Origin of the sequence: Scandinavium sp. (genome assembly GCF_032012665.1) — a bacterium.
Taxonomy (GTDB): domain Bacteria; phylum Pseudomonadota; class Gammaproteobacteria; order Enterobacterales; family Enterobacteriaceae; genus Scandinavium.
Window position 1 is genome coordinate 256,955 of the sequence record NZ_DALZVG010000002.1, and the last position, 56,134, is coordinate 313,088.

Below are 56,134 nucleotides of genomic sequence, written 5' to 3' on the forward strand. Positions count from 1 at the left end.
CATTGAGCAGTCGGCGGTAGAAAGTACCCTGCAACAGTTTCCCCGTTTTCAGGCGCAGTTTTCTCGCCTTGCCGCCTCCGGTGCGCCCGCTCAGGCTATCGATCTTCACCAACACGCTGACTATATGGAAACCATTCTGACGCGATTTGCGGCGCTTGACTGCCGGGAGCACTATCCGGCGGATGAGGTTGCCTTTCTGGTGATGCAGATAATGTCACTTTTGCCTGAACAATCGGCAGAGAACCGCCCGCAGCAGCAAACGGCGTCGGCACAAATCATGCAGTGGCTGGAGGAGCATTATGGGGAGAAGTTTTCGCTGGAGGCGCTGGCGGGCGATATCGGGCTCTCACGCAGCTACACGTCACGGATTTTCCGCCAGCAGACCGGCGGCAGCATTCATGAATATTTACTGACGCGCCGGCTGAAGCGCAGCTGTGATTTGCTGCGCACCAGTGAGATGAGCGTGGATGCGATTGCGACGAAGGTCGGTTTCCAGGACGTGACCTACTTCATTACCTGCTTTAAGCGCATGATGCATCAGACGCCGTTGCAGTATCGCAAGCAGGCCCGCCTGCGTATCAGCGTGCTTTGACTGCCTCTTTTCCTTTCAGTAGCTTGCGGACCCACAGTCGGTTTGGACTGAGACCAGCGAGCGTGGTCGCATCCAGCGGCAGAGGTTCATTACTCATCTGTGAGGCGAGAACTTCCGCCGCCAGCGGGGCAGAGCACAGCCCGCGGGAGCCCAGTGCGCCGAGCATAAACAGATTTTTGTGAACCGGCGCCGTAGGCGCGTGCTCCACGTCCTGCGCAAGCGTGGCGTAGCTTTCAAGGGTTTGCAGGTAGTCCGGCACGTTGCCGATCATCGGCAGGTGATCGCGGGTGGCGCAGCGCACGCCGCAGCGGGCTTTGCCCTCGCTGATATCGACTTCCTGCGGCCATTGCGCGTGCGGGAAACAGTCGATCAGACGCTGGCGATTGCGCTGCTGATCTTCCTCACTGTAAGCCATTTCCGTCTGTCCGCGATGATAGCTGGCACCGATGCAGTGCTGCTGAGTGCGTGGATTATGCGGCGTCAGATAGCCGTCATAGCACAACACCTGGCGTAACCTGGTCAGCTCAGGCGATGTGGGAATATGGCTGACCTGGCCGCCAACGGCGTACACCGGAAGGTCTGCGGTTTGTGTGAACTGGCCGATCTGATGCCCGTTGGCGAGGACTGCGCTTGCGTGGTGCTGCTTTTTACCGTCGGCGAAGTGCAGCGTCCAGCCGCTTTCCGTTGCTTCGAGATTTTCACAGCGGTGGTTCCAGCGCACGGTCAACCCGTTTTTACAGGCCAGCTCAATGGCTGCTGCCGTCAGCTGCGCCGGGCACAGCCAGCCGCCAAGCGGATACTGAATGCCTGAACACCCGGTTTCGAGGCCGATGCTGTTCAGGGCGTTTTCTGCGGTGACTTCTGCGGCGATTTCCGCCGGCAGGCCGAGCGTCAGCATCCGGGCAATTTTCTGCGCGCTTTTTTCATCCCAGCCCAGCTGTGTCACGCCGCACCAGTCATGGTCAAACTCAACGGGAAGCGCATCGTACAGGCGGCGGGCGAAGGTAAACGCCGCTGGGAAGAACCTCGCCAGCGCCGGATCGTGAGCGGTTAATAAAGGATAAAGCGCGCCCTGACGGTTGCCGGATGCGCCCTGTGCCGGAATGGCGTCTTCACAATAGAGCGTGACCTGCCAGCCGCGGCGAAGCAGCGCGAGGGAGAGCATAGCGCTGGCAATGCCGCCGCCGATAAGGGCCGTTTCTCTGGTTTCACTGCCCGTGCGGGCAAACCATGGCGCCCGGGGCTGTGCTGGCTGCGAGTCGTCACGATATCCGGTAAGCATTTCCCGTTTGCGGCCAAAGCCTTTGCTCTTTTGCATGCAAAAACCGGCATCAATCAGGCCACGGCGCACAAATCCTGCGGAAGTGAACGTCGCAAGCGTGCCGCCCGGGTGTGCCAGTTTGGCCATGGCGTTAAACAGCGTCGGTGTCCACATGTCCGGGTTTTTTGATGGCGCGAAGCCGTCGAGGAACCAGGCATCCACCTGCTGATGGTGAGAATCGTCGAGCGTGTCGACCAGTTCGTTGATGTCGCCAAACCACAAATCGAGCGTGATGCGCCCTTCATCGAGCAGTAAGCGGTGGCAGCCGGAGAACGGCAGTGGCCAGAGGGCCTGGAGTTTCCCGGCAAGCTCTGCCAGTTCAGGCCAGTGCTGATGCGCGAGCTTAAGATCGTCCAGGCGCAGCGGGAATTTTTCAAAACTGATGAAATGTAACCTTTGCAGCGTAGCCTCAGGGTGCGAGCCGCGAAACGCATTAAAGGCCTGCCAGAGCGTCAGGAAATTCAGTCCGGTACCGAATCCGCTCTCGGCCACCACGAAGTGAGCGCGATCGTGGCTGGCGAAGCGTTCAGGTAACCGGTTACCGCCCAGAAAAACGAATCTTGTCTCTTCCAGACCGTTATCGTTGGAAAAGTAGACATCATCGAAATCTCGGGAAACAGGTGTACCCTCATTGTTAAATTCGAGGTTGGCAGGTTGTATGGCGTTTTGTTTCACGTAAGTTACTCGCAAGGCAAGGCGTGGGGCGATCTTAGCGATGTGTGCCTGGCGGCGCAAATTTATACTTAAATTGTCTGATCGGACTTGTTCAGCGTACAAGTGTACGCTATTGTGCGACTCGACACTTTAATGAGTATGACTTACAGAGGTATTGAATGAAACGTGCAGTGATTACTGGCCTGGGTATCGTTTCCAGCATCGGTAACAACCAGCAGGAAGTCCTGGCATCCCTGCGTGAAGGTCGCTCTGGGATCACTTTCTCTCAAGAATTCAAAGATTCTGGTATGCGTAGCCACATCTGGGGTAACGTCAAACTGGACACCACGGGCCTGATCGACCGTAAAGTGGTTCGTTTCATGAACGATGCCTCTGTGTATGCTTTCCTCTCCATGCAGCAGGCTGTTGAAGACGCTGGCCTGAAAGCAGAAGATTATCAGAACAACCCGCGCGTAGGCCTGATTGCCGGCTCCGGTGGTTCTTCTAAAGCTCAGGTATTCGGCGCTGACGCAATGCGTAGCCCGCGTGGCCTGAAGGCAGTCGGTCCCTATGTTGTGACCAAAGCCATGGGCTCTGCGGTTTCCGCGTGCCTCGCAACGCCGTTTAAAATTCACGGCGTGAACTACTCCATCAGCTCTGCTTGTGCCACTTCCGCACACTGTATCGGTAACGCAGTAGAGCAGATTCAGCTGGGCAAACAGGACATCGTCTTTGCCGGCGGCGGCGAAGAACTGGGTTGGGAAATGGCCTGTGAGTTCGACGCAATGGGCGCACTGTCAACCAAATACAACGAAACGCCGGAAAAAGCGTCCCGTACTTATGATGCGAACCGTGACGGTTTCATCATCGCAGGCGGCGGTGGCATGGTCGTGGTTGAAGAACTGGAGCACGCGCTTGCTCGCGGCGCACATATTTATGCAGAAATCGTTGGTTATGGCGCAACGTCCGATGGTGCTGACATGGTTGCTCCATCCGGTGAAGGCGCGGCGCGCTGCATGAAGATGGCGATGCACGGTGTTGATACCCCAATCGACTACCTGAACTCTCACGGCACGTCTACGCCGGTAGGCGACGTGAAAGAGCTGGGCGCAATCCGTGAAGTCTTCGGTGACAACAGCCCGGCAATCTCTGCAACCAAAGCCATGACCGGTCACTCTCTGGGTGCTGCAGGCGTGCAGGAAGCTATCTACTCTCTGCTGATGCTGGAACACGGCTTCATTGCCCCAAGCATCAACATTGATGAGATGGACGAGCAGGCCGCTGGCCTGAACATCGTCACCCAGCCGACCGAACGCCAGTTGAACACCGTGATGTCTAACAGCTTCGGCTTCGGTGGCACCAACGCCACGCTGGTCATGCGTAAGCTGAAATAAGACTCAGGTCTGAACATGAAAAAGGAGCCGAATGGCTCCTTTTTTTACGTCTGAATGCAGCGATGCAGGCGACAATCAGGATGCGTAGCGTTGCACCTCTGGTTGTTCGAACAGCTGTCTGTGCAACATCTTCACGGCGCTATCGGCGCTATCACCGGGAAGCAGAACGCTGAGATTGTTCTCCCCTGCACCATGGCAAATCATGCGTACTGCGTAGCCTTCCAGCGGGGTAAACACGTCCCGACAGATGCTTTCGGACTGCGAAAGCTGATGGCCGACCAGCGTCATCAGCGCCAGCCCGCTTTCTATTTCCAGCTGGCAATGCGCCGCGAGCTTGGTCTGTAAGGATTCGAGCAGCATGCTGTCATCGCCGGAGGTTGCGCAGGTAGCGTCGAGAATCCAGGCTATGCCGCTTTCCGAAGTGCTCACCAGCTCCGCCTGCAGGTTATGCTCGGCCAGCAGAGAAAAAATACGGGCGTTGAAATCTACCGCAGGCTGCGCGTGCGGACGGCGGCATTTCACCAGCGTTTGCTTGCGGCGGACGGCAAGCGCCCGGTAGCCTGAAGGATTGTCTGTTTCGCGACAGACCAGCGTGCCGCCTGCGTCAGGGTTTTTACTCGATCCTACAAACACCGGGATATTTTTACGCATGGCGGGCATCAGCGTTGCCGGATGCAGCACCTTCGCACCGTAGGCCGCCATGTCGCTGGCTTCACTGAACGAAAGCTGCCCGATGCGCTGCGCCTGGGGCACGATGCGTGGGTCGGTGGTGTAGATCCCGGCAACGTCCGTCCAGATATCCACCCGGCGTGCGTTCAGCGCTTCACCAATCAGAGAGGCGGTGTAATCGCTGCCGCCGCGGCCAAGCGTGGTGGTATGCCCTTCAGCATCACTCCCGATAAAGCCCTGGGTGACGACAATGGCCGTTTCCAGATGAGGCAGCAGCCGGGTTTGTACCTGCTGCGCAATCATCGCCACGTCCGGTTCCGCGCAGCCAAAATTCGCGTCGGTGCGAATCACTTCCCGCGCGTCCAGCCATAGAGCATTCGCTTCGCGTTCGCGCAAAATCGCCGTGAACAGCTGGCTGGAGAGAAGTTCCCCATGGCTGACAAGCTCATCGCTCAGAGAAGGCGAAGCCGTCACCGCAGCCTGTTCAGCAAGAGCTGAGATGTTGCCAAGCAGCGCATCAACCGAGAGACGGACTGCGTCAGGTTTTTTCAGCGAGGAGAGGATGCCGTACGTGAGCGTACGAAGCGTCTCGATTTTGTCGATGCGATCCTGGGCCGTAAGCCCTTCGGAAAGCGAGACCAGAAGGTTGGTTACGCCTGAGGAGGCGGACAAAACGACTACACGGACTTGTTGATCGGCGAGGACGATACTGGCGCTGCGGTTCATTGCGTCAAAATCAGCAACGCTCGTGCCGCCAAATTTGGCCACGACAAAAGGGGAATAAATGCGTGTCATAACAATCTCATATCAGGGCGCCATCATGGATGGCAGAAAATTTCATTCTTGGCATAAGGGAAGCGTGCTTCGCCTTACGAGTGCTCCGCCCGCGGAGAACTCTGGTGACAACCCAGGAAATCTTCCTGTTGTCGATAACGTGTTTCGCCCGTCACACGTTACCGGTGTTTGCGCATTAATTTTTTATTACAACAACTGGATTATTAAAGCCGGGGGATAGTAAGTGATTTATTCCCGCGATGCGATATTTTTATGCCGTTCTAAGATAAATGATTCTTAAACAAAATTTCCTGTTGATAAGTTGTTACAAGTTTAAAGGTAAAAATCCGTAAATAGTTTATGAATCCGCAACTGGCGTGTGGTTTCTGTTTGCCTTCCTTTATAGAGATCCGATTCGCTTAATTAACGACAGCTTTGTCGCCGTTTTTAAACTTTATCATTTAAGTTTCACCTTTTTGTTTTTGATTTATAAGGGGAAATTTTGTTTTGTAACTACGGGAAATTAATGATTGAGTCCGTTGTCAAAAGGGCATATATTAGCCGCGCCTTTTTTAGGCCAATCCCTTAACTATTATTCAATCCGGCGTCAGGTTAGCCGCGGTTGTAGGAGTGATATGATGACGGATAAAGTCCGTATTGATACTTTAAGTGCTTATTCATTACCGCAGAGCAATGATACCTATTTAACAAGACAGGCTGAGTTTGAGTCTAATGTCAGGAGCTATCCGCGTAAGCTGCCATTGGCGATTGCCAAAGCGCTGGGCGTCTGGATTACTGATGTAGAAAATAATCAATACCTTGACTGCCTTGCAGGTGCCGGAACGCTGGCCCTGGGTCACAATCATCCCGATGTGATTCAAAGCATTCAACGTGTCATCACAAGTGGCTTGCCGTTACATACGCTCGATCTGACTACGCCATTAAAAGACGAGTTTTCCGCTTATCTGCTCTCCCTTTTACCGGGCCAGGGCCGCGAATATTGCCTGCAGTTCACCGGCCCATCCGGTGCCGATGCGGTAGAAGCGGCGCTGAAGCTGGCGAAAAAAGTGACCGGTCGCTCCGGCATTATCAGCTTCTCCGGTGGCTACCACGGCATGACTCACGGCGCACTCTCTGTGACAGGCAACCTGTCGCCGAAAGAAGCCGTCAGCAACATGATGCCGGAAGTACAGTTCCTGCCGTATCCGCATGAGTACCGCTGCCCGCTGGGCATTGGCGGCGAGGCGGGCGTGAAAGCGCTGACTTACTATTTCGATAACCTGATTAACGACGTTGAAAGCGGCGTGCGTAAGCCTGCGGCGGTGATCCTTGAAGCCGTTCAGGGCGAAGGCGGCGTTAACCCGGCTCCGGCGGAGTGGCTGCAGCGCATCCGTAAAGTGACTCAGGAACACGGCATTCTGCTGATTATCGATGAAGTGCAGGCGGGCTTTGCGCGTACCGGTAAGCTGTTCGCTTTCGAACACGCTGGCATTGAGCCAGACATCATCGTGATGTCAAAAGCCGTCGGCGGTGGCCTGCCGCTGGCCGTACTGGGCATCAAGAAACAGTTTGACGCCTGGTCTCCGGGCCACCACACCGGCACCTTCCGCGGTAACCAGCTGGCGATGGCCACTGGCCTCACCACGCTGAAAATCCTTAAGGAAGAAGGCATTGCTGAACAGGTTGCCGCGAAAGGCGAGTGGCTGAAAGGTAAGCTGAAAGAGCTGCAAAAACGCTATCCGGTGATTGGCCACGTGCGCGGTCTGGGCCTGATGATCGGCATTGAGATCGTTAAGCCAAACGAAGCACAGGATCACATGGGCTGCTACCCGGCGGACGGTGAGCTTTCTGCGCTGCTGCAGAAAAAATGCTTCGAAGGCGGGCTGATCCTTGAGCGCGGCGGCCGTAACGGCTGCGTGCTGCGTCTGCTGCCATCGCTGCTCATCACCCGCGAAGAGCTGGAAATCTTCCTCGATAAATTTGAAAACGCCATGCTCAACGCTGGCGTGAAGCCGGTTTGACAGGAGTCGGAACGCCAATGTCAGAAGTGAACCCAATTCTGTCCGGGTCGGCGCAGAGCGTTGCCGCCTATCAGGAAGCGATCGAGCAGAGCACCCGGGCCGTTGTTGAATGGCTGAAGCAGCCTGAGATGTACCAGGGCAAAACCGTGGAGCAGCTGCGCGAGCGTATTCAGCTGGCGTTTACGTCGGAGGGCCTGGGCAACCAGGCCGCCATCGAGCGCGCCGTAGAGTATTTTCTGAAAGACAGCCTGTCGGTGCATCATCCGCAGTGCGTGGCGCATCTGCACTGCCCGAGCCTGGTGATAAGCCAGGCCGCGGAAGTGCTGATCAACGCCACCAACCAGAGCATGGACTCCTGGGACCAGAGCCCGTCGGCAACCATTATTGAGGTTAAACTCATTGAATGGCTGCGAGATCGGGTAGGGTATGCGGCAGGCGACGCGGGTGTGTTCACCAGCGGCGGCACGCAAAGCAACCTGATGGGGCTGATGCTGGCGCGTGACGCCTTCTTTGCCCGTCAGGGTCACTCCGTTCAGCAGCATGGCCTGATGGGGAACCTCAGCAAGCTGAAGGTGTTCTGCTCCAAAGAAGCTCACTTCTCAGTGCAGAAGAATATGGCGCTGATGGGGCTGGGCTACCAGTCTGTGACGCAGGTGGAAACCGATGCTTTCTCGCGCATGGACGTTACCGACCTGAAAGCCAAACTGGCGCAGGCGAAAGCGAACGGCGAACAGGTGATGGCGATTGTGGCTACCGCCGGCACCACCGACGCCGGTGCCATCGATCCGTTAACGGAAATTGCTGCGCTGGCCAGTGAAGAAAACATCTGGATGCACGTGGATGCGGCATGGGGTGGAGCACTGCTGCTGTCTGAGCACTATCGTCACTATCTGAACGGTCTGGAGCTGGCGGATTCGGTTACGCTCGACTTCCACAAGCAGTTCTTCCAGACCATCAGCTGCGGCGCCTTCCTGCTGAAAGACGCCCGCCACTACGAGCTGATGCGCTATCAGGCGGCTTACCTGAACTCTGATTTTGACGAAGAGCACGGCGTGCCGAATCTGGTGTCGAAATCCCTGCAAACCACGCGCCGCTTTGATGCCCTGAAGCTGTGGATGGGCCTTGAAGCGTTGGGTAAAAAGCAGTACGCCGCCATCATTGATAACGGCGTGACGCTGGCGCAGCAGGTTGCGGAATATGTGCAGGCACAGCCTGAGCTGGAACTGGTGATGACGCCGCAGCTGGCAAGCGTGCTGTTCCGCTTCCGCCCTGAGCAGCAGGATCCGGCTTTTGTCGCACTGCTGAACCAGCGTATCGGGGACGTGCTGCTGGCCTCCGGGAGCGCTAACGTGGGCGTGACGGAAGCGAACGGCATAACCTGCCTGAAGATGACGCTGCTGAACCCGACCGTTTGCCTCGACGACGTCAAGGTATTGCTGGCAAGCGTAAAAGAGACGGCGCAGAAACTCCTTACTGCCTGATTCATCCCGGCGGTATCAACGCCAGCCTCAGGTCATTGACCGGGCTGGCGTTTTTTTATGCCTGCTAAATGACTATCCACAGCAGAATCACCACCACGATTGCCGCGATAAGCATCAGGCCCGGGCGGGCAGACATCGCTTTCATCTGTTCAATAAACGGCGTGAACGGGTTATAAATCGGCTGAACATAGCGGGTGTCCAGCGTCTCCTGAGAGCGCTCAACGCGCCGCAGGAAGATCTGATTAAGCAAATCCTGGACCTGGGCTTGCGTCAGTACGGTGAGCGGTGCCGCCTGCCACGTCTGCTGAGCATAATCGCGCAGGGTGTTAAATTCCTGCGCGTCCAGCGGCTGCTTTAATGCTGCCTGAAGGCTGGTAAGCGTGGGAGCTGGCTGCTCGCTCAGCGTTTGACGCGCCTGTAGCCAGGTCATTAGCTGATTAAAATGCCTGGCGGGGATCAGCTCACCGGTTTTGACGCCGGAAAGTTCCAGCATCGACTGCCAGATGAGCTTACTGGATTCGCCCGTGGCGGCGGCCACTTTGGTGACCATCTGATTGAGCGTGTTGTGTTCGGCGGGCTGAAGCGGCCGGTCCGTTGCCGGACGCTGCTGCGGCTGCGGAATGGTCAACTGGTTGGTTTGCAGCAATTGCAAAACCGTTTTGAGCTGATCGGGCGTCAGCTGGCTCAGGGCAGTCTGACCAAACTGCTGACGGATAAAATCACTCACCGCCTGGCGATTGTTGCCCTGGCTCAGCAGCTCGGTGAGCTGGGCCACGACCTGACGCACTTCGTGACTTTGCTGGGCGCTGGCGAGGCGCTGGTTGAGGTTCTGCTCCGCCGCCGGGAAGTGCCTTGAGAGCAGCTGCGCATCGTTTTTCAGACCTAAATCGTGCTTCATGCCAGCCCACACCCCGGCGCTTTGCTGCGAGGTCAGCGCGATAAGCCGCGTGATCAGACGTTCCAGCACCGTGCGCTGCTGCGTGGAGAGCGGCTGGTCGCCGAGCTTGCTGGTGGGTGGTGCTTCCCCCGGAGGGCGGGCGGGCAGACCTGAAATGGGTTGCGTCATGATAAATCCTGCATGTCCGTCGGTGTTCTCAAGGCTCAGTGTTACTGGCGGCAAGATTATGGCACACTTCCCCGGTTAACTCTCGTTTCAGACAGGTACAGTACCGTGAAAATCCTTGTTGATGAAAATATGCCCTATGCCCGCGAGCTTTTTAGCCGTTTGGGCGACGTAAAGGCGGTTCCGGGCCGTCCGATTCCTCAGCATGAGCTGGATGACGCTGATGCCCTGATGGTGCGTTCGGTTACCAAAGTGAATGAATCGCTGCTGGCAGGGAAAGGGATAAAGTTTGTCGGCACCGCAACGGCGGGTACCGATCATGTCGATGAGAAGTGGCTGGCGCAGGCCGGGATCGGCTTTTCCGCAGCGCCCGGCTGCAACGCCATTGCCGTAGTGGAATACGTCTTTTCCGCGCTGCTGATGCTGGCCGAGCGCGACGGCTTTGCCCTGAAAGATCGTACCGTGGGCATCGTGGGCGTAGGTAACGTCGGCGGTCGTTTGCAAAAACGTCTTGAAGCGCTGGGTATCCGCACCCTGCTTTGCGATCCTCCTCGCGCTGATAAAGGCGACGAAGGTGATTTCAGAAGCCTCGACGAGCTGGTCCAGCAGGCCGACGTCCTTACATTCCACACGCCGCTGTTTAAAGAGGGGCCTTATCAATCGCTGCATCTGGCGGACGAGGCGCTGATTTCGCGCCTGAAGCCAGGCTGCATCTTAATTAACGCCTGCCGTGGACCGGTGGTGGATAACGCCGCGCTGCTGAAATGCCTCAAGGCCGGGCAGAAGTTGAGCGTGGTGCTCGACGTCTGGGAGCCGGAGCCGGATCTTAATACTGAGCTGCTTTCTCTCGTCGACATTGGTACTGCGCACATCGCTGGCTACACCCTCGAAGGGAAAGCGCGTGGCACTACGCAGGTGTTTGAGGCGTACAGCGAATTTATCGGCAAGCGCCACCAGATTGCGCTTGAAACGCTGCTGCCAGCCCCGGAATTTGGTCGCATCACGCTGCACGGCGACCTCGATCAGGCGACGCTAAAAAGGCTGGTGCATTTGGTGTATGATGTGCGCCGCGATGATGCGCCGCTGCGGAAGGTGGCGGGGATCCCGGGCGAGTTTGACAAGCTGCGCAAAAATTACCTTGAGCGCCGCGAGTGGTCCTCTTTGCATGTCCTGTGCGATGACGCAAAGAGCGCCGAACTGCTGAAAAATTTGGGCTTCAACGCCGTTCATCACGCCGCGCGTTAATGTCTTCTTAATACGCCCTGCCAGATACTCTGGCGGGGCGGCTATTTTATTTCTGGAGTAAACCACCATGTCTGAAGGCTGGAATATTGCCGTACTGGGCGCAACGGGCGCCGTAGGTGAAGCCTTGCTTGAAACTCTTGCAGAGCGTCAGTTCCCGGTGGGCGAGATTTATGGCCTGGCGCGCAGCGAGAGCGCGGGCGAGGCGCTGCGCTACGAAGGCAAAACCCTTCGCGTGCAGGATGTTGCCGGATTCGACTGGACTCAGGTTCAGCTGGCGTTTTTTGCCGCGGGCGTTGAAGCGTCTGCTGCCTGGGCCGAAGAAGCTGCGAATGCGGGCTGCCTGGTGATTGATTTGAGTGGCCTGTTCGCTCTTGAGCCAGACGTGCCGCTGGTCGTGCCGGAAGTGAACCCGTTTGTGCTGGCAGATTACCGCAACCGCAATATTGTCGCGGTGCCTGACAGCCTGACCAGCCAGCTGCTGACTGCACTGAAACCGCTGATCGACGAAGGCGGTCTGTCGCGTATTTCCGTGACCAGCCTGATGTCGGCTTCCGCGCAGGGTAAAAAAGCGGTGGATGCGCTGGCAGGGCAGAGCGCCAAGCTGCTGAACGGCATTCCGATTGATGAAGACGATTTCTTCGGTCGTCAGCTGGCGTTCAATATGCTGCCGCTGCTGGTGGATCGCGAAGGTAGCGTCACCGAAGAGCGCCGGATTGTCGATCAGGCCCGCAAGATTTTGCAGGATGAAGGCCTGATGATTTCCGCCAGTTGTGTGCGTGCGCCAGTGTTCTACGGTCACGCGCAGATGGTTAACTTTGAAGCGATGCGTCCGTTAGCGGCAGAAGAAGCGCGTGATGCGTTCGAGCGCCAGGAAGATATTGCCCTGTCGGAAGCCACTGACTTCCCGACTCAGGTGGCCGATGCCTCCGGCTCTGCTCATCTCTCGATTGGCTGCGTGCGCAACGATTACGGCATGCCGGAGCAAATCCAGTTCTGGTCGGTGGCCGATAACGTTCGCTTCGGCGGCGCGCTGATGGCAGTGAAGATCGCCGAGAAACTGGTTCAGGAGTACATGTACTGATGTCTGAAGTGGAATCGCTGCCACGGTTTAAAATCGCGCTCGGTATCGAGTACGACGGCAGCAAATACTACGGCTGGCAGCGTCAGAATGAAGTGCGCAGCGTGCAGGAGAAGCTTGAAAAAGCGCTCTCCAAAGTGGCGAACGAACCCATCAACGTACTCTGTGCGGGGCGCACCGACGCCGGTGTCCATGGTACGGGGCAGGTGGTGCACTTTGAAACTCACGCTGAACGCAAAGATGTTGCATGGACGCTTGGAGTCAATGCCAATTTACCCGACGATATTGCCGTGCGTTGGGTTAAAGCCGTGCCGGATGATTTCCACGCCCGCTTCAGCGCGACCGCGCGCCGTTATCGCTACATCATCTACAATCAGCGGCTGCGTCCGGCGATTTTGGGCCAGGGCGTGACGCACTACTATCATCCTCTGGATGCCGAAAAGATGCAGCGTGCGGCCCAGAGCCTGCTCGGTGAGAATGACTTTACCTCGTTTCGCGCGGTGCAGTGCCAGTCGCGCACGCCGTGGCGAAACGTGATGCACATTAACGTTGAGCGTTACGGTGCTTATGTGGTGGTGGATATTAAGGCCAATGCCTTTGTACATCATATGGTGCGGAACATTGTGGGCAGCCTGATGGAAGTGGGTGCCGGAAACCAGCCGGAGAGCTGGATTGCAGAGTTGCTGGCAGCGAAGGACAGAACGCTGGCGGCAGCGACGGCGAAAGCGGAGGGGTTATATCTCGTTGCGGTGGATTATCCGGAACGTTTCGACCTGCCAAAACCGCCAATGGGCCCGCTGTTTTTAGCGGACTAATGCAGTCACTTAAGGTTAAGCAACTATGGATCTGATTCGCTTTCTGATTGATTTTATTTTGCATATTGATGTGCATCTCGCCGAACTGGTCGCTCAGTACGGCGTTTGGGTTTATGCCATTCTGTTCCTGATCCTGTTCTGTGAAACGGGGCTGGTGGTGACACCGTTCCTGCCGGGCGATTCGCTGCTGTTCATTGCCGGGGCGCTGTCCGCGCTGCCGACTAACGATCTGAACGTGCATCTGATGGTTGTGCTGATGGTCATTGCGGCGATTGTCGGTGATGCGGTGAATTACACCATCGGACGACTGTTCGGTGAAAAGCTCTTCAGCAACCCGAACTCAAAAATCTTCCGTCGCAGCTATCTGGATAAAACGCATCAGTTTTATGAGAAACACGGCGGCAAGACCATCATTCTTGCTCGTTTCGTGCCGATCGTTCGTACTTTCGCGCCGTTTGTGGCGGGAATGGGGCATATGTCCTATCGTCACTTTGCGACTTATAACGTGATTGGTGCGCTGCTGTGGGTGCTGCTGTTTACCTATGCGGGCTACCTGTTCGGTGACCTGCCAATTGTGCAGGAAAACCTGAAGCTGCTGATCGTGGCTATCATCGTGCTGTCGGTTCTGCCGGGGGTTATCGAGATTATCCGACACAAGCGCGCCGCAGCGAAGCAGGCAAAATAAACAACGGGCCCTGAAAGGCGGGGAAGTGGCAGCGGTTCGACCACTTTTTTATCCCATGTTCAGGGCTCTTATGTTTTAATGTGCAACATTTCATGGTCTGTAAGCCCTAAAAATGGCATTATTCGCCGCTTACAGCAAAAACTGGCATCGGCCAGGTTCAGGCAGAAAGGTTATCAATGAGCTGGATTGAACGAATTAAAAGCAACATAGCCCCCACCCGCAAGGCGAGTATCCCGGAAGGGGTATGGACCAAATGTGACAGCTGCGGACAGGTTCTGTACCGCGCCGAGCTGGAGCGTAACCTGGAGGTTTGCCCGAAGTGCGATCACCACATGCGAATGTCAGCGCGTAATCGCCTGCATAGCCTGATGGATGAAGGCACGCTCGTGGAGCTGGGTAGCGAGCTTGAGCCGAAAGATTTGCTTAAGTTCCGTGACTCCAAGAAATACAAAGATCGTCTGGCCTCTGCCCAGAAAGAAACCGGCGAGAAAGACGCGCTGGTGGTAATGAAAGGCACGCTGTTTGGCATGCCGGTCGTTGGCGCGGCATTTGAGTTCTCCTTTATGGGCGGCTCAATGGGTTCCGTTGTGGGTGCTCGTTTCGTCCGTGCGGTGGAATATGCGCTGGAAAACAACTGCCCGATGGTCTGCTTCTCCGCTTCCGGCGGTGCTCGTATGCAGGAAGCCCTGATGTCGCTGATGCAGATGGCGAAAACCTCTGCGGCGCTGGCGAAAATGCAGGACCGCGGTCTGCCGTACATTTCCGTTCTGACCGACCCGACCATGGGCGGCGTTTCAGCAAGTTTTGCGATGCTTGGCGATTTGAACATCGCTGAACCGAAAGCGCTGATCGGCTTTGCCGGCCCACGCGTAATCGAACAGACCGTACGTGAAAAACTGCCGCCGGGCTTCCAGCGCAGTGAATTCCTGATCGAGAAAGGCGCGATCGACATGATCGTTCGTCGTCCGGAAATGCGCTTTAAGCTTGCCAGCATTCTGGCGAAGCTGATGAATCTCCCGGCACCGAACCCGGATGCGCCGCGCGAAGCCGTGGTGGTACCGCCGGTACCGGATCAGGAACCAGAGGCCTGATAATGCAAAAGGGCAGGGCCAGACGGCGCTGCCCTTTTTGCTTGTGTTCACCGTTAACTATCGCGGGCATCATGGAAAAAGAACTGACTCCTCTCGCCACGTCGCCCCTCGCTACGTGGCTTTCTTATCTGGAACATCTGCACAGTAAAACTATCGATTTAGGGCTCGCTCGCGTGAGCGAAGTCGCAGCCCGAATGAACGTGCAGAAACCGGCCCCCTTTGTGTTTACCGTGGCGGGCACCAACGGCAAGGGCACGACCTGCCGTACGATTGAATCAGTGCTGACGGCAGCGGGCCTGAAAGTTGGCGTTTACAGCTCTCCGCATCTGGTGCGCTACACCGAGCGTGTGCGCGTGCAAGGGGGTGAACTGGCTGAGTCGGCACACACTGCATCCTTTGCTGAAATCGAAAAGGCACGCGGTGATATCTCCCTGACCTACTTTGAGTTCGGCACGCTTTCGGCGCTGTGGCTGTTTAAGCAAGCGCAGCTGGATGTGGTTATCCTTGAAGTTGGGCTCGGCGGACGCCTGGATGCCACGAATATTGTTGATGCCGATGTGGCCGTGGTGACGAGCATTGCGCTCGATCATACCGACTGGCTTGGGCCCGATCGCGAAAGCATTGGTCGTGAAAAAGCGGGCGTGTTCCGTGGTGGCAAGCCTGCGGTTGTCGGCGAACCCGATATGCCGCAAACCATTGCTGATGTGGCGCAGGAGAAGGGTGCTGTGCTGCTGCGTCGTGGTGTTAACTGGGACTATGACGTACAGAGCAACGGTTGGGCATTCCGAGACGCACAGGGCACGCTAAACGATTTGCCTCTGCCTCTGGTGCCACAGCCCAATGCCGCAACGGCGCTGGCGGCGCTACGCGCGAGCGGGCTCGATGTGAGCGAGCAGGCGCTCCGGGAAGGTATCAGGAATGCGATGCTGCCGGGGCGTTTCCAGATTGTGAGTGAATCTCCGCGGGTGATTCTGGACGTGGCGCATAATCCGCATGCGGCGGCTTATCTCGCCGAACGTCTCAAAATGCAGCCTGCCGCCGGGCGCACGCTGGCGGTCATTGGTATGCTTCATGATAAGGACATCGCCGGAACGCTGGCATGTCTGTCTGACGTGGTGGACGGCTGGTATTGCGCGCCGCTGGAAGGGCCGCGCGGCGCCACGGCGGAACAGCTTGTGGAACATTTGCGGGATGGCGCAGTCTATGCCACTGTAGCGCAGGCGTGGCATGCCGCGATGGCGGATGCACGTCCGCAAGATACGGTGCTGGTGTGTGGTTCATTCCATACGGTAGCCCATGTAATGGATGAGATGGACGCGGGGAGAGCCGGTGGCGAGTAAGTTTCAGAATCGTTTAGTCGGAACCATTGCGCTGGTGGCGCTGGGCGTTATTGTGCTTCCGGGTCTGCTGGATGGTCAGAAAAAGCATTATCAGGATGAGTTCGCGGCGATTCCGCTGGTGCCAAAGCCTGGAGACAAAGACGAGCCGGATATGCTGCCCGCCGTGACGCAGGCGCTGCCTTCTCAGCCACCGGAAGGGGCGGCGGAAGAAGTTAGGGCCGGTGATGCGGCGGCACCGTCGCTGGATGCGTCGCGCTATGCGGCCAATAACAGCGGTAATGAGATGGACGAGACCGCACAGCCCGTGCCGCAGCCGAAGCCAAAACCGGTGGCGCCAAAGCCGCAGGTGCAATCGCCACCAAAACCTCAGCGTGATAATACCAGCCAGCAGCTTGCCGCTGCCGCAGAGGCTCCGCCGGCGCCACAGAAATCTGTCGCAGCGGATAAACCAGCACCAACGGGCAAAGCTTATGTTGTGCAGTTGGGGGCGTTGAAAAATGCCGATAAAGTAAACGAAATCGTCGGCAAGCTGCGCGGGGCGGGCTATCGCGTGTTTACCGCGCCGTCCACGCCGGTACAGGGTAAAATTACCCGAATTCTGGTTGGGCCGGATGCGTCGAAAGATAAGATGAAAGGCTCGCTTGGCGAACTGAATCAGCTTTCCGGGCTGAACGGCGTGGTGATGGGGTACAGCCCGAACTGAGGTTGAATTGCCGGATGGCGCTAAAGCTTGTCCGGCCGACAAAAACGGGCTGAACCATAGGTCGGGCAAACGTAGTTCCGCCCGGCAAAAGTGAAAGCAGGAGACATCATCGGCAGCCGTCGATGGGAGTGAATTAGCCCTTATAAGGCTAAAAACTCAGGTGGCGTTGAACGTTTTTTCAGCGCCATTTTTATTTGGGCGGGGAAAGGAAATCCCTACGCAAACGTTTTCTTTTTCTGTTAGAATGCGCCCCGAACTGGACGACAGGGCGTAAAATCGTGGGACGACTATGGTCTGGATTGATTACGCCATTATTGCGGTGATTGGTTTTTCCTGTCTGGTAAGCCTTATCCGCGGCTTTGTTCGTGAAGCATTGTCACTGGTAACCTGGGGTTGTGCTTTCTTTGTTGCCAGTCATTACTACACTTACCTGTCTGTCTGGTTTACGGGCTTTGAAGACGAACTGGTTCGAAACGGGATTGCTATCGCGGTACTGTTTATCGCGACGCTTATCGTCGGCGCTATCGTTAACTACGTTATCGGTACACTGGTTGAAAAGACGGGCCTGTCGGGAACCGACAGGGTGCTTGGGATCTGTTTTGGTGCGCTGCGTGGAGTGCTTATCGTTGCCGCCATTCTGTTCTTCCTCGACACCTTTACCGGCTTTTCAAAAAGCGATGACTGGCAAAAGTCACAGCTGATCCCGCAGTTCAGCGTCGTCATCAGAATGTTCTTTGACTATCTGCAAAGCTCGTCGAGTTTCTTGCCCAAAGCATAAGCTTTGGGGAGTTCTGAACGAGGAAAATGACGTATGTGCGGTATTGTCGGTATCGCCGGTGTTATGCCGGTAAACCAGTCGATTTATGACGCGTTAACGGTGCTTCAGCACCGTGGGCAGGATGCCGCGGGCATCATCACCATTGATGCAAACAATTGCTTCCGTTTGCGTAAAGCCAACGGCCTGGTGAGCGATGTGTTTGGCGCCGTGCATATGCAGCGCCTGCAGGGCAATATGGGGATCGGTCACGTCCGCTACCCCACTGCAGGCAGCTCCAGCGCTTCCGAGGCGCAGCCTTTCTACGTTAACTCACCTTACGGCATCACTCTTGCGCACAACGGCAATCTGACCAACGCCCACGAGCTGCGCAAGAAGCTGTTTGAAGAGAAGCGCCGCCATATCAACACCACCTCCGATTCTGAAATTCTGCTCAATGTTTTCGCCAGCGAGCTGGATAACTTCCGCCATTATCCGCTGGAAGCCGATAACATTTTTGCGGCAATTGCCGCCACCAACCGCTTGATCCGCGGCGCTTATGCCTGCGTGGCGATGATCATCGGTCATGGCATGGTTGCCTTCCGCGACCCGAACGGGATTCGCCCGCTGGTGCTCGGTAAACGCGACATCGGCGATGGACGCATCGAATATATGGTGGCGTCTGAGAGCGTCGCGCTTGATACCCTTGGTTTTGAATTCCTGCGCGACGTCGCGCCGGGCGAAGCGATTTACATCACCGAAAAAGGGCAACTGTTTACTCGCCAGTGCGCTGATAACCCGGTGAGCAATCCATGCCTGTTCGAGTACGTTTACTTTGCACGCCCGGACTCGTTCATTGACAAAATTTCGGTCTACAGCGCACGCGTGAATATGGGGACCAAACTCGGTGAGAAGATCGCGCGTGAATGGGAAGATCTGGACATCGACGTGGTGATCCCTATCCCGGAAACGTCCTGCGATATCGCGCTGGAGATCGCCCGTATCCTGAACAAGCCGTACCGCCAGGGGTTTGTGAAGAACCGCTACGTGGGCCGCACGTTCATCATGCCAGGCCAGCAGCTGCGCCGTAAGTCCGTGCGTCGTAAGCTGAACGCTAACCGCGCTGAGTTCCGCGATAAAAACGTGCTGCTGGTGGATGACTCCATCGTGCGTGGTACCACTTCTGAGCAAATCATTGAGATGGCTCGTGAAGCGGGGGCGAAGAGAGTTTATCTGGCTTCCGCCGCGCCGGAAATTCGCTTCCCGAATGTCTACGGCATCGATATGCCAAGCGCCACGGAGCTGATTGCCCACGGTCGCGAAGTGGATGAAATCCGCCAGATCATCGGTGCGGATGGTCTGATTTTCCAGGATCTGAACGACTTGATCGACGCGGTGCGCGCCGAGAATCCGGACGTTCAGCAGTTTGAATGCTCGGTATTCAATGGCGTTTACGTGACCAAAGATGTGGATCAGCAGTATCTCGACTATCTCGATACGCTGCGTAACGACGATTCGAAGGCGCTCCAGCGTCAGAATGAAGTGGAAAACCTGGAGATGCACAACGAAGGTTAATCCCGACTACGCCCTCTTGCAGGAGGGCGTCTTTCCTTGCAACTCGCCGTAATTTACGGCACAGTCAGCCCCAGTATGAAGACAGGGCGCAATCATGAAACGACTCATTGTTGGAATTTCCGGTGCCAGCGGCGCGATTTACGGCGTTCGGCTGCTGCAGGTGCTGCGTGATGTCGCAGAGGTGGAAACCCATCTGATCATGAGCCAGGCCGCCCGCCAGACGCTCTCTCTGGAAACGCCTTTCAGCCTGCGTGAAGTTCAGGCGCTGGCAGATGTCGTGCATGACGCGCGCGATATTGCCGCCAGCATTTCCTCCGGTTCCTTCAAAACTGCCGGAATGGTGATCCTTCCGTGCTCAATCAAAACCCTGTCCGGCATTGTTCATAGCTACACTGATGGCTTACTGACGCGAGCCGCTGATGTAGTGCTGAAAGAGCGCCGTCCGCTGGTGCTGTGCGTGCGGGAAACGCCGCTGCACCTTGGGCATTTACGCCTGATGACTCAGGCTGCAGAGATAGGGGCCGTGATCATGCCGCCGGTTCCGGCGTTTTATCATCAGCCACAGACTCTGGATGACGTGATTAATCAGACTGTTAACCGCGTGCTGGATCAGTTTGATATCACCCTGCCGCAGGAGCTGTTCACCCGCTGGCAAGGGGCGCAATAAGCGCACTAAGATAGTGCATCTTTTTGGTGCATGCGTTGCCGTCGGGCGATTTTGTAATCCCGATCAAATCCTCAACATTTAATCCCCTTTTTCACCGTTTAGCGCTGCGGTTTATTTGCCATTGCTGTTATCTTTCATTTCTAAGACAACTCTGCAACTATTCATTAACACACTTAACGCTGTTTTTTTGAGCAGCTCGTTAAGGTGGCATAAAACGTGCAGAGCAGGTCTGCTACACACAACACAACGACATAACACGCAACAGCATCACGACACTTAAGGGTAATGTATGAAGAAGACAGTTCTGGCTCTCTCTTTAATGCTTGGGATCGGCAGTGCTTCCAGCGTCTTTGCTGCGCTGCCGCAGACTGTTCGTATCGGGACTGACGCCACCTACGCTCCGTTCTCTTCCAAGGACGCGAAAGGGGATTTTGTCGGCTTTGATATCGATTTGGGTAATGAGATGTGCAAGCGCATGCAGGTGAAATGCACCTGGGTTGGCAGCGATTTCGATTCCCTGATTCCGTCCCTGAAGGCGAAGAAAATTGACGCCATCATCTCCTCTCTCTCCATCACCGAAAAACGCCAGCAGGAGATTAATTTCTCCGAGAAACTGTATGCTGCTGACTCGCGACTGATCGCGGCGAAAGGTTCGCCGATCGTGCCAACTATCGAATCGCTTAAAGGCAAGCACGTGGGCGTATTGCAGGGCTCTATTCAGGAAACTTACGGCAACGACAAATGGCGTAGCCAGGGCGTCGACGTGGTGGCCTATCAGAACCAGGACCTGATTTATTCTGACCTGGCTGCCGGCCGCCTGGATGCTGCTTTCCAGGATGAAGTCGCCGCGAGCGAGGGCTTCCTCAAACAGCCTGCCGGGAAAGACTTTGCTTTTGCGGGCCCATCCGTGAAGGACAAAAAATACTTCGGTGACGGCACCGGTGTCGGCCTGCGTAAAGATGATACCGAGCTGAAAGCGGCTTTCGACAAAGCCTTCGATTCGCTGCGCAAAGATGGCACCTACGACAAGATGGCGAAGAAGTACTTCGACTTTAACGTCTACGGTGACTAAGACTGTCCTGGCCCGGGTAACCGGGCCTTGCGGGCTGAGCAGTTATCTATACATGTGTGGCATAACCGGGTTTTGCTTTTTGGTGGTGCAATTGATGCACTAAAATGGTGCTATAATGCATAGTTAAGCATCTTTAATGCAAAAAAAGTGCGTACTTGCCCCGATAACCTTTTGCCTTATCCGCATGAATGGTGGCACGATAACTGCTCTGATACTTCTGATTACCCGTTAAATGACAGTCTGTTGAGGATAGTTATGAAAAAACTGGCGTTGTCTCTTTCTCTTGTGCTGGCACTTTCCAGCGTTTCTACGGTCTTCGCAGCCATTCCGCAGAAAATCCGCATTGGCACAGATCCGACTTATGCTCCCTTCGAATCCAAGAATGCGCAGGGTGAACTGGTTGGTTTTGATATCGATCTGGCTAAAGAGCTCTGTAAGCGTATTAATACGCAATGTACCTTCGTTGAGAACCCGCTGGATGCGCTGATCCCGTCGCTGCAGGCGAAAAAAATCGACGCCATTATGTCCTCACTCTCCATTACGGAAAAACGCCAGCAGCAGATTGCCTTCACCGACAAACTCTATGCCGCAGATTCTCGCCTGGTGGTGAAAAAGGGCAGCCCGGTCACGCCGGACCTGGCCACGCTGAAAGGTAAACGCGTGGGCGTTCTTCAGGGCACCACACAGGAAACCTATGGCAACGAGCACTGGGCACCGAAAGGCATCGAAATTGTCTCCTATCAGGGCCAGGACAACATCTATTCTGACCTGACGGCTGGGCGCATTGATGCCGCGTTCCAGGATGAAGTGGCGGCAAGCGAAGGGTTCCTTAAGCAGCCGGTTGGCAAAGATTATCAGTTTGGCGGCCCGTCTATTAAGGATGAAAAACTGTTCGGCGTGGGGACCGGTATGGGCCTGCGTAAAGAGGATAACGAACTGCGTGTTGCCCTGAATAAAGCTTTTGCCGAAATGCGCGCCGACGGCACCTACGACAAGCTGGCGAAGAAGTATTTCGATTTTAACGTATACGGCGAGTAATTGCCGTTTTCACCGTGAGCGCCGACGTTCCCGGGGCTCACGGTGGTTTGACTGACAGGACAGGCTCAATGCTGTACGGGTTTTCACAAGTCATATTACAGGGTGCGCTGGTCACCCTTGAGCTGGCCCTTAGTTCCGTCGTGCTGGCCGTGCTCATTGGCCTGGCGGGGGCTGCGGGCAAGCTGTCCGGCAATCGTGCGCTGGCGCTGCTGTTTGAAGCCTACACCACGTTAATTCGCGGCGTACCGGATCTGGTGCTGATGCTGCTTATCTTCTACGGCCTGCAAATTGCCCTGAACAGCATTACCGATGCTATGGGGCTGACTCAGTTCGATATCGATCCGATGATCGCCGGTATCATTACTCTTGGTTTTATCTACGGCGCTTATTTTACCGAAACCTTCCGTGGGGCGTTTCTCGCAGTGCCCAAAGGACATATTGAGGCCGCAACGGCGTTTGGCTTTACTTCCAGGCAGACGTTTGTGCGGATCCTCTTTCCGGCCATGATGCGCTTTGCGCTGCCCGGAATCGGCAACAACTGGCAGGTTATTCTCAAAGCGACGGCGCTGGTTTCTCTGCTTGGCCTGGAAGACGTGGTGAAAGCCACGCAGCTTGCCGGGAAAAGTACGTGGGAACCGTTCTACTTCGCTATCGTCTGCGGCGTGATTTATCTGGTGTTCACAACGGTCTCTAATGGTGTGCTGCTTCTGCTCGAGCGTCGCTATTCCGTGGGTGTGAAGAGGGCTGACCTGTGATCGAGATTATTCAGGAGTACTGGAAGTCCCTGCTGTGGACCGACGGCTATCGCTTTACCGGCGTGGCGATCACGCTTTGGCTGCTGATTTCTTCCGTGGTGATGGGCGGGATTCTGGCGGTGTTCCTCGCCATTGGTCGCGTCTCCAGTAACAAATACATTCAGTTTCCGATTTGGCTGTTCACCTATATTTTTCGCGGTACGCCGCTCTACGTTCAGCTGCTGGTCTTTTATTCAGGGATGTACACGCTTGAAATCGTGAAAGGGACAGAACTGCTGAATGCTTTTTTCCGCAGCGGCCTGAACTGTACGGTGTTGGCGTTAACGCTTAATACCTGCGCTTATACCACAGAGATTTTTGCAGGGGCCATACGATCGGTTCCGGCAGGTGAAATTGAGGCGGCTCGCGCCTATGGTTTTTCCGGCGTGAAGCTCTACCGCTGCATCATTTTGCCTTCGGCGCTGCGTATTGCGCTTCCGGCCTACAGCAACGAAGTGATTCTGATGCTGCACTCCACGGCGCTGGCTTTTACCGCGACCGTGCCAGACCTGCTGAAAATTGCCCGTGATATTAACTCCGCAACCTACCAGCCGTTCACCGCGTTCGGCATTGCTGCGGTGCTGTATCTGATTATCTCTTATGTGCTGATTAGCCTGTTCCGTAAAGCGGAAAAACGCTGGCTGCAACATGTGAAACCCTCTTCGACACACTGAGAACATCATGCCTGACAACAAACTAAACGTTATCGATCTGCACAAGCGCTACGGCGAACATGAGGTGCTGAAAGGGGTATCACTGAAGGCCAATGCGGGCGATGTGATCAGTATTATTGGCTCGTCCGGCTCAGGAAAAAGTACCTTCCTGCGCTGCATCAACTTTCTCGAAAAACCGAGCGAAGGCAATATTGTGGTCAGCGGGCAGACGATTGGTCTGGTGCGCGACAAGGACGGCCAGCTGAAAGTGGCGGATAAAAACCAGCTGCGCCTGCTGCGTACCCGCTTAACGATGGTGTTTCAGCACTTCAACCTGTGGAGCCACATGACGGTGCTGGAAAACGTTATGGAAGCGCCGATTCAGGTGCTCGGCCTCAGCAAGCAGGAAGCGCGTGACCGCGCGGTCAAATACCTGGCAAAAGTGGGCATCGATGAGCGCCAGCAGATTAAATATCCGGTGCATCTTTCGGGCGGCCAGCAGCAGCGTGTCTCCATCGCGCGAGCGTTAGCCATGGAGCCTGAAGTGCTGCTGTTTGATGAACCCACCTCCGCGCTCGATCCTGAGCTGGTGGGGGAAGTGCTGCGCATCATGCAGAAGCTGGCGGAAGAGGGGAAAACCATGGTGGTGGTGACGCATGAGATGGGCTTTGCCCGCGATGTCTCTTCCCACGTGATTTTCCTGCATCAGGGGCGGATCGAAGAAGAAGGGCATCCTGATGAGGTATTCGGTAATCCGAAAAGCACCCGTTTACAGCAGTTTCTTAAAGGTTCTCTGAAGTAAAACTCTCCCCTCGTCTGCATGGCGAGGGGCCTTATTTTACCCGCCGATAGACCCAGTCGTCGTAAAATACGCCGTTTATCTCAACAGCCTTTTCCAGAACCTGCTCGCGCACAAAACTCAGCTTTTCCAGCAGCCTCACCGAGCCGCTATTTTCTGCCAGCACCCAGGCGTTAATGGCGGAAAGCCCAAGTGTGCAAAAACCATACTCACAGACTGCGTTCACGGCCTCTTGCGCATAACCTTGCCCTTGTGCCTGCGGCAATAGCGCGTAGCCAATATCCGCTTCCTGTGGATTCGCTGAGCTGATTTGTAATCCAACGTCTCCTACGGCTTCACCCTGTCTGTCTCGAATAATAAAAATGTTTCCACCCAAGCGTGAGTTGAATTTCAGCCTGATAGCTTCCTCAGAAAGCAGCGCCCCCATAAAGCGCGTCACTTGCGGATCGCGACGTAGCGTCAGGAAACAGGGCCAGTCTGCTTCACGCAGCGGAGAAAGCGTCAGTCGTGATGTGATGAGCTCGGGCATTTTGGTTCCTGAATCATTGAGTAATAACGGCGGTATTTTGCTGTTCAAGCTGTTGCAGATAGTGCAGCACCCTGTTTTTTTCGAGCGAAGAGCGGAGCTGTAACGCAAGGTTCAGGCTGTCCAGAATGTGTGCATTGGCAATCAGCGGGGATTCCGCTGGTATACGACCTTCGCTTGCCAGCCAGTCAACAACGGTGCGCCAGTGCCAGAGAGGAGAGTTGCCTTTAACGCGCTGCACCGGGCCAGGAAACTGGCGTGAGCCCCTGGTGCCATCTTTAAGCAGAGCGATAGCCTGTCGGGTGAGGCCTGTCAGCTCAGCGATGTCGCTGAGCCCGACGAGGGTTGAATCGACCGACTCCACGCGGGCGCCCAGCCCGGCGGATTCAATGTTATTGACGGCGGAGAGCACGGCCTGAGCCAGGCTTTCGCTTTGCCGATCGAAATCGAGGTAGACCGAGGTGCCGTAGAAACAGATCAGCGCATCGTCGCAGCCTGCGGTAAACAGGGCGTCTTCAAGCCCTTGTGTGTCGGCGGTGACGCCTGAAAGCGTCAGAGTAAAATTGAACAGCGGCATAAGTGGCTCCCTGGAGTTTTTCTGGCTTTTTAGGTTTCAGGTTCGATGGCAAGTGGCAAACAGCTTTCGATCTTTCTGATTATTTGCCTGGCATGATGTTGCGGACTGCCGGGCGTAGACCAGATACTCATCATGTGCTGGCGATGTTCGGGTATGCCGCACTTCAGGCGTCCATAGCAGTGTGAACTGTTACCACCTGAAGTAAAAATCCAGCCCTGAGACTCGGCATAGCGAATTGCTGCGCGAATGTGTTTATCAGGATGTTCCTTCATCATTCTTTCCTGTGCAGTATGCATAGTGAGTTGACGCATGTCAACATTCTTGTTGCGCAAAAAAACATCGCTGCGCAAACGGAGAGAGTACGCGTAGTCAGGGGAAATAAGATCGGCGTAAAGCGAAAATGGGTAGGGAAATTAACGAATTGCGGCCAGCATTCCAGCGCTATTGCAAACGTTGCACTGGAATGTACCGTCAGAGCGTGATGGGGTTACCTTCAGGCAAGCACGTCTGCCAGCGCTTCCTCAAGATCGTACCAGCGAAAGGCAAAGCCTGAATCCTCCAGTCGTTTCGGCAGCGCGCGTTGGCCGCCTAACACCAATACGGAAGATTCGCCCATTAGCAGTTTTACCGCCATGGCCGGAGCGCGCAGAACGGCAGGGCGATGCAGGGCGTGCCCGAGCGCGTGGGCGAACTGCTCATTACGCACCGGATAAGGGGAAACCAGATTGAACGGGCCGCGCAAATCATTATTCAGCAGCCACAGGATCCCGTTTACCATATCGTCGATGTGGATCCATGCCAGATATTGCCGACCGTTACCCATCGGGCCGCCCAGGCCAAGCTTGAAGGGAGGCACCATTTTGCCGAGGATGCCGCCTTTTGGCGCTAAGACCACGCCGGTACGCAAAAGACAAACGCGGGTTGTGTCACTCTGTGCGCCGCAGGCGATTTGCTCCCAGCGAGCGCATAGCTTGTGGGTAAATTCGTTATGAGGTGGCTCTTCTTCCGTGACGACAACTTCGCCAAGATCGCCATAATAACCGGCAGCTGAACCTGAAATCAGTACGCGCGGCGGCTGATCGCTTGCGGCAAACAGATCCACCAGTTTTTGGGTGATTTGCCAGCGGCTGTTGCACAGGCGCTGTTTTTGTTCTTCGGTCCAGCGCTTATCGGCAATGGGCTCTCCGGCGAGATTAATGACGGCATCAATGCCGTCAAGCGTGCTGCGCGCGTTGAGTCCTTTCCAGAACTCAACGCGCGCATCCAGCTGCTGACGTGCTTTGTCAGGGCTGCGGGTAACGACAATAACGTTGTGTCCTGATTCCAGCAGGCGTGGAATCAAATGACGGCCTATCAGGCCGGTGCCACCGGTAATCAGGATCTTCATACCCCCTCCGGGTTGTACTTAACGCCGCCAGCTCATGGTCATGGAGACGGAGTCGGCATACCGCAGCGCGTGAAGTTTATCGATTTCTACTTCAGCATAAGTGACCCAGTGATGTTCGCATGCGATGTTGAGCACATCCTGAGTTAATTTTTCCAGCAAAGAGAATCGGTTGTTTTCCACATGCCCGATGATGCGTTTGGTAATCGTGCGGTAATTCAGCGCATCGTTGATGTCTTCACTTTCCCTCGCGTTTTCCGCCGGGTAGTGGATGGTCACATTAATGACGATATCCTGGCGATTAGCGATTTCTTCTTCTTTGATGCCGATAAAGGTACGCAGGCGCAGGTTCTTGATACGAATAATGGCGTCTGGCTGAGACATTGCAGGCTTCCTCCTTGTTGTTATCCCGGCCATGATACACAAACTCCCTTTATTACGCGTGGACCTTCTGCATAGCCCGTTCGGTTGCCGGGCGCTGGCGAATGCGCTCAACCCAGTTGTTCACGGCCGGGAAGTTTTGCAGATCGATGCGCTGGCGCTGATGGGCATTGATCCACGGCCAGCAGGCGATATCAGCAATGCTGTAATGCTCACCGCCAAGCCAGGGGCAGGTTTCCAGACGTTTGTTCAGCACGTTATAAAGACGCTGGGTTTCAACCTGATAGCGTTCAATGGCGTAGGGGACAGGCTGCGGAGCGAAATGGTTAAAATGATGGTTTTGTCCAAGCATTGGCCCCAGACCGCCTACCTGCCAGAAAAGCCACTGCAGCGTTTTATGTCTTTCCCGCAGCTCACCGCTTAATAGTTTTCCCGATTTTTCCGCCAGGTAGAGCAGGATTTCACCTGATTCAAACAGGCTCAGCGGTGCGCCGCCGTCGGCGGGAACATGGTCGACAATGGCAGGAATTTTATTGTTTGGGGAAAGCGAAAGAAACTCCGGGCGAAACTGGTCGCCTTTGCTGATATCTACGCGAATGATGCGGTACGCGAGCTGGGCTTCCTCCAAAAAAAGCGTAATTTTGTGGCCGTTTGGCGTAGGGGCGTAATAGAGGTCAATCATTTTAACTCCCGGATTTGGGTTATTTTCATGACAACAGGAGTATAGGTGCTTAAGACAATTGTGTGAGTTTTCATCAAGTGACAGCTTCACAAAGACGCGATATGTTGATGTTTCTCCCCGCAAGCCGTTGAGGAAGCTATGACTCGTCCTGTGATTACGCTGTGGTCCGATGCCCATTTTTACTCGCCGTATGTGATGTCCGTGTATGTTGCTTTACAGGAAAAAGGACTGACGTTTAGCCTGAAAACGGTTGATTTGAACAAAGGTGAACACTTACAGGCGGGCTGGAAAGGATACGGCTTAACCCGTCGCGTGCCGCTGCTGGAAGTGGATGCCTTTGAGCTGTCCGAGTCCTCGGCCATTACTGAATTCCTGGACGAGCGTTTCGCGCCGCCGCAGTGGGAACGGCTCTATCCTCACGATATTGAAAAGCGTGCCCGTGCCCGGCAAATTCAGGCGTGGCTGCGCAGTGACTTGATGCCAATCCGTGAAGAGCGTTCCACCGACGTCATTTTTGGCGGTGTGAAAAAGCCTGTGCTGACGGCAAACGGCCAGGCCGCCGCCGCAAAGCTGTTCGATACAGCAGGCGCGCTGTTGTCACACGGTAAACCCAATCTGTTTGGTGAATGGTCGATTGCTGATACCGATCTGGCGCTGATGCTGAACCGGCTCGTCCTCAACGGTGACGACGTCCCGGAAGCGCTTGCCGATTACGCGGCATTCCAGTGGCAGCGCGCATCAGTCCAGCGATTCGTCGCGCTGTCAGCTAAACACGCAGGCTGAACCGGGCAGGATAATCCGTTAATATAGTGCGGTTTTTCGTGGAGGAATAATTGATGAAACTGATGTTTGCGTCAGACATTCACGGCTCCTTGCCCGCCGCTGAACGCGTACTCTCTCTGTTTGCTCAAAGTGGGGCGCGCTATCTGGTTATCCTGGGAGATGTGCTTAATCACGGCCCGCGCAATGCTTTGCCAGAAGGGTATGCTCCCGCCGATGTCGCAACGTGCCTGAACAGCGTTGCCGACAGGATTATTGCCGTGCGGGGCAACTGCGACAGTGAAGTGGATCAGATGCTGCTGCACTTTCCCCTTACCGCGCCGTGGCAGCAGGTGCTAACGTCCAGTCAACGCTTGTTTTTGACGCACGGTCATCTGTTTGGCCCGGACAACGTGCCAGCCCTGTCCGCTGGCGATGTGCTGGTTTACGGCCATACTCATATTCCGGTCGCCGTTCGTAAAGGGGAAATCTTCCACTTTAATCCTGGCTCCGTGAGTATCCCAAAAGGCGGCTACAGCGCCAGCTATGGCATGATGGAGAGCAATAAACTGCGTGTTTTAGCACTCAATGATCAACGCGTTATTGCAGAGGTCGCAATTAATCCGTAATTTACCCGACAACCGTAAACGCGCCGCGAGAGCGCTTTTAAAGAGAAGGTTTCCTGATGGTGGAGCAGAATTTGGCAAGCACAGAATGGGTGGATATCGTTAACGAGGACAATGAGGTCATTGCCCAGGCCAGCCGTGAGCAAATGCGTGCGCAGTGCCTGCGTCATCGCGCTACCTACATTGTGGTTCATGACGGTATGGGAAAGATTCTGGTGCAGCGCCGTACTGAAACCAAAGATTTCATGCCGGGAATGCTGGATGCCACAGCGGGCGGCGTGGTGCAGTCAGATGAAGAATTACTGGATTCTGCGCGCCGTGAAGCGGATGAAGAGCTGGGTATTGCCGGTGTCCCGTTTGCCGACCACGGTCAGTTTTACTTCGAAGATAAGCATTGCCGCGTCTGGGGCAGCCTTTTTAGCTGCGTCTCGCACGGCCCGTTTGCGTTGCAGGAAGAAGAAGTGAGTGAAGTATGCTGGCTGACACCGGAAGAGATCACCGCGCGCTGTGATGAATTCACACCGGATTCCCTGAAGGCGCTGGCGCTGTGGATGAGCCGCAATGCCAACAACGAAGCGCAAAAAGAAGAAGAAATCGAGTAATATTCAACAGCTGTCCCGCAGGCATAAGCGTGCGGCGATGGCGCTTTTTTCCTCCCACTCTTGATCGTTCAGACGCGCCAACAGCGCGCGTCCTGCTTCAATCCCAATCTGTCGGTGCGGTACCGAAATGGTGGTCAGCGGCGGCTGACACACGCGGCTGACGTCGCTGTCGCCGAAACCCACAATCGCCAGCTCGTCCGGCACCTTGATACGTCGACGCTGGCACTCGTACAGCGCACCACAGGCTAATTCATCCGAAACGCAGACCAGCGCATCCAGCTCCGGCCAGGCCAGCAGAAACTCCGGCAGCTGTGAGGCCCCGGTGGAGAAGGTGGGGGGCTGTGCGGCATTAATGACTCGCGTAGGGGACATATGATGGCGCAGCATCGCTTTATACCAGCCCTGCAGGTGCTGCTGAAAGATCCACTGCTCCTGGTTGGCGCACAGCAAACCAATATTCTGATATCCGCGCTGAATCAGCATTTGCGTCAGCTCGAACATCGCTGCGACGTTATCAATACCGATATTCATATCGAGTGGGTCGGCGCGCTTTGCGCCAATTTCCATCACGGGAATCGAGCTGTTCTCCAGCCACTGGCGGGAGGTATCGCTGTGTTCGACGCTGAGCAGAATGGCTGCGGCTATGTTTGAGGCGAGTAACGTCTCCAGCAGTTTTTCTTCCTGATCGAGATGGTGACGGGATTCCGCCAGCATGATTTGATAGCCCGCAGGCTGAAGCACCTGTTGTAACCCGGCGAACATCTCCGAGCAACCGGATTCGGCCAGGCTTGGCACCACCATGCCGATGGTCCATGAGGATGCCGAGGCCAGCGCGCTGGCCGCCAGGTTTGGCATATATCCCAGTGTCTGCACCGCGGCTTCAATCTTTTCCCGCAGCTTATCGGAAACCTGCTCCGGCGTGCGCAAAGCACGGGAAACGGTCATTGTTCCCACGCCAGCCAGCTGTGCCACATCTGCCAGCGTGACTTTTCCGGTGCCGCGGCGTTTTCGGGTCAGAGACATGCTTCTTCCTGATTGAAATCTCGTTTTGAAAGTGCATGCAGTATACGCCTGAAATCCCTCTTTTTGCTGAGTTATTACAGCTTGTTCACATTTTGATAGCGCTATCACAAATTTGATACAGCCTTTTTTGGTAGCGCTATCTTTGTGACTGTCATCACAGTCAGCCCTTAAGGCCTTGCATAAAGTTTGTCCACCTTACCACTGCAGGAGTTGATCATGCTGAGTCAATGGATCCACGAAGGGACGGTGCGTTTACAGGAAAGCGTAGAAAGCTGGCCGCAGGCGCTGGAAATCTGTGCTCAGCCGCTGCTGGATGCGCAAACGATCGTGCCGGAATACATTACGGCCATTATCGAACAGCACCATAAGCTGGGGCCCTATTACGTACTGGCTCCTGGCCTCGCGATGCCACATGCTCGCCCGGAAGAGGGGGCAAAAGGGTTAGGTCTTTCGCTTCTGAAGCTGCAACACGGCGTTAATTTTGGCTCAGAAGAACACGATCCGGTTGACCTGATTATTATGCTCGCGGCACCGGATAAACACAGTCACATTGAAATGATTTCATCTCTCGCGGAGCTCTTTTCCAGCGATGAAGATATGCTGTTGCTGCACCAGGCGAAAACCTTTGAGGAGATTAAAAATATAATTTCACGCTTCTGATTGTTTTTTATTATCCCTGACTTCTGACATTTTATCTGCGGGTAAAGTGCGGGCTGACTCTACATTAAATAAGGTAACAATAATGAAAATTATGGCGATTTGCGGCTCCGGCCTGGGCAGCAGTTTTATGGTCGAAATGAATATTAAAAAGGTGCTTAAAAAACTCAATATTGAGGCTGAGGTAGAACATTCTGACCTTTCATCCGCCACGCCCGGTGCGGCCGATCTCTTTGTTATGGCAAAGGACATTGCCGAAAGCGCCAGCGTGCCAGACCATCAGCTGGTGGTCATCAGCAATATTATTGATATCAATGAACTGGAAAATAAGCTCAGCGCTTATTTTGCCAGCCGTTAATCATCCATCCGCATTGAGTGAGGGGCCATTATGTTTATCCTCGAAACGCTTAATTTTGTGGTCGATATTTTAAAAGTACCTTCAGTGCTGGTAGGGTTAATTGCGCTGATTGGTCTGGTTGCGCAGAAAAAATCATTTTCTGATGTGGTTAAAGGCACGGTAAAAACGATTCTCGGCTTTATTGTGCTGGGCGGTGGTGCGGGCGTATTAGTTGGCTCGCTGAACCCGCTGGGTGGCATGTTTGAACACGCTTTCAGCATTCAGGGGATTATCCCGAATAACGAAGCCATCGTCTCTATCGCGCTGGAAAAATATGGTGCAGCCACGGCGTTAATCATGGCCTTTGGTATGGTGGCGAACATCGTTGTTGCACGCTTTACCCGCCTGAAATACATTTTCCTGACCGGCCATCATACCTTCTACATGGCCTGTATGATTGGCGTGATCCTGACGGTGGCGGGCTTCGAAGGTATAGGCCTGGTGTTCACCGGATCGCTGATACTCGGGCTCATCATGGCGTTTTTCCCGGCCATTGCGCAGCGCTACATGAAGCGTATTACCGGCAATGATGATATTGCGTTTGGGCACTTCGGTACGCTTGGCTACGTGCTGTCTGGCTGGATTGGCAGCAAAGTAGGTAAAGGTTCGCGCTCAACTGAGGAGATGTACCTGCCGAAAAACCTGAGCTTCCTGCGAGACAGCTCCATCTCCATTTCGCTGACCATGATGATCATCTACCTGATTATGGCGGTTTTCGCAGGGCGCGAGTATGTCGAAGCCACCTTCAGTAGCGGTCAGAACTATCTCGTCTACGCCATCATCATGGCGATCACCTTTGCGGCGGGCGTATTTATCATTCTGCAGGGCGTGCGCCTGATTCTGGCTGAAATTGTGCCGGCCTTTACCGGCTTCTCCGAGAAACTGGTGCCTAACGCGCGTCCGGCGCTGGATTGCCCGGTTGTCTATCCCTACGCTCCGAACGCGGTGCTGATTGGTTTCCTGTTCAGCTTCCTCGGTGGCCTGGTCGGCCTTTTCCTCTGCGGACAGTTCAAATGGGTGCTTATCCTGCCGGGCGTCGTCCCTCACTTCTTCACCGGCGCGACGGCTGGCGTCTTCGGTAATGCCACCGGCGGCCGTCGTGGCGCGATGATTGGCGCTTTTGCCAACGGTCTGTTGATCACCTTCCTGCCTGTTTTACTGCTGCCGGTACTGGGCGCGCTGGGCTTTGCCAACACGACCTTCTCAGATGCCGATTTTGGTGCCGTCGGAATTGTGCTCGGTAATCTCGCTCGTTATCTGTCGCCGATGGCGATCACTGGCCTGGTGGTCGTGATTTTCGCGCTGCTGGTGCTGTTCAACTACCTGGCTAAGAACAAAGTGGCCGGGAACGATTCACCACAAAACACAGGAGCCAAATAATGAATACGGTTGCAGAGGTTACCCAACTGGCGCGCGATATTCGCGTTGCCACCCTGAAATCGCTGACGGATTTAGGTTTTGGTCACTATGGCGGCAGCATGTCGGTGGTGGAAACGCTGGCGGTGCTGTACGGCGATGTGATGCGCATCGATCCGGGCGATCCGGACTGGAAAGGGCGCGATTACTTCGTGCTATCAAAAGGCCATGCGGGCCCGGCGTTGTACAGCACGCTGGCGATCAAAGGCTACTTCCCGCAGGAGGAGCTGAGCACGCTGAACCAAAACGGTACGAAGCTGCCAAGCCATCCGGACAGGCTCAAAACGCGCGGCGTGGATGCGACGACCGGATCGCTGGGCCAGGGGATTTCCATCGCGGGCGGTATGGCGCTTTCACATAAGCTTGCCGGACGCAGCAACCGCGTATTCTGCATCGTCGGTGATGGTGAGCTGAACGAGGGGCAGTGCTGGGAAGCGTTTCAGTTTATCGCCCATCACAGGCTCAACAACCTGACGGTGTTCGTTGACTGGAACAAGCAGCAGCTTGACGGCGAGCTTGACGAAATTATCTGTGCCTTCGATCTGCACGAGAAATTCACCGCTTTTGGCTTTGATGTGGTGACGGTGAAGGGCGATGACATCCCTGGGCTTCTTGAGGCGGTTAAACCCGTACCGGCAGCGGATGCCCGGCCGAGGCTTGTGATCCTCGACAGCATTAAGGGGCAGGGCGTGCCGTATCTGGAAAATCTGGGTAATTCCCACCACCTGCGCCTGACGGATGAGATGAAACAGGCGCTCACTGAAACGATTGCTCAACTGGAGGCCGCGCATGATTAAGGTTGCACCTGAAGGCGCAAAAGACGCGATTGAAATGCGTAAAGTCTACGCAGGTTTTGTCACCGAACAGATTGAGGCGGGCAGTGAGATTATCGCGCTCGAGGCCGACCTGATGAGTTCGATGGCGATGGACGGCGTGCACAAAAAATACCCGCAGCAGGTCATTAACTGCGGAATAATGGAGGCCAACGTGATTGGTACCGCGGCGGGGCTATCGCTGACCGGGCGAAAACCGTTTGTGCACACCTTCACTGCATTTGCCAGCCGTCGCTGTTTCGACCAGTTGTTTATGTCGCTCGATTACCAGCGCAATAACGTGAAGGTGATTGCTTCAGATGCTGGCGTGACGGCCTGCCACAACGGCGGGACGCACATGTCGTTTGAAGATATGGGAATCGTGCGAGGGCTGGCGAATTCGGTGGTGCTGGAAGTGACTGATGCCACCATGTTTAAGGATATCCTCAATCAACTGATCGACCTCGAGGGCTTTTATTGGGTTCGAACCATCCGCAAGCAGGCGCCGTCGGTTTATCAGGAAGGTTCGACCTTCACTATCGGTAAAGGCAACGTGCTGCGTGAAGGAACGGATATCACGCTCATCGCCAATGGCATTATGGTTGCAGAGGCGCTGGAAGCTGCGCGTCGCCTGGAGCGGGAAGGCGTCAGCGCGGTGGTGATCGACATGTTCACCCTCAAGCCAATCGATAAAATGCTGGTGAAAAACTATGCCGAGAAAACCGGGCGCATCGTGACCTGTGAAAACCACAGTATTCACAACGGGCTGGGCTCCGCGGTAGCGGAAGTACTGGTCGAAACCTGCCCGGTACCGATGCGTCGCGTCGGCGTGAAGGAGCGCTACGGTCAGGTGGGCACCCAGGATTTCCTGCAGCAGGAGTATGGTCTGACGGCAGATGAGATAGTGAAGGCGGCAAAAGAGCTGCTGTGATCTGCTTCTGGTAATAAAAAAGGCGACCCTCTGAGAGTCGCCTTTTTGTTGCCCGGTGGTGCTAACGCTCACCGGGCCTGGGGTCCTGTAGGCCGGATAAACGAAGTGCCATCCGGCAAGTCATCAGTCCTGCTGAGAGGACTGAATCGCAGTCAGTGCGATAGTGTAGACGATATCGTCAACCAGTGCGCCACGAGAGAGGTCGTTGACGGGCTTACGCATACCCTGCAGCATCGGCCCGATGGAGATCAGGTCGGCAGAACGCTGTACCGCTTTGTAGGTGGTGTTACCGGTGTTCAGATCCGGGAAGATGAACACGGTTGCACGACCTGCAACAGGGGAGTTCGGCGCTTTGGATTTCGCAACGTCCGCCATTACTGCGGCATCGTACTGCAGCGGGCCATCGATCATCAGGTCAGGACGCTTTTCCTGCGCCAGACGAGTCGCTTCACGCACTTTTTCTACGTCGCTACCTGCACCAGAGGTACCGGTGGAGTAGGAGAGCATCGCCACGCGTGGCTCGATACCGAAGGCAGTTGCCGAGTCCGCAGACTGGATAGCGATTTCAGCCAGCTGTTCAGCGGTTGGATCCGGGTTGATCGCGCAGTCGCCGTAAACGTAAACCTGTTCAGGCAGCAGCATGAAGAACACGGAAGAAACCAGAGAGCTGCCCGGCGCCGTTTTAATCAGCTGCAGCGGTGGACGGATGGTGTTGGCGGTGGTGTGAACAGCACCGGAAACCAGGCCGTCGACTTCGTTCTGTTCCAGCATCAGGGTACCGAGAACCACGTTGTCTTCCAGCTGTTCGCGGGCAACGGCTTCGGTCATGCCTTTGCTCTTACGCAGCTCGACCAGGCGTGCCACGTAGCTTTCACGAACCACTTCCGGATCGACGATTTCAATGCCTGCACCCAGTTCAACGCCCTGGTCAGCCGCAACGCGGTTGATTGCATCAGGGTTGCCGAGCAGCACACAGGTCGCGATGCCGCGCTCTGCACAGATTGCCGCAGCTTTCACAGTACGTGGTTCGTCACCTTCCGGCAGAACAACGCGTTTGCCTGCTTTACGCGCCAGCTCGGTCAGCTGGTAGCGGAACGCTGGCGGAGAGAGACGACGGCTGCGCTCGGAGGTCGCGGTCAGGGATTCAACCCAGTTTGCGTCGATGTGGCTTGCCACGTATTCCTGAACTTTCTCGATACGAGCATGGTCATCTGCCGGAACTTCAAGGTTGAAGCTCTGCAGGCTCAGAGAGGTCTGCCAGGTGTTGGTGTTCACCATGAAGACCGGCAGGCCAGTTGCAAATGCACGTTCGCACAGCTTGCTGACGCGCGCGTCCATTTCGTAAGCGCCGGTCAGCAGGATGGCGCCGATTTCAACGCCGTTCATCGCGGCCAGGCAGGCTGCAACCAGCACGTCCGGACGATCTGCGGAGGTTACCAGCAGGGAACCTGCACGGAAGTGTTCCAGCATGTGCGGAATGCTGCGCGCACAGAAGGTCACAGACTTCACGCGACGGGTGTTGATGTCGCCTTCATTAACGATGGTGGCATTCAGGTGGCGAGCCATATCGATTGCACGGGTGGCAATCAGATCGAAGCTCCACGGTACTGCACCCAGAATTGGCAGCGGGCTGGCGGCGGCCAGATCTGCCGCATTGATTTTCACGACTTTTGCTTTGGAAGAGTCATCGAAAATTTCAGACAGGTCAGGGCGGGTACGGCCTTGCTCATCCACCGGGGCGTTCAGTTTGTTAACGATAACGCCGGTGATGTTGGTGTTTTTCACGCCACCGAAGCTGCTGCGGGTCAGCTCAATACGCTCTTTCAGCTCTTCCTGAGTGTCGGTGCCCTGAGACATCACGAACACGATTTCTGCGTTCAGCGTCTTGGCAATTTCGTAGTTCAGGGACTGGGCGAACTGGTGTTTGCGGGTCGGAACCAGGCCTTCAACCAGCACCACTTCTGCGTCCTTCGCGTTAGCGTGATAGTTGGCGATGATCTCTTCCATCAGCACGTCTTTCTGGTTGCTGGAGAGCAGAGATTCAACGTGGCTCATCTTCAGCGGTTCAGCCGCTGGCAGATTGGAGTTGGCACGCACGATAGTGGTGGTCTGGTCTGGCGCATCGCCACCGGCACGCGGCTGAGCGATTGGCTTAAAGACGCTCAGACGAACGCCTTTGCGTTCCATAGCACGGATAACGCCAAGGCTGACGCTGGTCAGGCCAACGCTGGTTCCGGTAGGGATCAGCATAATTGTACGGGACACGGTTTATCCTCTTTCGTTACCGCCGCTCAGGGCGGGATACAAAACAGCACCGCCAGCTAGGCTGGCGGTGTGGAATCAGGCAGTCAGACGAGCTGCGTCTTGTGCGATAACCAACTCTTCGTTGGTCGGGATGACCACGGCAGGGCGGGTGCCTTCTTTGTTGATGAAGCCAGACTTGCCGAAACGGGCAGCCAGGTTACGCTCGTGATCAACTTCGAAGCCCAGAACGCCCAGTTTGCCCAGGGAGAGTTCTCGGACCATCGCGGCGTTTTCACCGATACCACCGGTGAATACGACGGCGTCCAGACGACCGTCCATCAGCGCGGTGTAGGAACCGATGTATTTCGCCAGACGGTGGCAGTAAACGTCCATTGCACGTTTAGCGTCAGCTTTGGTTTCATAGTTGTCTTCAACATAACGGCAGTCGCTGGTGACTTCGGTCAGACCCAGCAGGCCGGACTCTTTGGTCAGCATTTTGTTGATAGCGTCAACGCTCATGCCCAGGGTGTCGTGCAGGTGGAAGATGATAGCCGGGTCGATGTCACCGGAACGGGTACCCATCACCAGGCCTTCCAGTGGGGTCAGACCCATGGAGGTATCAACACATTCGCCGTTGCGGATAGCAGAAACGGAACCACCATTGCCGAGGTGGCAGGTGATGATGTTCAGTTCGTTAACTGGCTTGTTCAGGACCTTAGCGGCTTCCTGAGTCACGAAGAAGTGGCTGGTGCCGTGTGCGCCATAGCGACGAACGCCGTGCTCTTTGTACAGGCTGTACGGCAGGGCATACAGGTAAGATTCTTCCGGCATGGTCTGATGGAACGCGGTGTCGAAGACGGCCACGTTTTTGTCTTTCAGATTCGGGAAGGATTTCAGCGCTTCCGCGATGCCGATCAGGTGTGCCGGGTTGTGCAGCGGTGCAAAAGAGGCTGCGTCTTTGATGCCCTGAATAACGGAATCATCGATAACCACAGAGCCAGTGTACTTCTCGCCGCCGTGGACAACACGGTGACCGATAGCAGCCAACTGAGCAGACAGTTCTGGTTTTTGTGCCAGAATAGTGTTAACGATAAAGTTAAGCGCTTCACTGTGAGCGGCGCCTGCACCTAAAGCCGCTTCTTGTTTGCCGCCATCCATTTTCCACTTGATACGCGCTTCTGGGAGATGGAAACATTCGGCCAAACCAGAAAGGTATTCTTCACCGTTAATCGCATCAATGATTGCGAATTTCAGGGAGGAGCTACCGCAGTTCAGAACCAGTACTAACTTACTCGACATGGAAGTACCTATTAATCTTATGTGGCTAAAAAAACGTCAGTGAGCCAAAGAGCGTAGCGCAGGATGACGCTGACATTTATGATTAACATCATGCCTGATACTTTTAGCGGGCATGATGAAAGAAAATTGGGTGATTCAGCATTCAGTTTTGCACAATTTTCCACCAATGACAGAATGTGCAATAATTTGACGAACCGCGAGACTGGGTCTACGCCCATCTCAGGCCGCACAGGATACCTGATTGTCGCCTTTATTGCCAAAATGATTTGAACGTTGTCATGCATAGTTGTTGTTTTGCACGAAATTTTGATTTTTTATCTGTGAAGTTGAGGTAACGCCATGTCGACACCCGAGAACCGCCCGGTCAGCTTTTTTAGTTCATTCCGCCGTGGGCAGCACTACGCAAAGACGTGGCCAATGGAAAAACGCCTTGCTCCAGTGTTTGTAGAAAACCGCGTCATACGCGCCACCCGCCACGCCATCCGCTTTATGCCGCCCGTGGCCATTTTTACTCTCTGCTGGCAAATTGCCCTTGGTGGTCAGCTTGGGCCGGCCGTCGCCACCGCGCTGTTTGCTCTCAGCCTGCCGATGCAGGGATTATGGTGGCTCGGTAAGCGTTCAGCTACGCCGCTTCCGCCGGGGATTCTGAACTGGTTCTATGAAGTGCGTGGTAAATTGCAGGAGTCGGGTCAGGCGCTGGCCCCGGTTGAAGGCAAGCCTGATTACCAGGCGTTAGCTGACACGCTTAAGCGCGCCTTCAAACAACTGGATAAAACTTTCCTCGATGATTTGTAATTAACCATCAAAAACGCATATAAAAGAGGGCATACATACTGTAGGCCCTCTTTTTTTCATGCGCGTTAAGCGCACAGGAGTCGAAAATGGAAATGACCAACGCTCAACGTCTGATTTTATCGAATCAGTACAAAATGATGACCATGATGGATCCGGATAACGCGGAACGTTATCGCCGTCTGCAAACCATCATCGAGCGCGGCTACGGCCTGCAAATGCGCGAACTGGACCGCGAATTCGGCCAGCTCACCGAAGAAACCTGCCGTGCGATTATCGATATTATGGAGATGTATCACGCCCTGCATGTTTCCTGGACCAACCTGAAAGACGCCAATACCATCGACGAGCGCCGCGTCACCTTCCTGGGCTTCGATGCCGCAACGGAGGCCAGATACCTCGGCTACGTGCGCTTTATGGTGAATACCGAAGGTCGCTACACTCACTTCGACGCCGGTACACACGGCTTTAATGCCCAAACGCCGATGTGGGAAAAATACCAGCGCATGCTGAGCGTATGGCATGCGTGCCCGCGTCAGTACCACCTGAGCAGCAACGAAATTAACCAGATCATTAACGCCTGATGGAGGCCGCCGTGCAGTGCAAAGGCTTTTTATTCGATCTCGACGGCACGCTGGTGGACTCCCTGCCGGTGGTGGAGCGCTCCTGGTGCCACTGGGCCGACAGACACGGCCTCAGTCATGAAGACGTCCTGAATTTTATTCACGGTAAGCAGGCGATCGCTTCGCTGCGTCATTTCCTTCCGGGCAAAACCGAAGCGCAAATTCAGGCTGAATTCTCCTGGCTTGAGCAAATTGAAGCGGAAGATATCGATGGCATCACCGCGCTGCCGGGCGCGCTGGCGTTGCTCACCCATCTTGATGAAAGCGGCATTCCATGGGCGATTGTCACTTCCGGTTCCATTCCCGTCGCACACGCCCGCCATCGTGCGGCAGGGCTGCCCGCGGCGAAGATTTTTGTCACGGCGGAGCAGGTGAAACGCGGTAAGCCCGAGCCGGATGCATATCTGCTTGGGGCGGAACTGTTGGGGCTTGCACCTGCAGACTGTGCCGTAGTGGAAGATGCCGCGGCGGGAATGTTGTCTGGTCTTGCTGCCGGCTGCCGTGTGATTGCGGTGAATGTGCCGCATGATGCGCCCCGGCTGGAGGAGGCAGATTTTGTGCTGACAACGCTGGAGGCGCTGAGCGTGATCCGCCAGCCGGATGGCAACGTCGATGTTCGACTGAAGAACTAACGGCATGATATAGCCCCGCATCGTCGGGGCTTTTTTATGCCACACTTTGGGCACTTTCTTTTCTGACAAGGATATGTTGTGAACAGTGAACTGATGTGGGTATTAGCGCTGCTGGGCGTGGCTGTGCTCTTATTTGCGACCGGCAAAGTGCGCATGGATGCCGTTGCGCTGCTGGTCATTGTGGCGTTTGTCCTGAGCGGCACGCTCACCTTAAGCGAAGCATTTTCTGGCTTCAGCGATCCGAACGTCATTCTTATCGCCGCGCTGTTTATCATCGGCGACGGCCTGGTGCGTACCGGCGTTGCCACCAGTATGGGGGCGTGGCTGGTGAAAGTGGCGGGCAACAGCGAAATCAAGATGCTGATTTTCCTGATGTTGACCGTTGCAGGCCTTGGGGCATTTATGAGTTCCACTGGCGTGGTGGCGATTTTTATTCCCGTGGTGCTGAGCGTGTGCATGCGAATGAACACCTCGCCGTCGCGGCTGATGATGCCGCTGAGCTTCGCCGGGCTTATCAGCGGCATGATGACGCTGGTCGCCACGCCGCCTAATCTGGTTATCAACAGTGAACTGATTCGCGAAGGGCTTGAGGGGTTCAGCTTCTTCAGCGTGACGCCGATTGGCGTGGTCGTGCTGGCGCTCGGTATTGTCTACATGCTGCTGATGCGTTTTATGCTGCCGGGCGATGAGGGCGAACCTAAATACGATAAACGACGCACGTTTCGTGATTTGATCAAAGAGTACCGCCTGAATGGCCGCGCGCGTCGTCTGGCGATTCGCCCTGGCTCGCCGCTGGTGGGTCAACGGCTGGACGATTTGAAGCTGCGCGAACGCTATGGGGCTAACGTAATCGGCGTAGAGCGCTGGCGGCGCTTTCGTCGGGTGATCGTGAACGTCAGCGGCGTATCGGAATTCCACGCCCGCGATGTGCTGCTGATTGATATGTCCGCCGCGGATGTGGATTTGCGCCAGTTTTGCAGCGAGCAGCTGTTGGAGCCAATGGTATTGCGCGGCGAGTATTTCTCCGATCAGGCACTGGACGTGGGCATGGCCGAAGTTTCGTTGATCCCGGATTCTGAACTGGTAGGCAAAACGGTGCGGGAAATGGAGTTCCGTAGCCGCTTCGGGCTGAACGTTGCGGGCCTCAAGCGTGGGGGCAAAGCCGTTGAGGGTTCCGTGGTGGATGACGCCATTGAGCCCGGCGACATTCTGCTGGTGGTGGGGAACTGGAAGCTGATTGCCCATCTGTCGCAGAGCGGGCGGGACTTTGTGGTTCACAACATGCCGATTGAGGTGAATGATGCCTCTCCCGCGCACAGCCAGGCGCCGCATGCGGTGTTCTGTCTGGTATTGATGGTGGCCCTGATGCTTACCGATGAAATACCCAATCCGATCGCGGCAATCATTGCCTGCCTGCTGATGGGCAAGTTTCGCTGTATCAATGCCGAGAGCGCCTACAAAGCGATCCACTGGCCGAGCATTATCCTTATCGTTGGTATGATGCCGTTTGCTCTGGCACTGCAAAAGACCGGCGGCGTCGATTTGATTGTGCAAGGGCTGATGGAAATCGGCGGGGGGCAAGGACCGTATCTCATGCTGATCTGTCTGTTTGTGATGTGCGCTACGATCGGGCTGTTTATTTCGAATACTGCGACAGCGGTGCTGATGGCTCCGATTGCGCTGGCAGCGGCAAGGTCAATGGACGTATCGCCTTACCCGTTCGCTATGATGGTTGCGATGGCGGCTTCAGCGGCATTTATGACGCCCGTTTCCTCGCCGGTCAATACGCTGGTGCTGGGGCCAGGGAAATACAGCTTCAGTGATTTCGTGAAAATTGGCGTACCGTTTACGCTGCTGGTGATGGTGGTGTGCGTGGTTCTTATCCCGGTGTTGTTTCCGTTTTAACTGCCCCCCGGTGGCAAGGTGAATTGCAAAACCTTCCTGTAAGGGAAGGTTTTTAGTGTTTGCTCCCCTCTCCACGTGGGAGAGGGGCGGGGGAGAGGGCATCAGGCTGCACGATATCACAACGGGGAATCCTGGCTTATCTCATCCAGAGAAAGCTGGAAGCTCGGTACAAACATTTGCATGAAGTAGTCCATCTCTTCGCTGCGGCGTGCTTCCAGCGTTTTTTCCAGTCTTGTTTTTGCCAGAAGAAATTCGTTGTTGCCCGCGGAGAGCTCTTCCAGACACTTAAGGTAGGCGCAAAGGGCATCGGCCTGCTTCACGATGGCTTTTTCTTCTTCACTTGCGTGGCGCTCGTCAATCAGCGGTTCAAAAATGTCACGCAGTTCATCCGGGACCATATCCACCAGCTTTTGTTGTGCGATTTTCTCGATTGCTTTGTATTCCTGGGCAATCTGCGAATTGAAGTACTTCACCGGCGTGGGCAGGTCGCCTGTCAGCACTTCGGAGGCGTCGTGATACAGCGCCAGCAGCGCAATCCGCTCCGCATTAACGTTACCGCTGAACTTACGGTTTTTAATGGCCGCCAGCGCATGGGCCACCATCGCGACCTGCAGGCTGTGCTCGGAAACATTTTCGGTGCGCACGTTGCGCATCAGCGGCCAGCGATTGATCAGTTTCAGACGGGAGAGATGGGCAAAGAAGTGACTCTGGCTCATGGGGATCCTTGATGCATGACTACAGATGAGCCATTGTGCGCAGAGTTGACCGCCGGATGCAAACCCGGCGGCCAGGGTGTTTATAGTTGGCGGTATCCGGAGAGGAACCGACCGAAGCGGTTGATAGACATTTCCAGATCGTCCATGCGGGGAAGGGTCACAATTCGCACGTGGTCCGGCCAGGGCCAGTTGAAGGCCGAGCCCTGAACCAGCAGCACTTTTTCCTGCAGCAGGAAGTCGAGCACCATTTTCTGGTCGTCGTGAATATTAAAGCGTTTGGCGTCAATTTTCGGGAACATATAGAGCGCACCGTTAGGCTTCACGCAGCTGACGCCTGGGATCTCATTGATAAGCTCCCAGGCGCGGTTGCGCTGCTCGTACAGACGCCCGCCCGGTACGATAAATTCGCTGATGCTTTGATAGCCGCCCAGCGCGGTCTGAATGGCATGCTGTGCGGGAACGTTGGCGCACAGACGCATCGAGGCGAGCATTTCCAGCCCTTCGATATAACCTTTAGCGTGTTTTTTCGGCCCGTTAAGGACCATCCAGCCCTGGCGGAAACCTGCGACGCGATAGGTTTTGGACAGGCCGTTAAAGGTGACGGTGAGCAGGTCCGGTGCGAGCGCGGCAATAGAGTGATGCTGTGCTTCGTCATAGAGGATTTTGTCGTAGATCTCGTCAGCAAAAATGATCAGGTTATGCTGGCGGGCGATCTCCACGATCTCCAGCAGCAGCTCTTTGGAGTACACCGCACCTGTCGGGTTGTTCGGGTTAATGATCACGATCCCACGGGTGCGTGGGGTGATTTTACTGCGAATGTCGTCCAGATCCGGGAACCAGCCTGCGGATTCGTCACACAGGTAGTGCACCGCTTTGCCGCTGGAAAGCGACACCGCTGCCGTCCATAGCGGGTAATCCGGAGCGGGGACCAGCATCTCATCGCCGCTGTTGAGTAGCGCCTGCATGGCCTGCACGATCAGTTCAGACACGCCGTTGCCGATGTAAATGTCTTCCACCGTCACGTCGCGCATATCGCGTGCCTGATAATGCTGCATAATGGCTTTACGTGCAGAATAAAGACCTTTGGAATCGCAATAGCCCTGCGCGGTTGGCAGGTTGCGGATCACATCGACCAGGATTTCGTCAGGGGCATCAAAGCCAAAAGGGGCCGGGTTGCCAATGTTCAGCTTAAGGACCTTGTTGCCTTCTTCTTCAAGACGTTTGGCTTCTTTAAGTACCGGGCCGCGGATGTCGTAACAGACATTATCTAATTTGCTGGATTTTTCGATGGGAGACATGAATCTTAACCTTTTCGCTAGTTTCGCCACTCCCTGCCGTGGAAGTCAGCACCGAATAAGGTACTCCCCATCAGGGCTATTTTGAAGGGTTGGCAGGACAATATTTTGTGCAGCACGCTACGGATGTGTGTTTTGTTTGCCTGAGATTCCACCACTTCTTCTGGAGAAATCACCATGTTATGAAAAAGAGGTGGTGGTTAATGTTGTTATTTTGCTTAACTTTTGAATTTTTAACTGATTTAATTCCTACTGTCGCCAACTCTCCTGCATGATGACGTTCGCCGAATTGCAAAGTGTTGAACCCAGATGCTAAGGCATTTACAAAGCAGAAGATGAGGTCTAATACTTTACTCTGTGAATACAATGTTAAGTTTTGTTAATGAAAGAATATTTAATCAATTAATCATTTTTCATTAATTGCAAAGTTATCTCAGCGGATTGTTAATTTATTCCTGAGTGATGATTTTCAATTAAAATTTTATGTAAGATTAACCCTAATAACACTTATAAATATAATGTTTTTGCGGTAGGATACCACGGTCAGCAAACGGTGATTATCACCATATTGGCGATATCCTGGCTTGCTAAAACAATATAACTTTATGTTATTGCTTGTATTTTTGTTTTTCCTGATGCGTTTGTAATTTTTGACATCTTTGTTGAGTGTTCTTAAAGGACTCGGCGTAAAAGTAACGCTTTTTTTTGAATAATCTCGCATAAAAGTGCCAGAAATAATTAATTCGTTATCCGGGTGTAAGCAAAAATATAGCTATGGGGTCTGCTCACTAAGACGCAGGCAGGCAATTATAATGCAATAACGCTCTTTCAGGTATTCGTCCGGCTTGCCGGCTCGGAGGAGAGAATTTAAAAGGAATTGCCTGATTTTCTTAGAGCACAGCATCAACCAGGCAGGTCAGCACAAGCAACCTGTAAGTGAAGAATTATGATTAACGCAAATCGTCCGATATTGAATCTCGATCTCGATCTGCTGAGAACGTTTGTTGCGGTCGCCGATCTGAACACCTTTGCAGCAGCCGCCGCTGCCGTGTGCCGGACTCAGTCCGCCGTCAGCCAGCAGATGCAACGTCTCGAGCAACTGGTCGGTAAAGAACTGTTTGCCCGTCATGGCAGAAACAAACTGCTCACAGAACACGGCATCCAGCTGCTGGGTTATGCCCGCAAAATTCTGCGCTTTAATGACGAAGCGTGCACATCGCTTATGTTTAGCTCGTTGCAGGGCATGCTGACTATCGGTTCGTCTGATGAATCGGCTGATACTATCCTGCCTTTCCTGCTCAACCGAATCAGCTCTGTCTATCCCAAGCTGGCGCTGGATGTTCGTGTGAAGCGTCATGCTGAAATGGACGTTATGCTACAGGCGAATGAAGTCGATTTAGTGCTGACTACGCACCGTCTGGCACAGTTTGATTCAATTTCTTTGCGCACGTCACCAACGCTCTGGTATTGCGCCGCCGACTACATTCTGCCACCCGGCGAAGCCGTGCCGCTGGTGCTGCTCGATGACCCAAGTCCTTTCCGCGACATGATCATTGATACGCTGAATGCCGCACGCATTCCATGGCGGCTGGCCTATGTCGCTTCAACTCTCTCAGCCGTGCGTGCAGCAGTCAAAGCTGGATTGGGCGTCACCGCGCGCCCGGTCGAAATGATGAGCCCGGAACTGCGCGTGTTGGGCAGAAGCGACGGGTTACCGCAGCTGCCTGATACCGAGTACCTGCTGAGCTGCAACAGCCAGAGTTCAAACGAGCTGGTACGGGCGATTTTCCAGTCACTGGATAACGACAATAACCCCTGGTATCAGTACGGAGCGTATACCTCGGAAGGGGGTGACGATACCCTTATTCCTGAAAGGGATTTAGAGTAACCAGGCTGTCGCTTTCTGGTAACAATTTGTAAGTGCAAAAAAAGGCCGCTGACGCATTAATTCCGTTCAGTGGCCTTTTTTTTGGATAAAGAATAATCGACGGCTGGGTTTTTATTTTTTTTATTTCTATTTTTCAGTTCGTTAGCTTATGGTAGCGCTGTTTTAGCATGCTTAGGGCGGCCAATTTGCAGGTTCCTGCTAATGTTAAAAAAACGGCTGTATTGTTGCCGTTTTTTTGTGTGGATTAACAAAAGCGTGTCTCAGATCAAGAAAATACTCCCCATTGGGGGGAGGAATCAACGGCAAATCCTGTCAAAATAGAAGGGTAATTGGTGTTTAAACCTCAGACGGACACGATTCACCCAGCGCAAATCCTGGTGGCTATTTCATCCCGAAAAGGCTAAAGGGCATTTAATGTTAATGAAACGCGCTCGGTGTAAACTAATGTGAGGAAACTTTTGTTAAAGTTGACAAAAGGTTATAGAAAGGAGTAAAAAACCACATCTTTTAGCAGTTTTAGCCCGTTAGTGGCACTCTTTTTGTGGTTTTTTAATTCCTCCCCATGAATCATGTGGCGTTCATCTGCCAGCCAGAGCAGAGTTTTGGCGCTACTTATTTTGGTTAAGCAATGCGTATGTCAACATCCACTGAAGTCATCGCTCATCACTGGGCATTCGCTATATTTCTCATCATTGCCATTGGCCTCTGCTGTCTGATGCTGGTTGGCGGTTGGTATCTCGGCGGTCGCGCGCGCGCGCGTAGCAAGAACACTCCATTTGAGTCGGGTATCGACTCCGTGGGCTCTGCTCGCTTACGTCTCTCGGCGAAGTTCTACCTGGTCGCCATGTTCTTCGTCATCTTTGACGTGGAAGCCCTTTACCTTTACGCATGGTCAACCTCTATCCGTGAAAGCGGTTGGGTCGGCTTTGTGGAAGCCGCAATTTTCATTTTAGTGTTACTGGCAGGCCTGGTTTACCTCGTCCGTATCGGTGCGCTGGACTGGACGCCTGCGCGTTCCCGTCGCACGCTGGTCAATCCGGAAACTGACAGTTCTACTAATCGTCATACGCAGTAAAAGCGAGGCAATAAGATGGATTATACGCTCACCCGCATAGATCCTAACGGTGAGAACGACCGTTACCCCCTGCAAAAACAGGAGATCGTAACCGACCCTCTTGAGCAGGAAGTGAATAAAAGCGTGTACATGGGCAAGCTCGAAAACGCCCTGCACGATATGGTCAACTGGGGTCGCAAGAACTCAATCTGGCCCTACAACTTCGGCCTTTCCTGCTGCTACGTTGAAATGGTGACGTCATTCACTGCGGTGCATGACGTTGCGCGTTTTGGTGCAGAAGTACTGCGTGCATCTCCACGTCAGGCTGACCTGATGGTGGTGGCCGGTACCTGTTTCACCAAAATGGCCCCGGTTATTCAGCGCCTGTACGATCAGATGCTGGAGCCAAAGTGGGTTATCTCTATGGGCGCCTGTGCAAACTCCGGCGGCATGTACGACATTTATTCTGTTGTGCAGGGCGTTGATAAGTTTATCCCGGTCGATGTTTACATTCCCGGCTGCCCGCCGCGTCCGGAAGCCTACATGCAGGCGCTGATGCTGCTGCAGGAGTCCATCGGCAAAGAGCGTCGTCCGCTCTCCTGGGTGGTTGGCGATCAGGGCGTATACCGCGCCAATATGCAATCTGAACGCGAGCGTAAACGCGGCGAACGTATTGCTGTGACGAATCTCCGTACGCCTGACGAGATTTAACTTTGCGCCTGTCGGCAGTGAAATGTCTTCGCATATCAAAACTATAGCGCGAAGCCACGCCCGACAGTCACCACGGACCTTTTGCAATGGTGAACAATATGACCGATTTAACCGCGCATGACGCCGCCGCCTGGCAGACCCGGGATCATCTCGATGACCCGGTGATTGGCGAACTGCGCAACCGTTTTGGGCCGGATGCCTTTACCGTTCAGCCAACCCGCACCGGGGTACCTGTTGTTTGGGTCAAGCGTGAACAGTTACTGGAAGTGGTCGATTTCCTCAAGAAATTGCCAAAACCTTACGTCATGCTGTTTGACTTACACGGCATGGACGAGCGTCTGCGCACACACCGTGACGGGTTACCCGCCGCGGATTTTTCCGTTTTCTATCATCTGATTTCTATCGACCGCAACCGCGACATCATGCTCAAGGTGGCGCTGTCTGAGAACGATCTGAATGTGCCGACGGTAACCAAACTCTTCCCGAACGCCAACTGGTATGAGCGTGAAACCTGGGAGATGTTCGGTATCAACATCGAGGGCCACCCAAACCTGCGTCGCATCATGATGCCGGATACCTGGGAAGGCCATCCGCTGCGTAAGGACTACCCGGCGCGCGCCACCGAATTCGATCCGTTTGAGCTGACCAAAGCCAAGCAGGATCTGGAGATGGAAGCGCTGACCTTCAAGCCTGAACAGTGGGGCATGAAGCGCAGCACCGAAAACGAGGACTTCATGTTCCTCAATCTCGGCCCAAACCACCCGTCCGCGCACGGTGCATTCCGCATTATCCTTCAGCTCGACGGTGAAGAGATTGTCGACTGCGTCCCGGACATCGGCTACCACCACCGTGGTGCTGAGAAGATGGGCGAGCGTCAGTCCTGGCACAGCTACATTCCGTACACCGACCGTATCGAGTACCTCGGCGGCTGCGTGAACGAAATGCCTTACGTGCTGGCCGTTGAAAAACTGGCGGGTATCAAGGTCCCCGAGCGCGTGGACGTCATCCGCGTCATGCTCTCCGAACTGTTCCGTATTAACAGCCACCTGCTGTACATCTCCACGTTCATTCAGGACGTCGGCGCAATGACGCCGGTGTTCTTCGCGTTTACCGATCGCCAGAAAATCTACGATCTGGTTGAAGCGATCACCGGTTTCCGTATGCACCCGGCCTGGTTCCGCATCGGCGGCGTGGCGCACGATCTGCCGCGTGGCTGGGATCGTCTGCTGCGTGAATTCCTCGAGTGGATGCCGAAGCGTCTGGATTCTTACGAGAAAGCCGCGCTGCGTAACACTATTCTGAAAGGTCGTTCTCAGGGCGTCGCCGCTTATACCGCGAAAGAAGCGCTGGAGTGGGGCACCACCGGTGCCGGCCTGCGTGCTACCGGGATCGACTTCGACGTGCGTAAGGCGCGTCCATACTCTGGATATGAAAACTTCGACTTCGAAATCCCGGTTGGCGGCGGCGTGTCCGACTGCTACACCCGCGTGATGCTGAAAGTCGAAGAGCTGCGCCAGAGCCTGCGCATTCTTGAGCAGTGCCTCAAGAACATGCCGGAAGGCCCGTTCAAGGCGGATCACCCGCTGACGACGCCGCCGCCGAAAGAGCGCACGCTGCAGCATATCGAAACCCTGATCACTCACTTCCTGCAGGTTTCCTGGGGCCCGGTTATGCCGGCCAACGAATCCTTCCAGATGATTGAGGCGACCAAGGGCATCAACAGCTACTACCTGACCAGCGACGGCAGCACCATGAGCTACCGCACCCGTATCCGTACGCCGAGCTATGCGCACCTGCAGCAGATCCCGGCGGCGATTCGCGGCAGCCTGGTATCAGACCTTATCGTCTATCTGGGTAGTATTGATTTTGTTATGTCAGATGTGGACCGCTAATTATGCACGAGAATCAACAACCACAAACCGAGGCTTTTGAGCTGAGTGCGGCCGAGCGTGACGCTATCGAGCACGAAAAGCACCACTACGAAGACCCGCGTGCGGCGTCCATTGAAGCGCTGAAGATCGTTCAGAAACAGCGTGGCTGGGTGCCGGATGGCGCGATCTATGCGATCGCCGACGTACTGGGCATCCCGGCGAGCGACGTCGAAGGCGTGGCTACGTTCTACAGCCAGATCTTCCGCCAGCCAGTGGGCCGTCACGTCATTCGCTACTGCGACAGCGTGGTGTGTCACATCACCGGTTATCAGGGTATTCAGGCGGCGCTTGAGCAGAAGCTCAACATCAAGCCAGGCCAGACGACCTTTGACGGGCGTTTCACCCTGCTGCCGACCTGCTGCCTCGGTAACTGCGACAAGGGGCCGAACATGATGATTGATGAGGACACTCACAGCCATCTGACGCCGGAGGCAATCCCTGAGCTGCTGGAGCGTTACAAATGAAAACTGTGACCATGACGCCTGAAACGCATCCGCTGACGTGGCGTCTGCGCGAAGACAAACAGCCGGTCTGGCTCGAAGAGTACCAGAGCAAAAACGGCTATGCGGGCGCGCGTAAAGCGCTTACCGGCATGGCCCCGGATGATATCGTCAACGCGGTGAAAGACGCGGGTCTGAAAGGGCGCGGCGGTGCGGGCTTCTCCACCGGTCTGAAGTGGAGCCTGATGCCGAAAGACGAATCCATGAACATCCGTTACCTGCTGTGTAACGCCGATGAAATGGAGCCAGGCACCTATAAAGACCGCCTGCTGATGGAGCAGCTGCCGCACCTGCTGGTGGAAGGCATGCTGATCTCCGCGTTCGCGCTGAAAGCCTACCGCGGCTACATCTTCCTGCGTGGCGAATATATCGAAGCCGCTGTGCATCTGCGCCGTGCGATTGCTGAAGCGACTGAAGCGGGTCTGCTGGGCAAAAACATTCTCGGCACCGGATTTGACTTCGAACTGTTCGTGCACACCGGTGCGGGACGTTATATCTGCGGGGAAGAAACCGCGCTGATTAACTCCCTCGAAGGCCGTCGTGCGAACCCACGTTCCAAGCCACCATTCCCGGCAAGTTCCGGCGTGTGGGGCAAACCGACCTGCGTAAACAACGTAGAAACCCTGTGCAACGTGCCAGCCATTCTCGCTAACGGCGTGGAGTGGTATCAGAACATCTCGAAAAGCAAAGATGCGGGCACCAAACTGATGGGCTTCTCCGGGCGCGTGAAAAATCCTGGCCTGTGGGAATTGCCGTTCGGCACCACCGCACGTGAAATCCTCGAAGATTACGCGGGTGGCATGCGCGATGGCCTGAAATTCAAAGCCTGGCAGCCGGGCGGGGCAGGGACTGACTTCCTGACCGAAGCGCACCTCGATTTACCGATGGAGTTTGAAAGCATCGGTAAAGCAGGTAGCCGTCTGGGTACTGCGCTGGCGATGGCGGTTGACCATGAAATTGGCATGGTTGGCCTGGTGCGTAACCTCGAAGAGTTCTTCGCCCGCGAATCCTGCGGCTGGTGTACGCCGTGCCGCGATGGCCTGCCGTGGAGCGTGAAAATTCTGCGTGCCCTTGAGCGTGGCGAAGGCCAGCCGGGTGATATCGAGACGCTTGAGCAACTGTGTCGATTCCTCGGGCCGGGTAAGACCTTCTGTGCGCATGCGCCAGGTGCGGTCGAACCGCTGCAGAGCGCGATTAAATATTTCCGCGAAGAATTTGAAGCAGGCATTAAGCAGCAGTTCAGCAACACCCATCTGATTAATGGGATTCAGCCCAACCTGCTGAAAACGCGCTGGTAAGCCCTGAGAATTTTGATTAACGCCCGGTTTCGGCCGGGCCAACTGGAAGCACGCTAATGGCTACGATTCATGTAGACGGCAAAGAATACGAGGTCAACGGAGCGGATAACCTGTTACAGGCTTGTCTCTCTCACGGCCTTGATATTCCTTATTTTTGCTGGCATCCGGCGCTGGGAAGCGTGGGAGCCTGCCGCCAGTGTGCGGTGAAGCAATATCAAAACGCGGAAGACACGCGTGGCCGCCTGGTGATGTCCTGTATGACTCCGGCATCCGATGGCACCTTTATCTCTATCGACGACGAAGAAGCGAAACAGTTCCGCGAAAGCGTAGTGGAGTGGCTGATGACCAACCACCCGCACGACTGTCCGGTTTGTGAAGAGGGCGGTAACTGCCATCTTCAGGATATGACCGTAATGACCGGTCATAGCTTCCGTCGCTACCGTTTCACCAAACGTACGCACCGTAACCAGGATTTGGGGCCGTTCATCTCTCACGAAATGAACCGCTGCATCGCCTGTTACCGCTGCGTGCGTTACTACAAAGATTATGCCGACGGTGGCGATCTGGGCGTGTATGGCGCGCACGATAACGTCTACTTCGGTCGTCCGGAAGACGGTACGCTGGAGAGCGAATTCTCCGGCAACCTCGTTGAAATCTGCCCGACCGGCGTTTTCACTGACAAAACTCACTCCGAGCGCTACAACCGTAAATGGGACATGCAGTTCGCACCAAGCATCTGCCAGCAGTGCTCCCTTGGCTGTAACACCAGCCCGGGTGAGCGCTACGGCGAACTGCGTCGTATCGAAAACCGTTACAACGGCACCGTAAACCACTACTTCCTCTGCGACCGTGGTCGTTTTGGTTACGGCTACGTGAACCTGAAAAATCGTCCGCGTCAGCCGGTTCAGCGTCGTGGTGACGACTTCATTACCCTGAACGCTGAGCAGGCGATGCAGGGTGCCGCAGATATTCTGCGTCAGTCGAAGAAAGTGATCGGCATCGGTTCTCCGCGTGCGAGCGTAGAGAGTAACTTCGCGCTGCGTGAACTGGTTGGGGAAGAGAACTTCTACACCGGTATCGCCAAAGGTGAACAGGAGCGTCTGCAGCTGGCGCTGAAAGTGTTGCGTGAAGGCGGCATCCACACCCCTGCGCTGCGCGACATCGAATCCTACGATGCGGTGCTGGTATTAGGTGAAGATATCACCCAGACCGGCGCCCGCGTTGCCCTGGCGGTGCGTCAGGCGGTGAAAGGGAAAGCGCGCGAGATGGCGGCGGCTCAGAAAGTGGCTGACTGGCAGATTGCGGCAATCCTGAACATCGGTCAGCGCGCTAAGCATCCGCTGTTCGTGACGAACGTCGACAATACCCGTCTGGATGATATCGCCGCGTGGACTTACTGCGCTCCGGTGGAAGACCAGGCGCGTTTAGGCTTCGCAATCGCTCATGCGCTGGATAACAACGCGCCAGCGGTGGAAGGCTTGAGCAACGACCTTAAAGGCAAAATTGACGTTATCGTGCAGGCGCTGGCCGGTGCGAAAAAGCCGCTGATTATTTCTGGTACTAACTCCGGTAGCGCCGAAATCATTCAGGCCGCGGCGAACGTCGCCAAAGCGCTGAAAGGCCGTGGCGCAGACGTCGGTGTGACCATGATTGCCCGTGCGGTTAACAGCGTAGGCCTTGGCCTGATCGGCGGCGGTTCGCTGGAAGATGCGCTGAGCGAGCTGGAATCTGGCTCTGCGGATGCAGTTGTGGTGCTGGAAAACGATCTCCACCGCCATGCAGCGGCTTCCCGCGTAGATGCTGCGCTGTCTAAAGCGCCGCTGGTGATGGTTATCGACCATCAGCGCACCGCGATTATGGACAAAGCCCATCTGGTGCTTTCTGCCGCAAGTTTTGCAGAAAGTGACGGTACGGTAATCAACAACGAAGGTCGTGCCCAGCGTTTCTTCCAGGTTTATGATCCGGCTTACTACGACAGCAACACCGTGATGCTGGAAAGCTGGCGCTGGCTGCACTCGCTGCACAGCACCGTGCAGAGCCGCGAAGTGGACTGGACTCAACTGGATCACGTGATCGACGCTGCCGTGGCGAAACTACCGCAGCTGGCAGGCATCAAAGAAGCCGCGCCGGACGCATCGTTCCGTATTCGTGGTCAGAAACTGGCGCGTGAACCGCACCGCTACAGTGGTCGTACTGCAATGCGTGCGAACATCAGCGTTCACGAACCGCGTCAGCCGCAGGATAAAGACACCATGTTCGCCTTCTCTATGGAAGGGAACAACCAGCCGTCAGCACCGCGTTCGCAAATTCCGTTCGCATGGGCTCCGGGCTGGAACTCCCCGCAGGCATGGAACAAGTTCCAGGCGGAAGTGGGCGGCAAACTGCGTCACGGCGATCCTGGCGTGCGCCTGATTGAAGCGTCTGCAAACGGTCTGGAATACTTCGGCACCGTGCCGGCAGGCTTCGAAGCGCAGGAAGGTCAGTGGCGTGTTGCGCCGTGCTATCACCTGTTCGGCAGTGACGAAATGTCACAGCGTTCGCCGGTCTTCCAGCAGCGTATGCCGGAGCCTTACATCAAGCTCAATCCGGCAGATGCCGCGAAGCTTGGCGTGAACGCGGGCGCGAAGATTGCCTTCAGCTACGACGGTCAGACCGTCACTCTGCCACTGCTGCTTTCCGAAGGGCTGACGGCAGGGCAGGTGGGCCTGCCAATGGGTATGCCGGGCATTGCGCCAGTGCTGGCCGGTGCGCGTATTGAAAATCTGCAGGAGGCGAAAGCATGAGTTGGTTAACACCGGATGTTATCGACATTCTGTTAAGCATCCTGAAGGCAGTTGTCATCCTGCTGGTGGTTGTCACCTGCGGGGCGTTCATGAGCTTTGGTGAACGTCGTCTGCTCGGTCTGTTCCAGAACCGTTACGGGCCGAACCGCGTAGGCTGGGGCGGCTCGCTCCAACTGGTGGCGGACATGATCAAGATGTTCTTCAAAGAGGACTGGATCCCGAAATTTACCGACAAGGTGATCTTCACCCTGGCGCCGGTTATCGCGTTCACCTCTTTGCTGCTGTCGTTTGCCATCGTCCCGGTCAGCCCGACCTGGGTGGTTGCCGACCTCAACATCGGTATTCTGTTCTTCCTGATGATGGCGGGTCTGGCGGTTTACGCCGTGCTGTTCGCAGGCTGGTCGAGTAACAACAAATACTCGCTGCTCGGTGCAATGCGTGCTTCAGCGCAAACCCTGAGCTACGAAGTGTTCCTCGGCCTGTCGCTGATGGGGGTTGTCGCGCAGGCTGGCTCCTTCAACATGACCGATATCGTCAATAACCAGGCACACCTGTGGAACGTGATTCCACAGTTCTTCGGCTTCATTACTTTCGCTATCGCGGGCGTGGCGGTGTGTCACCGTCACCCGTTTGACCAGCCGGAAGCGGAGCAGGAGCTGGCCGACGGTTACCACATCGAATACTCCGGCATGAAGTTCGGTCTGTTCTTCGTGGGTGAATACATCGGTATCGTCACCGTTTCAGCGCTGATTGTGACGCTGTTCTTCGGTGGCTGGCAGGGTCCGTTCTTACCGCCATTCATCTGGTTCGCGATCAAAACCGCGTTCTTCATGATGATGTTCATTTTGATCCGTGCTGCATTGCCTCGTCCGCGTTACGACCAGGTGATGTCCTTCGGCTGGAAAGTGTGCCTGCCGCTGACGCTGATCAACTTGCTGGTAACGGCGGCTGTCATTCTCTGGCAGCAGCCATAAGGGGCGAATAGACCATGACTTTAAAAGAATTAATAGTGGGCTTCGGCACCCAGGTTCGTAGTATCTGGATGATCGGGATGCACGCTTTCGCCAAACGCGAAACGCAGATGTATCCGGAAGAGCCGGTTTACCTGCCGCCGCGCTACCGTGGCCGCATCGTGCTGACGCGCGATCCGGACGGTGAAGAGCGCTGCGTAGCCTGTAACCTGTGCGCTGTTGCCTGTCCGGTTGGCTGTATCTCTCTGCAAAAGGCAGAGACCAAAGATGGCCGCTGGTATCCAGAGTTTTTCCGCATCAACTTCTCACGTTGCATTTTCTGCGGCCTGTGTGAAGAAGCGTGCCCGACCACGGCGATTCAGTTGACCCCGGACTTCGAGCTGGGTGAATACAAGCGTCAGGACCTGGTGTACGAGAAAGAGGATCTGCTGATTTCCGGTC

The 56,134-nt window shown here is 55.2% G+C and carries 54 protein-coding genes (1 of these 54 only partly in view); 40 read left to right on the top strand and 14 right to left on the bottom strand.

Annotated features, from left to right (window positions below):
* Positions 1-592: the 3' portion of an AraC family transcriptional regulator gene (locus RTU33_RS03110; protein WP_312625213.1), read on the top strand. 266 nt of this gene lie to the left of the window's left edge; the window shows 592 of its 858 coding nt (coding positions 267-858); its start codon lies beyond the left edge, outside the window; its stop codon occupies positions 590-592.
* Here the strand turns inward: RTU33_RS03110 and mnmC are convergent.
* The gene (gene mnmC, locus RTU33_RS03115) at positions 579-2,588 is read right to left on the bottom strand and encodes a bifunctional tRNA (5-methylaminomethyl-2-thiouridine)(34)-methyltransferase MnmD/FAD-dependent 5-carboxymethylaminomethyl-2-thiouridine(34) oxidoreductase MnmC (RefSeq protein WP_312625215.1); all 2,010 of its coding nucleotides are present in this window, start codon (positions 2,586-2,588) and stop codon (positions 579-581) included. The genes RTU33_RS03110 and mnmC overlap by 14 nt on opposite strands.
* A gap of 158 nt (positions 2,589-2,746) precedes the next feature.
* Here mnmC and fabB point away from each other — a divergent pair, with 158 nt between their 5' ends.
* Entirely contained in the window at positions 2,747-3,961 is a 1,215-nt protein-coding gene (gene fabB / locus RTU33_RS03120; RefSeq protein ID WP_312625217.1) for a beta-ketoacyl-ACP synthase I, read from the top strand.
* Between the two features lie 75 nt (positions 3,962-4,036).
* Here fabB and lysC read toward each other — a convergent pair whose 3' ends face one another.
* Positions 4,037-5,425: a lysine-sensitive aspartokinase 3 gene (gene lysC, locus RTU33_RS03125; protein ID WP_312625218.1), complete on the bottom strand. Its 1,389-nt coding sequence runs from the start codon at positions 5,423-5,425 to the stop codon at positions 4,037-4,039.
* A 617-nt stretch (positions 5,426-6,042) separates the two neighbouring features.
* Between lysC and RTU33_RS03130 the strand changes: the two genes are divergently transcribed.
* Complete coding sequence (locus tag RTU33_RS03130; RefSeq protein WP_312625291.1) at positions 6,043-7,425, top strand: diaminobutyrate--2-oxoglutarate transaminase; 1,383 nt, start codon at positions 6,043-6,045, stop codon at positions 7,423-7,425.
* Positions 7,426-7,442: 17 nt separating this feature from the next.
* Complete coding sequence (locus tag RTU33_RS03135; RefSeq protein WP_312625219.1) at positions 7,443-8,906, top strand: aspartate aminotransferase family protein; 1,464 nt, start codon at positions 7,443-7,445, stop codon at positions 8,904-8,906.
* Between the two features lie 64 nt (positions 8,907-8,970).
* Here the strand turns inward: RTU33_RS03135 and flk are convergent, their stop codons facing one another.
* Positions 8,971-9,972 carry a flagella biosynthesis regulator Flk gene (gene flk, locus RTU33_RS03140; protein ID WP_312625220.1) on the bottom strand — a complete coding sequence of 334 codons (1,002 nt, stop codon included), beginning with the start codon at positions 9,970-9,972 and terminating at the stop codon, positions 8,971-8,973.
* A 105-nt stretch (positions 9,973-10,077) separates the two neighbouring features.
* Between flk and pdxB the strand changes: the two genes are divergently transcribed.
* The 15 genes from pdxB to hisP all read left to right on the top strand — a co-directional run bounded on the left by pdxB (position 10,078) and on the right by hisP (position 24,281).
* Positions 10,078-11,214, top strand: coding sequence for a 4-phosphoerythronate dehydrogenase PdxB (gene pdxB, locus RTU33_RS03145; RefSeq protein ID WP_312625221.1), 1,137 nt, complete (start codon positions 10,078-10,080; stop codon positions 11,212-11,214).
* Positions 11,215-11,281: 67 nt separating this feature from the next.
* Positions 11,282-12,295, top strand: coding sequence for an aspartate-semialdehyde dehydrogenase (locus tag RTU33_RS03150; RefSeq protein WP_312625223.1), 1,014 nt, complete (start codon positions 11,282-11,284; stop codon positions 12,293-12,295).
* Entirely contained in the window at positions 12,295-13,107 is an 813-nt protein-coding gene (truA, locus tag RTU33_RS03155; RefSeq protein WP_312625225.1) for a tRNA pseudouridine(38-40) synthase TruA, read from the top strand. The genes RTU33_RS03150 and truA overlap by 1 nt, the downstream gene beginning before the upstream one ends.
* Positions 13,108-13,132: 25 nt before the next feature.
* A complete protein-coding gene (locus RTU33_RS03160) occupies positions 13,133-13,792 on the top strand; it encodes a DedA family protein (RefSeq protein ID WP_312625227.1) in 660 nt (219 codons plus the stop codon).
* A 176-nt stretch (positions 13,793-13,968) separates the two neighbouring features.
* Complete coding sequence (gene accD / locus RTU33_RS03165) at positions 13,969-14,883, top strand: acetyl-CoA carboxylase, carboxyltransferase subunit beta (RefSeq protein WP_176504257.1); 915 nt, start codon at positions 13,969-13,971, stop codon at positions 14,881-14,883.
* Between the two features lie 71 nt (positions 14,884-14,954).
* Positions 14,955-16,223 (top strand): bifunctional tetrahydrofolate synthase/dihydrofolate synthase, encoded by a 1,269-nt coding sequence (gene folC, locus RTU33_RS03170; protein WP_312625230.1) that lies wholly within the window; start codon positions 14,955-14,957, stop codon positions 16,221-16,223.
* Positions 16,213-16,926 carry a cell division protein DedD gene (gene dedD, locus RTU33_RS03175; protein ID WP_312625231.1) on the top strand — a complete coding sequence of 238 codons (714 nt, stop codon included), beginning with the start codon at positions 16,213-16,215 and terminating at the stop codon, positions 16,924-16,926. The genes folC and dedD overlap by 11 nt, the downstream gene beginning before the upstream one ends.
* A 289-nt stretch (positions 16,927-17,215) precedes the next feature.
* On the top strand, positions 17,216-17,704 hold the full coding sequence (gene cvpA / locus RTU33_RS03180; RefSeq protein ID WP_312625232.1) for a colicin V production protein: 489 nt from the start codon (positions 17,216-17,218) through the stop codon (positions 17,702-17,704).
* Positions 17,705-17,737: 33 nt separating this feature from the next.
* The gene (purF, locus tag RTU33_RS03185; protein WP_312625233.1) at positions 17,738-19,255 is read left to right on the top strand and encodes an amidophosphoribosyltransferase; all 1,518 of its coding nucleotides are present in this window, start codon (positions 17,738-17,740) and stop codon (positions 19,253-19,255) included.
* Positions 19,256-19,349: 94 nt separating this feature from the next.
* Positions 19,350-19,922, top strand: a complete 573-nt coding sequence (locus RTU33_RS03190; protein ID WP_312625234.1) for a UbiX family flavin prenyltransferase — start codon at positions 19,350-19,352, stop codon at positions 19,920-19,922.
* A 289-nt stretch (positions 19,923-20,211) separates the two neighbouring features.
* Complete coding sequence (argT, locus tag RTU33_RS03195) at positions 20,212-20,994, top strand: lysine/arginine/ornithine ABC transporter substrate-binding protein ArgT (RefSeq protein WP_312625235.1); 783 nt, start codon at positions 20,212-20,214, stop codon at positions 20,992-20,994.
* Positions 20,995-21,249: 255 nt separating this feature from the next.
* Entirely contained in the window at positions 21,250-22,032 is a 783-nt protein-coding gene (hisJ, locus tag RTU33_RS03200; RefSeq protein WP_312625236.1) for a histidine ABC transporter substrate-binding protein HisJ, read from the top strand.
* 68 nt (positions 22,033-22,100) lie between these two features.
* Positions 22,101-22,787: a histidine ABC transporter permease HisQ gene (locus RTU33_RS03205; protein ID WP_312625237.1), complete on the top strand. Its 687-nt coding sequence runs from the start codon at positions 22,101-22,103 to the stop codon at positions 22,785-22,787.
* On the top strand, positions 22,784-23,500 hold the full coding sequence (gene hisM, locus RTU33_RS03210; protein ID WP_312625238.1) for a histidine ABC transporter permease HisM: 717 nt from the start codon (positions 22,784-22,786) through the stop codon (positions 23,498-23,500). The genes RTU33_RS03205 and hisM overlap by 4 nt, the downstream gene beginning before the upstream one ends.
* A gap of 7 nt (positions 23,501-23,507) precedes the next feature.
* The gene (gene hisP, locus RTU33_RS03215) at positions 23,508-24,281 is read left to right on the top strand and encodes a histidine ABC transporter ATP-binding protein HisP (RefSeq protein WP_312625239.1); all 774 of its coding nucleotides are present in this window, start codon (positions 23,508-23,510) and stop codon (positions 24,279-24,281) included.
* A 31-nt stretch (positions 24,282-24,312) separates the two neighbouring features.
* Here hisP and RTU33_RS03220 read toward each other — a convergent pair whose 3' ends face one another.
* The 6 genes from RTU33_RS03220 to yfcG all read right to left on the bottom strand — a co-directional run bounded on the left by RTU33_RS03220 (position 24,313) and on the right by yfcG (position 27,828).
* Positions 24,313-24,807: a GNAT family N-acetyltransferase gene (locus RTU33_RS03220; RefSeq protein ID WP_312625240.1), complete on the bottom strand. Its 495-nt coding sequence runs from the start codon at positions 24,805-24,807 to the stop codon at positions 24,313-24,315.
* Between the two features lie 13 nt (positions 24,808-24,820).
* The gene (locus RTU33_RS03225) at positions 24,821-25,381 is read right to left on the bottom strand and encodes a DNA-binding protein (RefSeq protein ID WP_312625241.1); all 561 of its coding nucleotides are present in this window, start codon (positions 25,379-25,381) and stop codon (positions 24,821-24,823) included.
* A 29-nt stretch (positions 25,382-25,410) separates the two neighbouring features.
* A complete protein-coding gene (locus tag RTU33_RS03230; protein WP_312625292.1) occupies positions 25,411-25,653 on the bottom strand; it encodes a hypothetical protein in 243 nt (80 codons plus the stop codon).
* A 221-nt stretch (positions 25,654-25,874) separates the two neighbouring features.
* Positions 25,875-26,768: a TIGR01777 family oxidoreductase gene (locus RTU33_RS03235; protein ID WP_312625242.1), complete on the bottom strand. Its 894-nt coding sequence runs from the start codon at positions 26,766-26,768 to the stop codon at positions 25,875-25,877.
* A gap of 18 nt (positions 26,769-26,786) precedes the next feature.
* Entirely contained in the window at positions 26,787-27,149 is a 363-nt protein-coding gene (gene folX, locus RTU33_RS03240; RefSeq protein ID WP_312625243.1) for a dihydroneopterin triphosphate 2'-epimerase, read from the bottom strand.
* Positions 27,150-27,201: 52 nt separating this feature from the next.
* Positions 27,202-27,828, bottom strand: coding sequence for a GSH-dependent disulfide bond oxidoreductase (yfcG, locus tag RTU33_RS03245; RefSeq protein WP_312625244.1), 627 nt, complete (start codon positions 27,826-27,828; stop codon positions 27,202-27,204).
* 138 nt (positions 27,829-27,966) lie between these two features.
* Between yfcG and yfcF the strand changes: the two genes are divergently transcribed.
* The 3 genes from yfcF to yfcD are packed head-to-tail and all read left to right on the top strand — an operon-like array spanning position 27,967 to position 29,815.
* Positions 27,967-28,611, top strand: coding sequence for a glutathione transferase (gene yfcF / locus RTU33_RS03250; protein WP_312625245.1), 645 nt, complete (start codon positions 27,967-27,969; stop codon positions 28,609-28,611).
* Positions 28,612-28,664: 53 nt separating this feature from the next.
* Positions 28,665-29,216 carry a phosphodiesterase gene (gene yfcE, locus RTU33_RS03255; protein ID WP_312625246.1) on the top strand — a complete coding sequence of 184 codons (552 nt, stop codon included), beginning with the start codon at positions 28,665-28,667 and terminating at the stop codon, positions 29,214-29,216.
* Between the two features lie 56 nt (positions 29,217-29,272).
* Entirely contained in the window at positions 29,273-29,815 is a 543-nt protein-coding gene (yfcD, locus tag RTU33_RS03260; protein WP_312625247.1) for an NUDIX hydrolase YfcD, read from the top strand.
* 3 nt (positions 29,816-29,818) lie between these two features.
* On the opposite strand, the gene RTU33_RS03265 is transcribed toward yfcD, so the two are convergent.
* Entirely contained in the window at positions 29,819-30,838 is a 1,020-nt protein-coding gene (locus RTU33_RS03265; protein ID WP_312625248.1) for a LacI family DNA-binding transcriptional regulator, read from the bottom strand.
* 216 nt (positions 30,839-31,054) lie between these two features.
* Between RTU33_RS03265 and RTU33_RS03270 the strand changes: the two genes are divergently transcribed.
* From RTU33_RS03270 to RTU33_RS03290, 5 genes are all read left to right on the top strand, one after another.
* Positions 31,055-31,498: a PTS sugar transporter subunit IIA gene (locus RTU33_RS03270; protein ID WP_312625249.1), complete on the top strand. Its 444-nt coding sequence runs from the start codon at positions 31,055-31,057 to the stop codon at positions 31,496-31,498.
* Between the two features lie 82 nt (positions 31,499-31,580).
* A complete protein-coding gene (locus tag RTU33_RS03275; RefSeq protein WP_097161745.1) occupies positions 31,581-31,853 on the top strand; it encodes a PTS sugar transporter subunit IIB in 273 nt (90 codons plus the stop codon).
* 30 nt (positions 31,854-31,883) lie between these two features.
* A complete protein-coding gene (locus RTU33_RS03280) occupies positions 31,884-33,272 on the top strand; it encodes a PTS ascorbate transporter subunit IIC (protein WP_312625250.1) in 1,389 nt (462 codons plus the stop codon).
* The gene (locus tag RTU33_RS03285; protein WP_312625251.1) at positions 33,272-34,105 is read left to right on the top strand and encodes a transketolase; all 834 of its coding nucleotides are present in this window, start codon (positions 33,272-33,274) and stop codon (positions 34,103-34,105) included. Before RTU33_RS03280 ends, RTU33_RS03285 begins: the two co-directional genes overlap by 1 nt.
* The gene (locus RTU33_RS03290; protein WP_312625253.1) at positions 34,098-35,051 is read left to right on the top strand and encodes a transketolase family protein; all 954 of its coding nucleotides are present in this window, start codon (positions 34,098-34,100) and stop codon (positions 35,049-35,051) included. The genes RTU33_RS03285 and RTU33_RS03290 overlap by 8 nt, the downstream gene beginning before the upstream one ends.
* Before the next feature lie 123 nt (positions 35,052-35,174).
* Here RTU33_RS03290 and pta read toward each other — a convergent pair whose 3' ends face one another.
* Positions 35,175-37,316, bottom strand: a complete 2,142-nt coding sequence (gene pta / locus RTU33_RS03295; protein ID WP_312625256.1) for a phosphate acetyltransferase — start codon at positions 37,314-37,316, stop codon at positions 35,175-35,177.
* Between the two features lie 75 nt (positions 37,317-37,391).
* Positions 37,392-38,594, bottom strand: coding sequence for an acetate kinase (gene ackA / locus RTU33_RS03300; protein ID WP_312625258.1), 1,203 nt, complete (start codon positions 38,592-38,594; stop codon positions 37,392-37,394).
* 339 nt (positions 38,595-38,933) lie between these two features.
* Between ackA and yfbV the strand changes: the two genes are divergently transcribed.
* From yfbV to RTU33_RS03320, 4 genes are all read left to right on the top strand, one after another.
* Positions 38,934-39,389, top strand: a complete 456-nt coding sequence (yfbV, locus tag RTU33_RS03305) for a terminus macrodomain insulation protein YfbV (RefSeq protein WP_312625260.1) — start codon at positions 38,934-38,936, stop codon at positions 39,387-39,389.
* Positions 39,390-39,475: 86 nt separating this feature from the next.
* Positions 39,476-39,970 (top strand): YfbU family protein, encoded by a 495-nt coding sequence (locus RTU33_RS03310; RefSeq protein ID WP_312625261.1) that lies wholly within the window; start codon positions 39,476-39,478, stop codon positions 39,968-39,970.
* An 11-nt stretch (positions 39,971-39,981) separates the two neighbouring features.
* Positions 39,982-40,641, top strand: a complete 660-nt coding sequence (locus tag RTU33_RS03315; RefSeq protein WP_312625262.1) for a sugar phosphatase — start codon at positions 39,982-39,984, stop codon at positions 40,639-40,641.
* Between the two features lie 78 nt (positions 40,642-40,719).
* A complete protein-coding gene (locus RTU33_RS03320) occupies positions 40,720-42,546 on the top strand; it encodes an SLC13 family permease (RefSeq protein WP_312625263.1) in 1,827 nt (608 codons plus the stop codon).
* A gap of 116 nt (positions 42,547-42,662) precedes the next feature.
* Here RTU33_RS03320 and yfbR read toward each other — a convergent pair whose 3' ends face one another.
* Complete coding sequence (gene yfbR / locus RTU33_RS03325; RefSeq protein WP_312625264.1) at positions 42,663-43,262, bottom strand: 5'-deoxynucleotidase; 600 nt, start codon at positions 43,260-43,262, stop codon at positions 42,663-42,665.
* 80 nt (positions 43,263-43,342) lie between these two features.
* Complete coding sequence (gene alaA, locus RTU33_RS03330) at positions 43,343-44,560, bottom strand: alanine transaminase AlaA (protein ID WP_312625265.1); 1,218 nt, start codon at positions 44,558-44,560, stop codon at positions 43,343-43,345.
* A gap of 943 nt (positions 44,561-45,503) precedes the next feature.
* On the opposite strand from alaA, the gene lrhA reads away from it, so the two are divergent.
* From lrhA to nuoI, 9 genes are all read left to right on the top strand, one after another.
* On the top strand, positions 45,504-46,445 hold the full coding sequence (gene lrhA / locus RTU33_RS03335; protein ID WP_312625266.1) for a transcriptional regulator LrhA: 942 nt from the start codon (positions 45,504-45,506) through the stop codon (positions 46,443-46,445).
* Between the two features lie 628 nt (positions 46,446-47,073).
* Positions 47,074-47,520 (top strand): NADH-quinone oxidoreductase subunit NuoA, encoded by a 447-nt coding sequence (nuoA, locus tag RTU33_RS03340; RefSeq protein ID WP_312625267.1) that lies wholly within the window; start codon positions 47,074-47,076, stop codon positions 47,518-47,520.
* A 15-nt stretch (positions 47,521-47,535) separates the two neighbouring features.
* Entirely contained in the window at positions 47,536-48,210 is a 675-nt protein-coding gene (gene nuoB / locus RTU33_RS03345) for an NADH-quinone oxidoreductase subunit NuoB (RefSeq protein WP_097161758.1), read from the top strand.
* An 86-nt stretch (positions 48,211-48,296) separates the two neighbouring features.
* Entirely contained in the window at positions 48,297-50,102 is a 1,806-nt protein-coding gene (gene nuoC / locus RTU33_RS03350) for an NADH-quinone oxidoreductase subunit C/D (RefSeq protein ID WP_312625269.1), read from the top strand.
* Positions 50,103-50,104: 2 nt separating this feature from the next.
* Positions 50,105-50,605, top strand: a complete 501-nt coding sequence (gene nuoE, locus RTU33_RS03355; protein WP_312625271.1) for an NADH-quinone oxidoreductase subunit NuoE — start codon at positions 50,105-50,107, stop codon at positions 50,603-50,605.
* On the top strand, positions 50,602-51,939 hold the full coding sequence (nuoF, locus tag RTU33_RS03360) for an NADH-quinone oxidoreductase subunit NuoF (protein ID WP_312625272.1): 1,338 nt from the start codon (positions 50,602-50,604) through the stop codon (positions 51,937-51,939). The genes nuoE and nuoF overlap by 4 nt, the downstream gene beginning before the upstream one ends.
* A gap of 56 nt (positions 51,940-51,995) precedes the next feature.
* Positions 51,996-54,722 carry an NADH-quinone oxidoreductase subunit NuoG gene (nuoG, locus tag RTU33_RS03365; RefSeq protein ID WP_312625273.1) on the top strand — a complete coding sequence of 909 codons (2,727 nt, stop codon included), beginning with the start codon at positions 51,996-51,998 and terminating at the stop codon, positions 54,720-54,722.
* The gene (gene nuoH / locus RTU33_RS03370; protein ID WP_312625274.1) at positions 54,719-55,696 is read left to right on the top strand and encodes an NADH-quinone oxidoreductase subunit NuoH; all 978 of its coding nucleotides are present in this window, start codon (positions 54,719-54,721) and stop codon (positions 55,694-55,696) included. Before nuoG ends, nuoH begins: the two co-directional genes overlap by 4 nt.
* 14 nt (positions 55,697-55,710) lie before the next feature.
* Positions 55,711-56,134 (top strand): NADH-quinone oxidoreductase subunit NuoI (gene nuoI / locus RTU33_RS03375; RefSeq protein WP_312625275.1); only part of this gene is annotated, 424 nt, incomplete at its 3' end.

Coding starts and splice junctions, on each gene's coding strand:
- fabB (WP_312625217.1), top strand. CDS start 2,747: ATGAAACGTGCAGTGATTACTGGCCTGGGTATCGTTTCCAGCATCGGT.
- lysC (WP_312625218.1), bottom strand. CDS start 5,425: ATGACACGCATTTATTCCCCTTTTGTCGTGGCCAAATTTGGCGGCACG.
- RTU33_RS03130 (WP_312625291.1), top strand. CDS start 6,043: ATGACGGATAAAGTCCGTATTGATACTTTAAGTGCTTATTCATTACCG.
- RTU33_RS03135 (WP_312625219.1), top strand. CDS start 7,443: ATGTCAGAAGTGAACCCAATTCTGTCCGGGTCGGCGCAGAGCGTTGCC.
- flk (WP_312625220.1), bottom strand. CDS start 9,972: ATGACGCAACCCATTTCAGGTCTGCCCGCCCGCCCTCCGGGGGAAGCA.
- RTU33_RS03150 (WP_312625223.1), top strand. CDS start 11,282: ATGTCTGAAGGCTGGAATATTGCCGTACTGGGCGCAACGGGCGCCGTA.
- truA (WP_312625225.1), top strand. CDS start 12,295: ATGTCTGAAGTGGAATCGCTGCCACGGTTTAAAATCGCGCTCGGTATC.
- RTU33_RS03160 (WP_312625227.1), top strand. CDS start 13,133: ATGGATCTGATTCGCTTTCTGATTGATTTTATTTTGCATATTGATGTG.
- accD (WP_176504257.1), top strand. CDS start 13,969: ATGAGCTGGATTGAACGAATTAAAAGCAACATAGCCCCCACCCGCAAG.
- folC (WP_312625230.1), top strand. CDS start 14,955: ATGGAAAAAGAACTGACTCCTCTCGCCACGTCGCCCCTCGCTACGTGG.
- cvpA (WP_312625232.1), top strand. CDS start 17,216: ATGGTCTGGATTGATTACGCCATTATTGCGGTGATTGGTTTTTCCTGT.
- purF (WP_312625233.1), top strand. CDS start 17,738: ATGTGCGGTATTGTCGGTATCGCCGGTGTTATGCCGGTAAACCAGTCG.
- RTU33_RS03190 (WP_312625234.1), top strand. CDS start 19,350: ATGAAACGACTCATTGTTGGAATTTCCGGTGCCAGCGGCGCGATTTAC.
- argT (WP_312625235.1), top strand. CDS start 20,212: ATGAAGAAGACAGTTCTGGCTCTCTCTTTAATGCTTGGGATCGGCAGT.
- hisJ (WP_312625236.1), top strand. CDS start 21,250: ATGAAAAAACTGGCGTTGTCTCTTTCTCTTGTGCTGGCACTTTCCAGC.
- RTU33_RS03205 (WP_312625237.1), top strand. CDS start 22,101: ATGCTGTACGGGTTTTCACAAGTCATATTACAGGGTGCGCTGGTCACC.
- hisP (WP_312625239.1), top strand. CDS start 23,508: ATGCCTGACAACAAACTAAACGTTATCGATCTGCACAAGCGCTACGGC.
- RTU33_RS03220 (WP_312625240.1), bottom strand. CDS start 24,807: ATGCCCGAGCTCATCACATCACGACTGACGCTTTCTCCGCTGCGTGAA.
- RTU33_RS03225 (WP_312625241.1), bottom strand. CDS start 25,381: ATGCCGCTGTTCAATTTTACTCTGACGCTTTCAGGCGTCACCGCCGAC.
- RTU33_RS03230 (WP_312625292.1), bottom strand. CDS start 25,653: ATGAAGGAACATCCTGATAAACACATTCGCGCAGCAATTCGCTATGCC.
- RTU33_RS03235 (WP_312625242.1), bottom strand. CDS start 26,768: ATGAAGATCCTGATTACCGGTGGCACCGGCCTGATAGGCCGTCATTTG.
- folX (WP_312625243.1), bottom strand. CDS start 27,149: ATGTCTCAGCCAGACGCCATTATTCGTATCAAGAACCTGCGCCTGCGT.
- yfcG (WP_312625244.1), bottom strand. CDS start 27,828: ATGATTGACCTCTATTACGCCCCTACGCCAAACGGCCACAAAATTACG.
- yfcF (WP_312625245.1), top strand. CDS start 27,967: ATGACTCGTCCTGTGATTACGCTGTGGTCCGATGCCCATTTTTACTCG.
- yfcE (WP_312625246.1), top strand. CDS start 28,665: ATGAAACTGATGTTTGCGTCAGACATTCACGGCTCCTTGCCCGCCGCT.
- yfcD (WP_312625247.1), top strand. CDS start 29,273: ATGGTGGAGCAGAATTTGGCAAGCACAGAATGGGTGGATATCGTTAAC.
- RTU33_RS03265 (WP_312625248.1), bottom strand. CDS start 30,838: ATGTCTCTGACCCGAAAACGCCGCGGCACCGGAAAAGTCACGCTGGCA.
- RTU33_RS03270 (WP_312625249.1), top strand. CDS start 31,055: ATGCTGAGTCAATGGATCCACGAAGGGACGGTGCGTTTACAGGAAAGC.
- RTU33_RS03275 (WP_097161745.1), top strand. CDS start 31,581: ATGAAAATTATGGCGATTTGCGGCTCCGGCCTGGGCAGCAGTTTTATG.
- RTU33_RS03280 (WP_312625250.1), top strand. CDS start 31,884: ATGTTTATCCTCGAAACGCTTAATTTTGTGGTCGATATTTTAAAAGTA.
- RTU33_RS03285 (WP_312625251.1), top strand. CDS start 33,272: ATGAATACGGTTGCAGAGGTTACCCAACTGGCGCGCGATATTCGCGTT.
- RTU33_RS03290 (WP_312625253.1), top strand. CDS start 34,098: ATGATTAAGGTTGCACCTGAAGGCGCAAAAGACGCGATTGAAATGCGT.
- ackA (WP_312625258.1), bottom strand. CDS start 38,594: ATGTCGAGTAAGTTAGTACTGGTTCTGAACTGCGGTAGCTCCTCCCTG.
- yfbV (WP_312625260.1), top strand. CDS start 38,934: ATGTCGACACCCGAGAACCGCCCGGTCAGCTTTTTTAGTTCATTCCGC.
- RTU33_RS03310 (WP_312625261.1), top strand. CDS start 39,476: ATGGAAATGACCAACGCTCAACGTCTGATTTTATCGAATCAGTACAAA.
- yfbR (WP_312625264.1), bottom strand. CDS start 43,262: ATGAGCCAGAGTCACTTCTTTGCCCATCTCTCCCGTCTGAAACTGATC.
- alaA (WP_312625265.1), bottom strand. CDS start 44,560: ATGTCTCCCATCGAAAAATCCAGCAAATTAGATAATGTCTGTTACGAC.
- lrhA (WP_312625266.1), top strand. CDS start 45,504: ATGATTAACGCAAATCGTCCGATATTGAATCTCGATCTCGATCTGCTG.
- nuoA (WP_312625267.1), top strand. CDS start 47,074: ATGCGTATGTCAACATCCACTGAAGTCATCGCTCATCACTGGGCATTC.
- nuoB (WP_097161758.1), top strand. CDS start 47,536: ATGGATTATACGCTCACCCGCATAGATCCTAACGGTGAGAACGACCGT.
- nuoC (WP_312625269.1), top strand. CDS start 48,297: ATGGTGAACAATATGACCGATTTAACCGCGCATGACGCCGCCGCCTGG.
- nuoE (WP_312625271.1), top strand. CDS start 50,105: ATGCACGAGAATCAACAACCACAAACCGAGGCTTTTGAGCTGAGTGCG.
- nuoF (WP_312625272.1), top strand. CDS start 50,602: ATGAAAACTGTGACCATGACGCCTGAAACGCATCCGCTGACGTGGCGT.
- nuoG (WP_312625273.1), top strand. CDS start 51,996: ATGGCTACGATTCATGTAGACGGCAAAGAATACGAGGTCAACGGAGCG.
- nuoH (WP_312625274.1), top strand. CDS start 54,719: ATGAGTTGGTTAACACCGGATGTTATCGACATTCTGTTAAGCATCCTG.